The organism is Meridianimarinicoccus marinus (assembly GCF_040689105.1).
Lineage (GTDB): Bacteria > Pseudomonadota > Alphaproteobacteria > Rhodobacterales > Rhodobacteraceae > Meridianimarinicoccus > Meridianimarinicoccus marinus.
On the sequence record NZ_JBFBVU010000028.1, the window covers coordinates 1 to 51,150 of the forward strand.

A 51,150-nucleotide genomic window follows, 5' to 3' on the forward strand; every position below is an offset into this window, starting at 1 on the left:
CCCGAAGGGGCTATTTGCCCACAGCCAACATCCCCACGATTCCTCCGTCCAAGGGAAGATGTTCCAAGCGCGAGCCTCTTTCAGCAGCCTGCTAAAGATGTGCGCTTCTGGTGACTGGTGTTAACCCTGTCACAGTACTAGGACAAACTTGTCCAAAGACTAGGGGGAAACATGTCCGACGACACCGGTGACAGCCTGCGCAACGAGGCGCTGTATTATCACGAGCACCCGAAACCCGGGAAACTGGAAATCCGCGCCACCAAGCCCATGGCCAATGGCCGGGATCTGGCGCGCGCCTATTCGCCCGGCGTGGCCGAGGCCTGCCTGGAAATCGCCAAGGATGTGACGAATGCCAGCCGCTATACCGCGCGCGGCAACCTTGTGGCCGTGGTGACCAACGGCTCGGCGGTGCTGGGTCTGGGCAATATCGGGGCGCTGGCGTCGAAGCCGGTGATGGAAGGCAAGGCCGTCCTGTTCAAGAAGTTCGCCAATATCGACTGTTTCGATATCGAGCTGAACGCCACCGACCCGGAGCATCTGGCTGATATCGTCTGCGCACTGGAACCGACCTTCGGCGCGATCAACCTCGAAGACATCAAGGCGCCCGACTGTTTCATCGTCGAGGAAATCTGCCGCAAGCGCATGAACATTCCGGTGTTCCACGACGACCAGCACGGCACCGCCATCGTGGTGGGGGCCGCAGCGACCAACGCGCTGAAGGTGGCTGGCAAGGCGTTCGAGGACATCAAGGTCGTCTCGACCGGCGGCGGCGCGGCGGGCATCGCCTGCCTCAACATGCTGCTGAAGCTGGGGGTGAAGCGCGAGAACGTCTGGCTGTGTGACATCGCGGGGCTGGTCCATGAAGGCCGCGAGACCGAGATGACGCCGCAAAAGGCCGCCTTTGCCCAACCCACCGACCAGCGCACGCTGGATCAGGCGATCGAGGGCGCGGATCTGTTCCTTGGCCTGTCCGGGCCCCGCGTTCTGAAGCCCGAACTGGTCGCCAAGATGGCTGAGCGACCGATCATCTTCGCGCTGGCCAACCCGACGCCTGAGATCATGCCGGACCTCGCCCGCGAAGTGGCACCCGATGCGATCATCGCCACCGGCCGGTCGGACTTTCCCAACCAGGTCAACAACGTCCTGTGCTTCCCCTTCATCTTCCGGGGCGCGCTGGATGTGGGTGCCAGCGAGATCAACGACCAGATGCAAGTGGCTTGCGTCGAAGGCATTGCCGCGCTGGCCCGCGCCACCACCAGCGCCGAAGCCGCTGCCGCCTATCAGGGCGAGCAACTCAGCTTCGGGGCGGACTACCTGATCCCGAAGCCCTTCGATCCGCGGCTGATGGGTGTTGTGGCCAGCGCCGTGGCCAAGGCGGCCATGGAAAGCGGTGTCGCCACAAAGCCGCTGGACGACCTGGCCAAGTACAAGGCCGATCTGGACGGTTCGGTCTTCAAGTCGGCGATGATCATGCGCCCGGTGTTCGAGGCCGCGGCCTCGACCGCGCGGCGCATCGTCTTTGCCGAGGGCGAGGACGAACGCGTGCTGCGCGCCGCCCACGCGGTGATCGAGGAAACCACCGAGACCCCGGTTCTGATCGGCCGTCCCGATGTCATCGCCACCCGCTGCGAACGCGCCGGCCTGTCGATCCGCCCCGAACGCGACTTCGATGTGGTCAACCCCGAGAACGATCCGCGGTACCGCGCCTATTGGGAAACTTATCTGGAGCTGATGGCCCGCAAGGGCGTCACCCCGGATCTGGCCCGTGCCATCATGCGCACCAACACCACCGCCATCGGCGCCATCATGGTGCATCGCGGCGAAGCCGACAGCCTGATCTGCGGCACCTTCGGCCAGTACCTGTGGCATCTGAACTACGTCAACCAGATCCTCGGCACCAAGGAGTTCCACCCCATCGGCGCCCTGTCGCTGATGATCCAGGAAGACGGGCCGATCTTCGTGGCCGACACCCATGTGCACCCCGAGCCGACGCCCGCACAACTGGCCGAAACGGTGCTGGGCTGCGCCCGACACATGCGCCGCTTCGGCGTATCGCCCCGGATCGCCCTGTGCTCCTCGTCGGAATTCGGCAACCTCGACATCTATTCGGGCCGCACCCAGCGAGCCGCGATGGAGATTCTGGACAGCCAGCCGCGCGACTTCACCTATGAAGGCGAGATGAATGTCGACACCGCCCTGCGCCCCGAACAGCGCGAGCGGATCTTCCCGCACAGCCGGTTCGAGGGCGCGGCCAACGCGCTGGTCTTTGCCACCTCGGACAGTGCCTCGGCGGTGCGCAACACGCTCAAGACCAAGGCCGGCGGACTGGAGGTCGGACCGATCCTGATGGGCATGGGCAACCGCGCCCATATCGTGACCCCGTCGATCACCACCCGCGGGCTTTTGAATATGGCAGCCATCGCCGGGACGCCAGTGTCGCACTACAGTTGACCCGAAATGCCCGGCTGGACACCCATCGCGTCCGGCCGGGCTAATCATGTTAACGCTCTACTTTAGCGCAAACAGCGTAAAATGGCGGTTTTTCAGAGGGATGCATGCCGCGCACGCGACATTTTAGGCTCAAATTTACAACCCCTCTCGCAACATTCTGAAAATCTGTAAATTCGTTTTCGAATGAGCACGCTTGGCACAACTGTCACCTTGCCGGAAGGGAAACCCTGAATATTGTGTGCGTAACCGAGGAGGACGTATTCATGAAATATTCGGACGTTTACAAAGGCTGGCAGGAAGACCCCGAAGGGTTCTGGATGACCGCAGCCGAGAAGATCGACTGGGTCGAGAAGCCGACCAAGGCCCTGTTCGACGAGAACGCGCCGATTTACGAATGGTTCTCGGACGCCAAGGTCAACACCTGCTGGAACGCCGTCGATCGCCACGTCGAGGCCGGACACGGCGACCGGGTCGCAATCATCCACGACAGCCCCATCACCCATTCCAAGCACGAGATCACTTATGGCGAGCTGCGCGACCGCGTCGCGTCGCTGGCCGGAGCGCTGCGCGCCAAGGGCGTGGAAAAGGGCGACCGCGTGGTCATCTACATGCCGATGGTGCCGGAAGCCCTGGAAGCCATGCTGGCCTGTGCCCGCATCGGCGCCATCCACTCGGTCGTGTTCGGCGGGTTTGCGGCCAACGAACTGGCGGTTCGCATCGACGACGCCCGGCCCAAGTGCATCATCGCCGCCTCCTGCGGGTTGGAGCCGGGCCGCGTTGTCCACTACAAACCGCTTCTGGACGGCGCCATCGACCTGGCCAAGCACAAGCCGGACTTCACCGTGATTTTCCAGCGTGACCAAGAGGTTGCCAAGCTGATTGACGGTCGCGACTACGACTGGCACGGGTTCCAGTTCGGCGTGGAGCCTGCCGAATGCGTGCCGGTGGAAGGCAACCACCCGGCCTATATCCTGTACACCTCCGGCACCACCGGTCAGCCAAAGGGCGTAATCCGCGCCACCGCCGGGCATCTGGTGGCTCTGCGCTGGACCATGGAAAACATCTACAAGGTCGCGCCGGGCGAAGTGTTCTGGGCCGCCTCGGACGTGGGCTGGGTCGTGGGCCACAGCTATATCTGCTACGCCCCGCTCATCAACGGCTCCACCACCATCGTCTTCGAAGGCAAGCCCGTGGGCACGCCCGACGCCGGCACCTTCTGGCGGGTGATCGAAGAGCACAAGGTCAAGTCGTTCTTCACCGCCCCGACCGCGCTGCGCGCCGTCAAGCGCGAGGACCCGACCGGCGAATACGTCAAGAAATACGACACCCGCGGCTGTCAGGCCGTGTTCCTGGCCGGTGAACGCGCCGACCCCGACACCATCCTGTGGGCACAGGCGCAACTGCATGTGCCGGTCATCGACCACTGGTGGCAGACCGAAACCGGCTGGGCCATTGCCGCGAACCCGCTGGGGATCGAGGAACTGCCGGTCAAGCTGGGCTCGCCCGCCTTGCCGATGCCGGGCTACCAGATCGAGATCCTGGATGAAGGCGGCCACCCGGTGAAAGCCGGCGAATTGGGCGCCATCGCGATCAAGCTGCCGCTGCCGCCGGGCACCCTTCCGGGCCTGTGGAATGCCGAAGAGCGGTTTCGGAAAAGCTATCTGCAGCAGTTCCCGGGCTACTACGAGACCGGCGATGCGGGCATGAAGGATGAAGACGGCTACGTCTACATCATGGCGCGCACCGATGACGTCATCAACGTCGCCGGTCACCGCCTGTCCACGGGCGGCATGGAAGAGGTTCTGGCCGCGCATCCCGATGTGGCCGAATGCGCCGTCATCGGCGTGACAGACCAACTGAAAGGCCAGATGCCGATGGGCTTCCTGTGCCTGAATTCCGGCGTGACCCGCGACAACGACGAGATCATCAAGGAAGTGGTCAAGCTGGTGCGCGAGAAGATCGGCCCGGTTGCCGCCTTCAAGCTCTGCGTCGTGGTGGACCGCCTACCCAAGACCCGCTCGGGCAAGATCCTGCGCGGCGTGATGGTCAAGATCGCGGATGGGGAAGAGTTCAAGATGCCCGCCACTATCGACGATCCTGCCATCCTTGACGAGATCAAGGTCGCGCTGCAAAGCATTGGTTACGCGAAATAAATCACGTTACCCTCGTGAAGATTGGGCCGCACCTTCGGGGGCGGCCCTTTTCATGTCCGGATAGTATGGCTCAGGTAAACTGTTCGCGGATCAGCCGTTCTTCCAGCCCGTGACCGGGGTCGAACATGATCTTGTGTTCGATCGAGGGATGGCTCTCGATCTCGACCCATTCGACGTTCTTGACCGACCGGCTGTCGGCATCGGCCATGACCGGACGCTTGTCGGCATCCATCACGTCGAACCGTACTTTCGAGGTCTGGTGCAGCAGCGCCCCGCGCCAGCGCCTTGGCCGGAAGGCCGCCATGGCGGTCAGGGCCAGAACGTCGGACCCCACCGGCAACACCGGCCCATGCGCCGAATAGTTGTAAGCGGTGGAGCCTGCGGGCGTACAGACCAGCGCCCCATCGCAGACCAGCTCCTCCAGCCGCACGCGACCGTCGATGCTGATCCGCAGCTTGGCGGCCTGCGGCCCGGCCCGCAGCAAAGACACTTCGTTGATGGCCAGCGCCGATTGCACCGTGCCATCGGTACAGCCGGCCCGCATCAGCAAGGGCTGGATAGTGGTGATCTCGGCCGCATTCAGCCGCTCTTTCAGCCGCACGATGGAATATTCGTTCATCAGGAAGCCGACGGTGCCCCGGTTCATGCCGTAGACCGGCACCGAAAGCTCGTCGGTGCCGTGCAGGGTCTGCAGCATGAAGCCGTCTCCGCCCAGGGCCACGATCACTTCGGCCTGATCCGGCGCCACATGACCATAGAGCGCCGACAGCTCGCGGCGCGCGCTTTGGGCGACCGGCGACTCGCTGGCCAGAAAGGCAATCTTGTTCATCCGGGCCGTCCCTGTGTGCAGGCGTCCTTCGTTCTTCGCGCGGTCCTTGCCGAAAGGCAAGCGCGGCGCCTTGCCCTTTGCCGCAATCTGCCCGGGCCAAGTCGTTTTGTGGGCTTTCGTTTGGCCCCATCCTTGAGTACACAGCGGCATCGCCGCAAGGCCGTTCCCACCCGCAGGAGTGATGCCCCATGAACGCCCCGCACCGTACCGACGGATTCTTCACCGAAACCCTGTCCGAACGCGACCCGGAACTCTTTGGTGCCGTCGAGAAAGAGCTTGGCCGCCAGCGTGACGAGATCGAGCTGATCGCCAGCGAAAACATCGTCAGCCGCGCCGTGATGGAGGCGCAGGGCACCGTCCTGACCAACAAATACGCCGAAGGCTACCCTGGACGCCGTTACTATGGCGGTTGCCAGTACGTGGACATTGCCGAGAACCTCGCCATCGACCGCGCCAAGGCGCTGTTCGGATGCGAATTTGCCAATGTGCAACCGAACTCGGGGTCACAGGCCAACCAGGGCGTCTATCAGGCGCTGATCCAGCCCGGCGACACCATTCTGGGCATGTCGCTGGACGCGGGCGGGCACCTGACCCATGGCGCGCGACCGAACCAGTCGGGCAAATGGTTCAACGCCGTGCAATACGGCGTGCGCAAGCAGGACAACCAGCTGGACTATGACCAGGTTGAAGCACTGGCCAAGGAACATCTGCCCAAGCTGATCATCGCCGGCGGTTCGGCCATTCCGCGCCAGATCGATTTCCAGCGGATGCGCGAGATCGCCGATATGGTCGGCGCCTACCTGCATGTGGACATGGCGCATTTCGCCGGTCTTGTGGCCGGTGGCCAGCACCCCTCGCCCTTCCCGCATGCGCATGTGGCGACCACCACCACCCACAAGACCCTGCGTGGTCCGCGCGGCGGCATGATCCTGACCAACGACGAGGCCATCGCCAAGAAGGTCAATTCGGCCATCTTCCCCGGCATTCAGGGCGGCCCGCTGATGCATGTGATCGCCGCCAAGGCCGTGGCCTTCGGCGAGGCACTGCGCCCCGAGTTCAAGGATTACGCCAAACAGGTCATCGCCAATGCGCAAGCGCTCAGCGACCAGTTGATCAAGGGCGGGCTCGACACCGTGACCCATGGCACCGACACCCATGTGGTGCTGGTGGACCTGCGTCCCAAGGGCGTGAAGGGCAATGCCACCGAGAAGGCTCTGGGCCGTGCCCATATCACCTGCAACAAGAACGGTGTGCCGTTTGACCCCGAGAAGCCGACCGTGACCTCGGGCATCCGTCTTGGGTCGCCGGCGGGCACGTCGCGCGGGTTTGGCGAGGCCGAGTTCCGCCAGATCGCCGATTGGATCATCGAGGTTGTCGACGGGCTGGCCGCCAATGGCGAGGACGGCAACGCCGAGGTCGAGGACAAGGTGCGCGCCGAGGTTCAGGCGCTGTGCGACCGCTTCCCGATCTATCCGGGGCTGTAACCTGTCCGGGGCCGCCTATTGCGGCCCCAACACCCCGCGCCACGCCAGTACCGTGATCAGCAGCGCGACGAACACCAGCATACCGAAGACATAGCCCGCGATCTGGCCCAACAGCCGGTCGCGGCGCTCTTTCTCGGGGTTCATGTGACGTACATGCGCCCGAAGGCGGGCCTCGGCCTTGGCCACGCGGGCCGGATCGACCATGTGGCACAGCTTGGGATGACCCGAGATCATCTCCATCTGGATCAGGTAGTCCGCCTCGCGGCGCAACCGTCTGGGCAGCATCCGCCCGGCCCGGCCGACCACCGTTGTCAGGTCATGGCCCGGCACATCCAGCTTCTCGCCCATGCGGTTTGCCAGCGCCGAAAATTCCTGATCCGTCTGCGTCTTTTTGGCCATGCCCCGCACCCTGCCTGTCACCTGCTTGACATCCGCCGGGCCGCGCCCGGATATGGTCCCTGAACCATAGGCGGAGGCTGTCGGTGCTGGCAACTACAAGACATGGGCAGGTGACCGAGGGCCGCCCGCTGCTGATCGTGCACGGGCTGTTCGGGTCGGGCCGCAACTGGGGCGTGATCGCGCGGAACCTGTCGGCAGAGCGGCCGGTGCTGACCGTGGACATGCGCAACCACGGCGCCAGCGACTGGACCGACAGCCACAGCTATCCCGAGATGGCCGCCGATCTGGCCGAGGTCATCGCGGCACATGGCGGCGAGGCCGATGTGCTGGGCCATTCCATGGGCGGAAAGGCGGCGATGGTGCTGGCGCTGAGCGATCCGGGCAAGGTCAACCGCCTGATCGTCGCCGACATCGCGCCGGTCAGCTACAGCCACAGCCAGATGCAATACCTGCGCGCCATGCGCGATCTGGACCTGACCGGCGTCACCAGCCGCGCGCAGGCCGACCGCAAGCTGCGCGACCAGGTGCCCGAACTGGCAATCCGCGCTTTCCTGCTGCAGTCGCTGGATGTGACCGAGGGCCGCTGGCGGCTGAACCTGCCCACGCTGGAACAGGACATGGACAAGATCCTGTCCTTCCCCGCGCTGGAGGCCACCTTCGACCGCCCGACCATGTTCCTGGCGGGCGGCGCCTCGGACTATGTCCAGCCCGAACACCGGGGCGAGATCAAGCGCCTGTTCCCCGGCGCGGTGGTGGTCAAGATTCCGCGCGCGAACCATTGGCTGCACGCCGAGAAACCGCGCGAATTCGAAGCCGCCGTCACCCAGTTCCTGGCCCGCACCGCGGACCGCTAAGGGCCGAATTGGGTCACGCCATGCCTGTCCGTTCAAGCGCCACAGGGAGACGAACCGCAGGACTTGATCTCCCCCAAGCGATGCCGCACAAGCAGATCAGCGGCCCCTTAGCTCAACTGGATAGAGCAGCGGACTTCTAATCCGCAGGTTGAGGGTTCGAGTCCTTCAGGGGTCGCCAGTTTCAGGACATTTCTGCGGCGTCGGTCTGCCGGAAACCCGGCAGGTCATTTCTGCCCGCGCCGCCGCATACAAGGCGCGCGATTTGTCCCTTTGCGGTCAATGATGTTGACTTCGCGCCGGGCTGCTGTCTCCTGCGGGTATGAAGTCGCGACGCATAGCTTTGGCAATAAACGATGCCGTCAGACAGCCGCATCGGGGCCGTCGATGGGACCGGCACGCGCACTGGTCTGAATTCACGAATTCGGGACGCAGGACATGACCGTTGTCAGTGACGGCATATCGGACCGGACCGCCGGCGCCTATTCCGTCGACATGCGCCCGGAGGGGGTCGCGCTTCTGTCCTTTTCCGGGGACTGGACCCTTCAGGCAAAGCCCCCCGGCGCGGGTGCGATCACCTCGGACATCGGTGCCAATACCGGATTGCGGCGCATCGGCTTCGACACAGGGGCGCTGGCGACTTGGGACAGCACCTTCGTCACCGCCATTCTGGGCGTTGTCACCCAAAGCAAGGCCGCCGGGATTGATGTTGACCTTGCCGGGCTTCCCGCCGGGGCACAGCGGCTTGTGACCCTGGCCACCGCCGTGCCCGAACGACAAGGCGCCCGGCGCACGGCGACGCGTGACGGCCTTCTTGTCGGGCTTGGAAAATGGTGGCTTTCGGCACAGAAGTCGATGCTGGAAACGGTGAGTTTCGTCGGCGAGGCGACCATTGCCCTGCTGCGCTTTTGCACCGGCCGGGCGCGCTTCCGGCGCGTCGATCTGATGATCGCGCTGGAGGATTGCGGCCCGAAGGCCCTGCCCATCGTGACCCTGATCTCGGTGCTGATCGGTCTGATCCTTGCCTTCGTCGGCGCGATCCAGTTGCGCCAGTTCGGGGCGCAGATCTATGTCGCGGATCTGGTCGCCATCGCCATGGCGCGCGAGATGGCCGCGATCATGACCGGCATCATCATGGCCGGCCGCACCGGGGCGGCCTTTGCCGCACAACTGGGCACCATGCAGGTTAACGAGGAGACTGACGCTTTCCGCACGCTCGGCTTCTCGCCGATGGAATTCCTTGTCCTGCCGCGCATGCTGGCGCTGATCGTGATGATGCCTCTGCTGTGTATCTACGCGAATATCCTTGGCATCATCGGTGGCGGCATCGTGGGGGTCTTGATGTTGGACCTGACGCCCACGGCCTATTACGTCGAAACGATCGCCAGCGTCAGCCTGACCGACTTTGGCATCGGCATCTCCAAAAGCGTGATCTTCGGCATCGTTGTGGCTCTGGCAGGCTGCCTCAAGGGCCTGCAGTCGGGGCGCAGCGCCTCGGCTGTGGGCGACGCGGCCACCTCGGCCGTGGTCCTGTCCATTGTGATGATCATCGTGCTCGACGGATTTTTCGCCGTGGTAACAAGTGTCATAGGGATTTAAGGAAACGGCATGACAGGCAACGCGCCGACATCCCGCCCGCATATCGAGGTCAGCAATCTCGACCTCAGTTACGGCGATTTCGTGATTCAGAAGAATCTGACATTCACCGTCAACCACGGTGATATTTTCATTATCATGGGCGGTTCGGGCTGCGGCAAGAGCACGGTGCTGAAATGCCTGATCGGCCTCAAGTCCCCGGCGCGGGGGATCGTCCGCTTCGACGGGGCCGATTTCTGGTCCGCCGAGCAGACCACACGTGAGGCCATGATGCGCCGCTTCGGTGTCCTGTATCAAAGCGGCGCCTTGTGGAGTTCGATGACCCTGGCCGAAAACGTCGGCCTGCCATTGGGCGAATACACCGATCTGGGCGCGTCCGAGATCCGCGACCTTGCGGCGATGAAACTGGCGCTGGTGGGATTGTCGGGGTTCGAGGACTTCTATCCGTCCGAGATCAGCGGCGGGATGCAAAAGCGCGCCGGGATTGCACGGGCCATGGCGCTGGACCCGGATGTCCTGTTCCTGGACGAACCCTCTGCCGGACTTGATCCGATCAGTTCGAAACTGCTGGATGATCTGATCCTGGAATTGCGCGACAGTCTGGGAACCACGATGGTGATCGTCACCCATGAACTGGCAAGCATCTTCTCCATCGGCACCAATTCGGTCTTCCTTGATCCGGTGACCAAGACCATGATCGCGCAGGGCGATCCACGGGCGTTGCGCGACCACAGCCCTGACGCCGGGGTGCGCGAGTTTCTGAACCGCGGAACACTCGCAAGCGCCACCGCGCCTGTCCCGGCGCAGGCGGCCAGCGGTGGCGCGACGGAGGCAGCACCATGAGCCAGAAGACCAATCCGAAACTCGTCGGCATTTTCGTCCTGGGCGCCTTTGCCGTGGCCATGGGAGGGCTCGTGGCCTTCGGCGGCGCGGGATTCCTGATCAAGAAACAGACCTTCGTCATGTTCTTCCAGGGGTCGGTCGCAGGATTGCAGGTGGGCGCGCCGGTGAATTTCCGGGGTGTGCCGCTGGGCCAGGTGACGGATATCAGCGTCAGCTATTTTCCCAAGGACGAAGATTCGGAATTCGTCATCCCGGTCTATGTGCAGATCGAGCCTGACCGAATACGGGGGCGCACCGATGAAAACCGGCGCAGTATCAACGATCTCATCGAATTCGGTTTGCGCGCCGAACTTGCCCTGCAATCCTTCGTCACCGGCCAGCTGGGCATCGAGCTTGATTTCAAATCTGGCTCGAAAGCCACCCTGACCGGGCTGGATCCGGATCACGAGGAAATCCCGACCCTGCCCTCGGACACGGAAAAGCTGAAGGCCAGCATCACCCGCGTCGCGGATATCCTGCAGGAGGTGCCGTTGGAGGAGGTCGCCGAAGACATCCAGAAGGCCGTGAAATCGGCCTCCGGCAGCATCGTGCGTGTCAGCTCCGCGATCAACGAGATTTCTGACAGGATCGGCCCGTTCATTGACGAACTTCACGCGACGATCACCGACGTCCGCGCAACCGCAGCCGAAGCCAAGGCGCGCTTGTCCATGCAGCCCGGCGAAGTGCTCTATTCTGCGGAGCAGACCATGACCCATTTGCAGACGCTAATTGATGGATTGGATGACCGGATCACGCCGATTTCGCAGGAGTTGCAAGCCACCCTCGCCGCGCTCCAGAAAACAGCGCAGGATGCCAGCGCGCTGATCGAGAATGTGCAGGGGGAAGTCGCGCCGATTTCCGACGGGCTGCAACAGACCCTGGCAACGGCGAACGGCACGCTGGAAGACACGCGCGCCGTCGTGACGTCTCTTGACGCGAAGGCCGATCCGCTGCTCGCCGACGCCCGGACCGCCCTGGCCACCGCCGCCGAGGTTCTGGACGAAGTGCGGGCACCGATCGGTTCGGTGGGCCGGCTGGCGGCAGAGCTCGAGACAGAGGTGGGACCGATTGCCAATGAGGCCACGGCGACGATGGAGGCCGCGCGAACCGCCCTGCAAGACGGCGTGACGGCCATAGACGACCTGCGCAAGCTGATCGCCAACGTCGATGGCGGGGTGCAACCGATCATCGCCAAGATCGATGGCATCCTGGACACCGCCGATCTGGCGATGCGCGACGCGCGCAGCGCCATGTCCGGCGTGCGGTCGCTGGTCGGCGCGGACTCGCCAACCGTGACCCAACTGGATGTCACCTTGCGTGAAATCCGCCGCGCTGCCATGTCCTTGCGCGAATTTGCCGACTACCTTGAGCGCAATCCAAGTGCGCTGCTGACCGGCCGCAGGTAAACGGAGAGAGTGACGATGCAGCGAATTTTCAAGATTTTCCCGGCACTGATCCTGTGCCTTGCGGTGGCGGCCTGCGACAGCAAACCGTCGAACTTCTACGTTTTGTCGGCCCCTGGCATCACCTCCGGAGAAACCGCTCAAACCACGCGGCGGCGCGGACTCTCCATCGGGGTCGGGCCGGTCACCCTGCCGGAATACCTGGACCGGCCAGAAATCGTCATCCGCGAGAACGCAACCGCGCTGGATGTCGCCAGCCTGAACCGCTGGGGCGGCAGTCTGACGGAGAACTTCCAGAACGTTCTGGGCGAGGTTCTGTCCGAACGGCTGAACACCGATCGCATCCTGCTGCACCCGTGGTCGGTATCCGGCAACGTCACCTACCAGGTTCTGGTGCAGGTCAACACGTTCGAGGCGCAGCCGGACAACCAGGTGCTTCTCGACGCGCGCTGGACGGTGGTCAGCGGCACCACCCAGGACGTGATCCGCATGGGCCGCACCGTGCTTCGCGAACCGATCAGCGGAGCCGAAAGCGGCACCGGTGGGGCCGACTATGCGCAGATCACCGCCGCGATGAGCCGAAGCGTCGCCCGCCTTGGGCAAGAGATCGCTGCCAAGGGAATCCGCTAGGGCGGAAGCCACAGCGCAACGATCCGCGACAGATCCTTCATGCCTCCGGGCGGATGCCTTCCGACTACAAGCGGCTGCCCCAAGGGCATTGCCAGCGCGATGGTGCGTGCCTACTGTTTCATCACAATACGGGTGCAAAACCCGAAAGATGCTCACGGGAGGAATGACATGACCAGAACGAACCTGATGCTCTGCGCATCACTGGCAGCACTCGGATTTGCGGCCAGCGCTGCGAATGCGGACAAGCTGACGCTCTATTGCAGTGCCGAGGAGGAATGGTGCCAGGCGATGGCGCGTGGCTTTGAAGATGCCACCGGCATTGATGTCAACATGACCCGAAAGTCGTCCGGAGAAACCTTCGCGCAACTCCGTGCCGAGGCCAGCAACCCAAAGGGGGACGTCTGGTGGGGTGGCACCGGCGACCCGCATCTTCAGGCCGCCGAAGAGGGGCTGTCGCAGGAATACATCTCGCCGATGCGCGACCAGCTTCACCCCTGGGCCATCGCCCAGGCCGAAAGTGCGGGCAACAAGACCATCGGGATTTACTCCGGGGCCTTGGGGTACGGCTATAACAACGATCTTCTGGCGGCGAACAATCTGCCCGAACCGGCCTGCTGGAAGGATCTGCTGAAGCCCGAATACAAGGGCCATGTGCAGATGGCGAACCCGAACTCCTCGGGCACCGCCTATACGACGCTCGCCTCGATGGTGCAGTTGTTCGGCGAGGACGAGGGCTTCGAGTTCATGAAGGGCCTGCACGCCAACATCAACCAGTACACCAAATCGGGCTCGGCGCCGATCAAGGCCGCCGGGCGCGGAGAGACCACCATCGGCATCGTCTTCATGCATGACGCCGTGGCGCAGGCCGTCGCCGGGTTCCCGGTCACCGTCGTGGCCCCTTGCGAGGGCACCGGGTACGAGATCGGGTCGATGTCGATCATCGAAGGGGCTCGCAACCTGGAAGAAGCCCAGAAGTTCTATGATTGGGCGCTGAGCGCCGAGGCGCAGAACCTCGCCCTTGAGGCCAATTCGTATCAGCTCATGTCGAACGTGAATGCCCAGTCGTCGGACAAGGCCCCGGACATGTCGAAGATCAAGCTGATCGACTATGACTTCGTGAAATACGGCTCGTCTGACGAACGCAAGCGGCTGCTGCAGAAATGGGACGAGGAGGTCTCGGTCCTGCCGCAGTAAACCGGTGCGAGAAGTCGCCGCCACCAAGACCACCCATCCTGTCCTGACCTTCTGGGTTCTGGCAGGCTGGGTGGGGTTTTGCCTTCTGCCCTGGTACGGGATCGAAGACGGGTTCTTCGGGTTTTCGTGGCTGCTGGACGGCTACCCTCTGGACGCGGATTTCGCGCCGGCGGCCTTCCTGCTGGTACAGGGGGAGAAGCTCTGGCTGGCCCCGCTGGCCCTACCCTTGCTGGCCCCGTTTGCGGTCCTGCGGTTGCGCAAATCGGACCCCGCCTATGCCACCGTGCTGATCCTGTCCGGCGCTGTGGGGTTTTCCTATCTGGTGGCGCAAGGGTTCGGCATCGGCATTCGGGGGTTCACCTTCGATTGGCTGACGGCGCTGTTTGGCGATTTCAGTGACCGGCAATTCGGCATGGGCTATGGCGCATTGCTGGTGGCTTCCGCCTTTCTGTTCCTGTTCACCCAGGGCATCGCGGCGCGCGGCGCGATCAACGGCGATGTTTTCGTGGTCAGCGCCATCGGCGGCGTGATCGTGGTGGTCGCGACCTTTGTCTTCTTCCCTATCGCCAAGATGCTGCTGGCTGCCTTCGTGACCGAAGAGGGCAGTTATTCGATGGCTATCTTCGCGTCGAAATTCTTCAGCAACCGGCTGTGGGGGCTTGGCTGTTTGCAGGGCGCACGCTGCGGTGTGGCGTGGAACTCGCTGTTCCTTGCGATCCTGGTCGGGGTGATCACCACGGCGCTGGGGCTGGTTTTCGCACTGGTGGTGACCCGTTCGGGATTCCGCTACAAGCGGGCGCTGCGGGCGCTGACGGTGCTGCCGATCATCACCCCGCCCTTTGTCATCGGTCTGGCATTGATCCTGCTCTTCGGGCTGTCCGGATCGGTCACCGTGTTCGTGGCCGACGTGTTCGGTGTGCAGCCAAGCCGATGGCTGTATGGTCTGCCCGGCGTCCTGATCGCGCAGGTTCTGGCCTTCACGCCCATTGCCTTTCTCGTGCTGATCGGCGTGGTCGAGGGTGTCTCGCCCTCGATGGAGGAAGCCGCCCAGACCCTGCGGGCGAACAAGTGGCAGGTGTTTTTGACCGTATCGCTGCCGTTGATGCGTCCGGGCCTGGCCAATGCCTTCCTGCTGGGGTTCATCGAAAGCATGGCGGATTTCGGAAATCCGCTGGTGCTGGGCGGCAATTTCGACGTGCTCTCGACCGAGATCTTCTTTGCCATCGTCGGCGCGCAATACGATCAGGGGCGCGCGGCGGTTCTGGCCATGGTGCTGCTGTTCTTCACCCTGTCCGCCTTCTATGCCCAGCGGGCCTGGCTTGGAAAGAAATCCTACACCACGGTCACCGGCAAGGGCGACGCCGGGGTGCATCCGTTGATGCCGAAACGGCTGTCGATCCCGGTGCTGACCGTTGCAGCACTTTGGGGCGGCTTCACCGTGGTGGTCTACGTGATGATCTTCTACGGCAGCCTTGTAGAGCTTTGGGGCGTGAACAACACGCTGACCTTCAAGCATTACGTGACCGCCTTCGCGGTGCGGCTTGAAGACGGCGGCATTCGCTGGATCGGCTCTGCCTGGGACAGCTTTTGGACCACGATCTACATTGCCGCCGCCGCCGCCCCGCTGACCGCCATCGTCGGGCTGGTGACGGCCTATTTGCTGACCCGCCAGACTTTCGCGGGCAAGAACGCTTTCGAGTTCGGCACCATGCTCAGCTTCGCGATCCCCGGCACGGTCATCGGCGTCAGCTATATCCTGGCCTTCAACGTGCCGCCCATCGAGATCACCGGGACCGGGATCATCCTTGTTGTCAGTTTCATCTTCCGCAACATGCCGGTGGGCGTGCGCGCCGGGATCGCGTCCATGTCCCAACTCGACAAGTCGCTGGATGAATCCTCGCTGACGCTGGGGGCCAACAGTTGGCAGACCTTCCGAAGGGTGATCCTGCCGCTGCTCAAGCCTGCCATTCTGGCGGCGCTGGTCTACAGCTTCGTGCGGGCGATGACCGCGATCTCGGCGGTCATTTTCCTGGTCTCGGCGGAATACGACATGGCGACGAGCTATATCATCGGGCGGGTCGAGAACAACGACTACGGGCTTGCGATTGCCTATTCAACGACACTGATTTTCGTGATGCTGGCCGCCATCGGCCTGCTGCAACTGCTGGTCGGTCGCACGCAGATCGGGCGGCGCACCCAGTTCACCTCGGGGGGTTAGACCATGGTAGAGACGTTGATCCGCAGCAAGGCGGCCCCGGTCTCCTTCGTCGGGGTCTCGAAGGTGTTCGGACGCGACGTGGTGGCGGTGGACAACATCGATCTGGAGGTCGAGGCGGGTAAACTGGTGACGCTTCTGGGCCCTTCGGGCTGTGGCAAGACCACCACCCTGCGGATGATCGCGGGGCTTGAGATGGCCACCTCGGGCCAGATACTGATCGGCGACAAGGACGTGACGAAACTGCCCGCGACGGATCGAGATGTGTCGATGGTGTTCCAGTCCTACGCGCTGTTCCCGCATATGACGGTGCTTGAAAACGTCTCCTACGGCCTGACCTTTTCCGGCTTTGCCAAGGCCGAAACCCGGCAACGGGCACTGGCCGGGCTGGATCTGGTCGGCCTGAAGGGGTTCGACGACCGGCTGCCCAGCGAGTTGTCCGGTGGTCAGCAACAACGCGTGGCCGTGGCCCGCGCGCTGGTTCTGGAACCGCAGGTCCTGCTGTTTGACGAGCCGCTGTCGAACCTCGATGCCAAGCTGCGCCGTCAGGTGCGCGAGGACATCCGCGCGATCCAGCAGGATCTGGGCCTGACCGTCGTCTATGTCACCCATGACCAGGAAGAGGCGCTGGCGGTGTCCGACGAGATCGTTGTGATGCGCAACGCGGCCATCGCCCAGATCGGCACGCCGCGCCAATTGTACGATGCGCCGGTCGACAGTTTCGTGGCGGATTTCATCGGCGAGGCGAACCTGCTGCCCTGTGAGATCACCGCCGTTCATGGGGAGCGCGCCGATATCGCGGTGGACGGTTACCGGTTCACCCTGCCCTCTCGCGGCATGCCCGTCGGACAGGCGACCCTTGCGGTGCGGCCTTCACGGCTGCTGATCGGGCAGGACGAGGGCTTCGCGGCCCGGATCATCAAGTCGACCTATGTGGGCATCCGGATGGAATACACCCTTGAAGCCAGCTTCGGGGCCATGTTCGCCGTTCAGGAAAACGTCGATGCCCCGCTTGATGTCGGCTCGGATGTCAGGGTCAGTTTCCAGTCCTCCGGCCCGGTGCTGATCCCGAAGGGCTAGGCGAAGGCGGTCTCCGACAACCTGAGAAGATCGTCGAACACACGCGGCGCGGCGACGATGACCCGCCCGCCGTCTGCGATCATCCGGTCGGCGTCCTGATCCTCGACCCGGCCCCCGGCCTCGGCCACGAGCAGTTGACCGGCAAGGCAGTCCCAGGCGTTCATATGCGCCTCGGAATAGCCCAGCAACCGACCAGAGGCGACATAAGCCAGCGACAGCGCCCCCGAAGCGTTGCGGTGGAACATCCCTCCGGCATCGAGGATCGCGGCCACAAGTTGGGCCGCTTTTTGTGTCGCGATGCGGTTGGAATGGCCGACACCGATGGTTCCGTCGCCGATCATGCTGTCGCGCGCGACCGATATCGGACGCCCGTTCAAGGTTGCGCCTTGCCCGCGCACGGCCACGAAGGTCTCGTCATGACAGGGATCGTGGATCACGCCGATGCAGGTCTGGCCGTTCTCGACCCCGGCGATCACCACCACCCAGGCCGGTATGGCACTGACGAAATTCGCGGTTCCATCGATGGGATCGATCACCCAGGTGAACCCCGAGCTGCCTTTGGTCGGCGCGTGTTCCTCGCCCACGATGGCGTCCTCGGGAAAGATGTCCGCCAGATGGCGGCGGACCAGAAGCTCGACCTCGCGGTCGGCCTCGCTCACGAAATCCTGGTGGCCCTTCTTTTCGATCTTCAGGGTGTCGATCTGCCGGAAACATGTGCTGGCCAGTTCGCCGGCCTCGACCGCGATCTGGCGAGTGATTTCCGCGCGTTCGGATAGGTCCATGGTTTGCTCCGGTGCCGTTGCCCAAGGGATTCTTGCCACCCTACGAGGTTCTGCGTGGTTTCACACCGTCGGGGAAGATTGGCCGTGATGCTCCTTCAGACCAGCCCATTTGCCGCCATGAATGCATCAAGCTTGCCTTGTTGTGCCGGCGTCAGAGGCCAGGCCGATGGGGGACGGGTCGGGCCGCAGTCGTGGCCCTGCGCCAGCAGCGCCGCCTTGACCCCGGTCACATTGGTGCCGTTCAACTCCTCGGCGCGGATATCCTCGAACGCGCGCATGTCTTCGATCAGCCGATTGGCCTGCGGGTAGTCGCCGTCGGTCAGCGCCTTGTGGATCGCCACCGACCGTTCCGGCCAGACGTTGATCAACCCGCTGGTAAACCCCCGCGCGCCAACGGCATAAAGCGGCGGCGCCCAGACCTCGGCCAGCCCGCCGACCCAGGTGATACCGGGATCGCAGGCGGCAATGGCGGCGGCCAGTTTCAGCGGATTGGGCGTCGCCCATTTCACGCCCTTCACACCGTCGATATCGCACAGCGCCTTGATGCCATCGGTGCCGATTGCATCATTGCGCAGGTACAGCATGATCGGCAAACCGCCCGAGGCTTTCGAGACCGCCCTGACATAGTCGACGGTGCCGCGCGGGCTGACGAACGGATCGGGCGGCTGGTGGATCATCAAGGCGCTGGCCCCGGCGGTGGCCGAGGCTTCGGCAAGACGGCAGGCATCGCGGATGCCGCGCCCGACCCCGGCCAGCACCGGCGCGCGCCCTGCGACCATCGCCGCGACCTCGCGGACCATGGTGCAGGCTTCGTCGGTGGTCAGGGCGTAGAATTCGCCAGTATTGCCGTTCACCACGGGCATGTGCACGCCCGCCGACAAGGCCCGGTCAAGGATCGGCGCCAGTTTCTCCGGCGCAATCTCCCCCTCGGAATCATAGGGGGTGACCAGGATGCCGGAGATGCCGGCAAGTGCTGCGTCCAGATCCTGTGTCATCAGAAGATATCCGGTTCGCCGGCGGCGGGGCCGTGTTGACGTTGAAGATAGTCGAAATCGCAGCCCGTATCGGCCTGCCCGACGTGCTTGGTGAACATCCAGCCCCAGCCCCGCTGAAAGCGCGGCGCTGGCGCAGTCCAGGTCTTGCGGCGGGCCTCAAGCTCGGCCTCGGGCACCAGCATGTCCAGCGACCGGTTCGGCAGGTCGAGCCGCACGGTATCGCCGGTCTTGAGCAAGGCCAGCGGCCCGCCCACGAAGCTTTCGGGGGCCACATGCAGCACGCAGGCGCCATAGGAGGTGCCCGACATCCGCGCGTCAGAGATCCGCAGCATGTCGCGATGGCCCTGCTTGATCAGTGCCTTGGGAATGGGAAGCATGCCCCATTCGGGAAAGCCCGGCCCGCCCTGCGGCCCGGCATTGCGCAGAACCATCACCGTGTCGGGGGTGATGTCGAGATCCTCGTCCTCCACCGCCTTCTTCATCTCGGGATAGCTGTCGAAGACCAGCGCCGGGCCTTCGTGGATGTGGTATTTCGGATCGCAGGCTGCGGGCTTGATGACCGCCCCATCCGGGCAAAGGTTGCCGCGCAGCACCGCCAGAGAGCCTTCGTGGTAGACCGGGTTCGACAAGGGGCGGATGACGTCGTCGTTGTAGACTTCGGCGGTGGCGATGTTCTCGCCCACGGTCTTGCCATTGACGGTCATGCAGGTGGTGTCCAGCCGGTCGCCGATCTGTTTCATCATCGCCAGCAGGCCGCCCGCATAGAAGAAGTCCTCCATCAGGTAGTCCTTGCCCGATGGCCGGATATTGGCCAGCAGTGGCGTTTCGCGCCCAAGGGCATCCAGGTCATCCAGCGTCAGATCGACCCCGGCCCGCCGCGCCATGGCGACCAGATGCACGACGGCATTGGTCGAACAGCCCGTGGCCATGGCCACGATGGCGGCATTGCGCACCGAGGCCGGTGTCACGATCTGGTCGGGGGTCATATCCTCCCACACCATGTCGACGATCCGGCGGCCACAGCTTGACGCCATGCGGCTGTGGTTGGCATCGACGGCTGGAATGGACGAGGCCCCGGCCATCGTCAGGCCCAGCGAATCCGCGATGGCGGTCATGGTCGACGCGGTGCCCATGGTCATGCACACCCCGTGCGAGCGGGCGATCCCGCCCTGCACGCCGCGCCATTCCTCGGCTGAAATATTGCCCGCCCGGCGTTCGTCCCAGTATTTCCAGGCGTCAGAGCCGGAGCCCAGGATCTTGCCCGCGTAATTGCCGCGCAGCATCGGACCGGCGGGCAGAAAGATGAAGGGAACTCCGGCCGACAGCGCGCCCATGATCAGCGCGGGCGTGGTCTTGTCGCAGCCCCCCATCAAAACCACCGCGTCGAAGGGATGCGAGCGGATGACCTCTTCGGTCTCCATCGCCAGCATGTTGCGATACAGCATCGAGGTCGGCTTGGTGAATTGCTCGTCCACCGACAGGACCGGCATCTCGATCGGGAAACCACCCGCTTGCAGGACGCCGCGTTTCACTTCCTTGGCGCGCTCTGGGAAATGGCCATGGCAGGAGTTGATCTCGGACCAGGTGTTCAGGATGCCGATGATCGGCTTGCCGCGAAACTCTTCCTCGGCATAGCCAAGCTGCATCATCCGCGATCTGTGTCCGAAGCTGCGCAGGTCGTCGGGCCCGAACCAGCGCGCGCTGCGCAGGGTCTCGGGCGTCTTCTTCCGCAAATTCGTCATGTGTGTCTCCCGAAGATCTTTCTTGCCTTGTATGCGCTTTCATCATTTTCTGTCAACGCGTGCTTCGGTCCAAGACTTACGGCCATAATTTACGTATATCGGCAATATGAAGCATCCTTGGCGGCGATTGTCACAGGTGTATGCGCTATCATTTTTACTGGTGATCTGCGCGTTGCGCCGAAGAGGCGCAACAGACTGAAAATCCAGTGGCCGCTTGCGGTCGAATGGGAGGACCTCCTGAAACTGACCTACAGAACCCTTCTTGCCGCCGCCAGCCGCGAAGCACTTCTGATCCAGCCGGTGGCCCCTGACGCGTCACGTGTACAATGTGATCGGTTTCACTTTGACGGACGGCGACACCTACCAGAACTCGGCCATCATGGCCGAGGCCCTGGCCGAACAGCTTGGCATCAACATCAAGGTCGACGCGGTCGGCGCCTCCGAGGCCTTCAAGGCATTGGGCCGGGACAGCCGTGGCAACACGCTGATGATCTTCCACGACCAGTCCTATCTGGGGAACCTCTACGGTGTCACCGGTTATGCCGACCCGTTCGAAGGCTACACCGTCGGCCAGACCGTCGCGATCAACCCCGGCAACGCCTATCTTGTGGGCTGTGACAGCCCCTACCAGTCAATGGAAGACATTCTGACCGCCGCCGCGAATGGCGACCGCGTGCGCGTCGCCATCCAGCCCGGCGGTGTGTCGAAAATCGGCTTCTTGGCCATGAAGAACGCGGCCTCGGTGCGCACACCGGGGTCTGAGGAAAACATCGTGGCCGTCAACACCGGCTCGCAATCCGACAAGAACCAGGCGATGTGGGATGACCTTGCGGACGTCATCAACGGGTCGATCCAGGACAACGAGCAGTTCACCCAACTGCCCGCCGATGACCAGAAGTGCATGCGCTTCGTCTGGATCACCGCGCGGCCGGCCACCTTTGAACAGGCGTCCGCCGCCGGCATGGGCAACGCCACCCGCGACCCAATGCTGCAATACGCCTCGCCCGCGACCAGCGTGACGCTGGATGGGACGCAGGATTTCACCTTCGATAAGGAATTCTTCTTCCTGTACAACAAGGACATGGATCCCGCGATCATGGACCAGGTCAATGCCGCGATGACAACCCGGCGCGACCGGATCGCGGCCTCCGGACCCTATTGGCGCCGTACGTCTGGAGAGATGGACAAGCCGCGGTTTCTTGGAACGCCTGGGCTGACCGTGCTCTACTTCTGGCTGATGGTGCCGGTGGGCAACATCTGGCCAAACACAGGGCTTGGGTTTCCGGTCTGCTTGATCCCCTTTGTCTTCGCGACGGGTTTTTTTACATGCACAGCCTGCCTCACCGCAGGGGCTTGTGATGCTGGTGATCGCCGTGATCAAGCCGTCTTTCGTATTATGGCTGTTCACCGAGATCTTTTTTCCGCACCCTGCCCTGAGGCCCGCGCCACAAAATCCCATCGATCATATCGCCGCTGTTTCTCTCGCTGGTCATCGGCGGCACTTTTGTCGGCATCATCTTCGGGGCCATTCCCGGCATGACAACCACGATGGCGGTCGCCGTGTGCCTGCCGCTGAATTGTTCGCATTGGCCGAAGAACGGACTGGCGCTGGCGGCCCTGTCGACCGACCTGCTGAAGGGCATCTTCTTGGGCTTCCTTGGCATTTTCGTGTCACTGATCGACGTCTATGACATCTCGGATGGCGGCAACGGCAAGCTTCGACCGGCACCGCCGGGCACGGACTGCTGGCTGGACAGCGGGTACTCCCTGCTGCCGGTGCAGATCGGTGTCTTCGGGCCGGCCGCGATCCGTGATCAAGCGGAACTGGGCGTGCCCAAGGGACAATGCCGCGACGCCGCGAAGATCGTCAAGGGATCGTCCTTCTCGCTCTCGGTCTTCATGGGGCAGACGGTGAACCTTCTGCGCTCCTTGGGCATCGGCACTGTGGTGGACATCCTGCCCGGGGTGGGCGGTTCGGCGGCCTGGATCCCCGCCTATCCGCAGACCAAGACCTTTTCGAAGAAGGCCGCGAATTTCGGCAAGGGGGAACGCAGGGGTCTGATCGCGTCGAAATCCGGCAACAACGGGCTGACCGGTGGAGCGCTGGTGCCGTTGCGGTCGCTGGGCCTTCCCGGCGGCAGCACCACGGCCCTGCGGATCGGCGCATTCACTCTGCAGGGCAATCAGGTCGGCATGCTTTAGATCTTCTTCCCCAATATCTGGATCGCCGCGCTTCTGTGGGTGCTGATCATCGGATCGCTGACCGCGTCGATCTATCTGTCACGCCGACAGGCAAACGCCGGGGAAGCGGGCTGACCCCGTTGCCCCGGAGCTGAAATGACGGGATACATGGCGCATGGGACAGGATCGGGACACACGCAGCGGAATCGCGAACAAGCGCGTCACCATGGCCGCGGTCGGGCGCATGGCCGGGGTCAGCCAGGTCACCGTATCCCGTGCCCTGTCGGATCCGTCCAAGGTTTCGGCCGACACGCTGCGGCGCATTCGCGAGGCGATAGAGGCCACGGGATTCGTGCCCAACGCCATCGCGGGTGCACTGGCCTCCAACAAGTCGCGCCTCGTCACCGCGCTGATCCCGTCGATCACCAATGTGGTCTATTCAACCTTCGTGCGCAGCTTCAGCGAACACATGCGCAGCGCCGGCTATCAGATCTTGCTGTCGGAAACCGGCTTCGACCCCGCCGATGAGGAAGCGCTGATCGCGGCGCATCTGTCACGCCGCCCGGATGCCATGCTGCTGACCGGGATCCAGCACAGCGCCCAGGCCCGACGCCTGCTTCTGGGGGCGGGCATCCCGGTGGTCGAGGTCTGGGATCTGACCAGTTCACCTATCGATCTGTGCGTCGGGTTCAGCCATTCGGACGCGGGCCGCGCTGTTGCCGAATTTGCGCACCACAAGGGATATACGCAGGCAGCCACCGTGACCGCCGCCGACGAACGCGCTCACCGGCGACGGTCGGCGTTCGCCGCCCGGTTCGAGGCGCTTGGCGGTCAGCGCGTTGCCCGCGCGGATATCGACGGGCCGGCACGCCTTGGCGAAGGCCGAACCGCGCTGCGGCGATTGCTGGACGAAAAGGTCTTTGCGCGCGGGGTGATTTTCTGCAGTTCGGACCTGCTTGCCCACGGCATTCTGATCGAAGCACAAATCCGCGGCATCCGCATCCCCGGCGACATTGCCGTGATCGGGTTCGGAGATCAGGACTACGCGGCCGACGTGCATCCGGCGCTCACGACGGTCCGGGTCGATCGCGATGCACTGGGGCAGCGCGCCGCAGAACACCTGCTCGCCCGGCTGGAAAACAACGACACGCCAGACCCGGTGACGGACCTGGGTTTCGAGGTGGTGCAGCGGGACTCCTGCTAGGCACCGACGGCAATCCTCATCGGCACGGTCTATGCCCCGGCGGCTGCCCGGTCTTTGCTTCATGAACGTTCACAATAACCGGAACCCGCGCACCCCCGGTCACCGCCGGGGGGGGCTGATTCCGGAAACACCTCTTGACTGACTGCCGGTCAGTCAGTAATTGGGACATGGAAGGAGACCCGACGTGGCACGGATCGTCAAGGCCCCGGAAAAGCGGCGCGCGGAAATCGTTGAAACCGCGGAACGGTTGTTTCGGGAGGTTGGATACGCCAACTGCTCGGTAGAGACGATCATCCGCGAAGTCGGTGTCGCAAAGGGGACCTTCTACTACTACTTCAAGTCCAAGCCGGACATCCTCGAAGCCATCGTGGACAAGACGTTGCGCCAGATCGTCGAGATCGCAGAAGGCATCGCCGATGATCCCTCGCTTACGGCCATGCAGAAGATGGCGGCCCTTCTGGGCAACAGCCATATCGGCAATGATGACAGTCTCGACGTCGCCGAGATGCTGCATCTGCCCGAGAACCGCGAGCTTCACGAACTGACGAATGTACAGACCGTTCTGCAACTCTCGCCGATACTCGCCAGGATCGTGGAACAGGGGATCGACGAAGGGGTCTTCGAGGTCGAAAACCCCCTGGAGACCATCCAGTTCCTGTTCACCGGGGCGCAGTTCCTGACCGAAGGCGACATGTTCGGCTTTTCCAGGGATGAGCTGCGCAAGCGCCGGCTGGTGACGCAGGCAATCATCGAAAAGACTCTGGGCGCACCGCCGGGAAGCTTTCACTTCATGAACCCGGGTCGGGAGCTTGAGCAGCGGCACGCGCAGGGAAAAACACAAGGATCGCCCGCGCGCGGCAGAGCTGCGCCAAAAGCGCCGCAACCGTAAATGACGGAGGCCCGGACCGCTCGGGCTTGCCCTGTTTCAACTCGATAGAGGGGGAATTGTACCATGGCTGATACAACCTTTCCCGCCGGCCCGCGTCAGGTGCCGTCCCATGCCCTGATCGGCTTTTTCGGGCTGACATTCGCGATCACATGGGGCGTTGTCGGTATCTATCTCGTCGCACCGGACTGGGCAGCCGCACGGTTCGGCGAAATCAGCGGCGCCCATCCGTTCTTTTTCCTCGCCACTTGGGCCCCGGCGATTTCGGCCTTTGTCTTGGTGCTGCGCTACGGGGGGCGCGCCGGTCTCAAGGCGTTCCTGTCCCGGCTGACCTTGTGGCGCGGGTCTCCGGGGTGGGCCATCTTCATTCTGATCGGCATTCCGGCGGTCTTCATGATCGGGTCTCTGACGAAGGGCGGTCCCCTGCTTACCCCTTTGCCTCCCGACGGCGTGGGACCCATCCTTGCGGTCCTGTTCCTCATGCTGTTTCTCGGCCCGATAGAGGAGTTCGGCTGGCGTGGCGTGGCGCAACCCATCCTGCAACGACATGTGGCGCCGCTTTGGGCCGGTGCCATCATCGGGACGGTCTGGGGCCTCTGGCACCTTCCCGCATTCTTCCTGTCGGGGACGGTTTTTTCGGGCTGGAACTTCTTCCCGTTTCTCGTGGGCAACATCACCCTCGCGATCCTTGTTACACCGATCTTCAACGCGGCACGCGGCAGCCTGCTCTGGCCGATGCTGTTCCATTGGCAGTTGATCAACCCGTTCTGGCCAGACGCCCAGCCCTATGACACCTGGATCCTGGTGGCCGTGACGGCGGCGGTCGTCTGGCAGAAGCGCGAAACCATGCTGCGCCGTGGCGGCGCGGTGACCGAGGTCATTCCGGGTGGCACAGGGGAAAGGGCGTGACGCCGGGTCTGCGCGGCGACGATCAAGCCACACAATGCGCGGGGTGGATGCACTGCCCGCGCGGGTCAGCGCGGGCGCAACCGCCACGGATCGTGGCAAACACCGTGACCGGGCGTGTACGTTGCAACCGGTCCGGTTCAGCTTCGCTCCCGGTGGACCTTCTGCGGGACGATGTCGGCCGGGCAGCACCCCGGCCGACATCCAGGATCAGTCGCTGGCTTTTTGCAGCGCCTCTTCCAGTTTCTTCTTGTCGGCCTCGCTCAATTGCGGCCGATCCACCTTGACGGTCAGCTTGTCCAGCTTGGCCGTCAGGGCGAAGGGCGGTTTATAGTCCGCGTCGTTGACCCCTGTCAGCGTGTCGGAACCGATGTCGAAGCTTTCGTCCCATTGCAGGATCACTGGCAGGGTGTTCTTCATGGTCTTGGTTTCCACCACCGAACCATCGACCTTCAGGGTGCCGGTGCCGCTTTGCCCGATGCCACTGGAGTTGTTGTAGGCCAGCGTCCCGATGCCCAACCCGTCGTATTTGAAGTCGAACTCGACGGTGTGCTTGCCCGGCGCCAGGGCGTCCTTGCCTTCCCATTTGATGCGTTCAAGATCGACCATGTTCCACAGGAAGACCGGTCTGCCGTCCTTCAGGTAGAAGCCATAGCCGCCAAAGCGCCCGCCCGAGGTCAGGATCATGCCCTCGGCACCGCCTTTCGGCACCTCGATCTCGGCGGTGATCGTGTACGAAGTGTTCAGCAACAGCGGCGAGTCGCCCTGCGGCAGCCCGACCATCGGCTGGATGTAGACGAATTCACTGCGACCAGCAGTGATGTTCGGACGCGGCGCGACCAGTCGCGACTGAACCGAGGCATCCAGCGGGAACACCTGATACTTGTTCGCCTCTTCGATGAACAGCGCCTTCAGTTCCTTAACCTTTTCGGGGTGATCCTTGGCGATGTCCGTGGTCTGGTTCATGTCGGTTGTGAGGTGGTAAAGCTCCAGCACCTGGTTGTTCAGCGGATCGGGGTTTGCGGCCCCGGTGATTTCCCACGGCGCGCGGTTGACTTTCGTGCTCAGCAGCCAGCCCTCGTGATAGAGCGCCCATTGACCGAACATCTCGAAATACTGGGTCGTGTGGCGGCTGGGAACATCGGCATTGGCGGCGTCGAAGGTATAGGCAAAGCTGGTGCCTTCGATCGGTTTCTGGGCAACCCCGTCCACCTCCTCGGGGGCGGGAATGCCGGTGACCTCAAGAATGGTCGGCACCACGTCGATCACATGCATGAACTGGTCGCGGCGGGCACCGGTGTCGGTGATCTTGCCGGGCCAGGACACCACCATGTTCTGGCGGATGCCGCCAAGGCGCGAGGCGTTCTGCTTGAACCAGTCGAAAGGCGTGTCAAAGGCCCAGGCCCAGCCTGCGGACATATGGTTGTAGGTCGCTTCGGTGCCCCAGACATCGTACCATTTCATCTGGGTTTCGGCGGGGATCATGTTGTGACCGTTGAAAAAGGCCACCTCGTTGAAGGTGCCCAGCGGGCCGCCCTCGGCCGACGTGCCATTGTCGCCGTTGATATAGATGATCAGCGTGTTGTCGCGCTCGCCGATATCCTCGACGGCCTGGATCAGACGCCCGATTTCATGGTCGCTGTAGGCGGCATAGGCGGCGAAAACCTCGACCTGGCGAATGAACAGCTTCTTCTCGGTTTCGGTCAGCTTGTCCCACGGCTTGAGATGTTCCACCGGCCAGGGCGCAAGCGTCGCATCCCCGGGCACCAGCCCCATCTTCTTCTGGTTGTCGAAAATGGTCTGGCGCAGCGCCTCGTAGCCGTCATCGAAAAGATGCATCGCCTCGATCTTCTCGACCCACTCTTTCGTCGGGTGATGCGGGGCATGGGTGGCACCGGGGGCGTATTTCACGAAGAAGGGCTTCGAGGGGGCAATCTGGTGCAGGTTGGTGATGTGCTCGATGGCATCATCCGCCATCGCGGTGACCAGATTCCATTCGCCCTCGGCCTCGTTGAACGGATAGATCTGGGTGGTGTTGCGGAACAGGTTGGGCTGCCACTGGTTGGCATCGCCGCCGACGAACCCGTAGAAATACTCAAACCCCATGCCCGTAGGCCACTGGTCGAAGGGCCCGGCCTGGCTGGCCTGGAACGCCGGGGTGTTGTGATCCTTGCCGAACCACGAGGTGGCATAGCCGTTGTCGAGCAGGATCCGTCCGATGGTCGCCTTGTCCTCGGAAATGATGCTGTTGTAGCCGGGGTAGCCGGTGGATTGCTCGGAGATCACCCCGAAGCCCGCCGAATGGTGATTGCGCCCGGTGATCAGCGCGGCGCGGGTCGGCGAGCACAATGCCGTGGAATGGATGGCGGTATAGCTCAGCCCCTCGGCGGCCAGCTTGTCCATGGTCTCGGTCGGGATCACGCCGCCGAAGGTGCTGGGCACCGAAAAGCCGGCATCATCGGTGATGATGAGCAGGATGTTGGGCGCGTCCTTGGGTGGCACGATGCGCGGCGCCCACCACGGATCCGACGACAGGGCGTCATGTTCGATCTTGCCGCCGAACTCCATGGGCGGCGCGGGCAGTTGCGTACCGCTCAGGGTGCGGGTGGCATCCGGGGATCCGACCGGCGCCTGCGATACGGCCGGGGTCGCCGCTGCGGTCGCCAGGAACAATCCGGAACACACCAAGGAAACAAGGGATCTTCTTTGCGCCATGAATTGGCCTCCTGTGCACATTGCGCCGCCAGGATCCAGCTCCGGGCGCGCTCTGCGTTGAAACTGCGGGAATACAGAAACGAAACTTCGCGCAGGGTATGCCGGTGCCTCTTGAATCCGAAGGCCGGTTTGGGCACATTTTGACTTTGCGGGCCATGTTGTGGGCCACCGGAAGAGGCCTGTTCAAATGTCTGTCTGTATCCCCCTGATCCGCAGTGCGACGGTGACCCCGATCCGCCGCTGGCTGAGAGCGCAGGGCAAGGATCCGGCGCCGTTTTTCGCCCAGGCCGGCCTGGAATGGGTGCCCGAGTCCGATCCGCTGGTGCCGATCCCGCTGCGCGCCGCCATCCGCCTGCTGGTCGGGGTCGCGCAGGCAGAGGGGCCGAATGCGTCGTGGCGTATTGTCAGGGACGGCAGTGTCGCCGAGCTCGGGCTGATCGGCCATGCCGCCCTGCGCGGGCCGACCGTGCGCGAAGGACTTCTGCGGGTTGTCCGAATGATGCCGCAGCATGTGACGCACGAGCTGTTTTCGGTCGAAGGCGTCGGGGAAGCGCTGCATGTGCGCGATGGCTGGACCCTAAACATCGGCTCGGACGAGGTGCTGCACCTTGTCCAGCAGTATGTGGCCGCCTTCGTGGACGTGGTGTGCCGAAGCGGCACGAAAGACCGCACCAGCCTGTCGCGGGTGTCCATGATCCCGCATCCGCAAGCCGGGCTGTCGCATCTGCGCCCCTGGCTGGGCGCCTCGCTGCAGGCCTCGGCCAACCGGGCGCTGGACATATGGGTGGATCGAGACGTGGCCGACCGGACGATCCCCGCGCCGGTCATCCGGGCCGCCATGGAAGGCCCGACGGCGGACCAGCCCCTGGTGCCGCCCGGATGCGGTCTGGCGGGCTCCGCCGCGGTGCTGGTGACGGCCATGTTGCCCTACACCAAGCCGTCGGTAGACAGGATCGCGGCTGCTGCGGACCTGAGCCCGCGCACCCTGCGCCGACGTTTGCGCGACGAAGGGGTGAGTTTCTCGGACGTGGTCGAACAGACCCGCGCGCGCATTGCCCTTGAGCGCCTGCGCGATGACGGGGTGCCGTCCTTGAAGGACCTGTCCGAAGAACTGGGCTATGCCAATCAAGCGACCCTGACCCGCGCCGTGCGTCGCTGGACCGGACAACTTCCCAGTGCGCTTCGCCAGCCCCGGTAAAGCTATTGGGCTACAAGACCCCACCGCCGCACTCTATCAGACCCGAACCGATTTCAGAACGTCGTCAATACCCGTAGCGGCTGGTGGCGTAGCAGTGGTGTTTCCAGTCGGATCAACCTGGCCAGGTTCGGTCGGATTTTCATCAATGGATCTGCAAGACAGCAAAAGGTGTCGGGGCCACCAGGATCACGAAGACCCTCAGAGACGGTCTCGATCCCACCATCACACGTTCAGAAACTCCGATCGGGCGGAAACATGAGCAACCAGAGACTGCGGCCTAGGTGCCTAGAGAAAGCCACATCCCCTTTTTACCAAGGCCCGGTTGTTGAATATCCCCAAAGAAGATCAGGGTATTTGAGGGCGGGAGGACATCCGCGCAGGAGTTCAGAATGCATTTCCAGAAAGCGTAACGTGTCTGCTGAGTCTGTCGGGGATATTTCTCAGAAGGATGCAGCTGCGTCACCCAATCGGCGCGCACCCCGACCGATTCAGAACCTGAATGCCCGATTAAGGGCAGGCGACACGATTCAAGACGGAAAGTGGCTGGGGTGGTAGGATTCGAACCTACGATACACAGTACCAAAAACTGCTGCCTTACCACTTGGCTACACCCCAACGGTGGGGGCGTATCTACGGTTTTGGTTCGGGCAGCGCAAGACGTTTATCGAAGTTTTTTGCACAGCCCGGAGGCATTTTTTACCTGTCGTCGCGACAGGTTTGCAGGACCGGTGCGACCCGGTCGGCGCGCGCCTCAGACGCGCAGCGGATCGGCCTTGGCCAGCGCGTCGAACTGCATCAGCGAGGCCACCAATGCCGGCATCTGATCCAGCGGGATCATGTTCGGTCCGTCCGACGGGGCAGTGTCGGGGGCTTCATGAGTTTCAATAAAGACCGCACCAATTCCCAGCGACACAGCACAACGGGCCATGACCGGGGCGAACTCGCGCTGGCCGCCCGAAGAGCCGCCCTGCCCGCCCGGCTGCTGCACCGAATGCGTCGCATCCATCACCACCGGATAGCCGGTCTTCATCATGGTCGGCAGGCCGCGCATGTCGGCCACCAGGGTGTTGTAGCCGAAACTGGTGCCGCGCTCTGTCAGCAGGATGCGGTCGTTGCCGGTGCTTTCCACCTTCTTGACCACGTTCACCATGTCCCAGGGTGCCAGGAACTGGCCTTTCTTGATGTTGATGACCGCACCGGTGTTGCCTGCAGCCACCAGCAGATCTGTCTGGCGGCACAGGAAGGCCGGAATTTGCAGGATGTCCACCGCCTCAGCCACCGGGGCGCATTGGGCCTCGGAGTGGATGTCGGTCAGGGTCGGCACATCGAATTCACGCCGGATCTTCGCCAGAACCTCCAGCCCGGCGTCCATCCCCAGCCCGCGCTTGCCCGAGACCGAGGTCCGGTTGGCCTTGTCATAGGAGGCCTTGAAGACATAGTCGGCCCCGGCAGCGGCGCAGGCCGTCTTCATCGCCTCGGCGATCATCGCCGCGTGGTCATAGCTTTCCAGTTGGCAGGGTCCGGCGATGACGGTCAGCGGGCTGTCGTTGCCGATGGTCAGATCGCGGATAGTGACGGTTTTCATCGTAGGGCTCTCCTGCCTGCGCGTGTCGGTTGGAACTCAGATAACACCCCCTGCCCGAGATACCAGTGGGCAGAGGCCGAGGCTTGGCCACAGGTCAGCCCTGCAATTCGCGCTTCTGCACACCGGTCAGCTTGCCCGCCACGATCGAGATGATGGCAGCGGCGAAACTGAACAGGGCGCCCATTTTCGCGGCCTCCTGCACGGCGCCGCCATCGAAGGCGACCGTGGCGATGAACAGCGAGACGGTAAAGCCAATGGCCGCCACGCAACCGATCACGAACAGGTCGATGGTTCGCATCCCCTCGGCCAGTCCCAGCCGCAAGGGTCCTGCGGCGAACCAGCCAAAGGCCAGAATGCCGATGGGTTTGCCCACCAGCAGACCGGCCAGCACCAGGATCGTCGGCGCGCCGATGGACGAGAACTCGACACCCGCGTTCATCAGGCCGAAGAAGAACAGCACCAGTTCAACGGGGTATTTCAGCCCGTGCTCGATCTCGTTCAGCAGGTCGTGCAGATGTGCCTCGGCGGCCGAGAAGATCCCGAAAGCGCGGTCCGCATGGGGAATGGCGGGCACCACCGGCAGCAGGCCAAGCGCCGGGTGCAGACCGCTTTCCTGAAAGCCATACCAGCTGAGCGCGCCCGCAATTGCATAGGGCCAGAAGCCCAGCGTCTTGCGCGCCCAGGTCGAATTGCGGCGCAACTGGTCGCCGCGATCCATCCGGCGTGGCAGGTAGTTGAACAGCAGAAACACCCCCAGTGACGCGCCCAGCGACAGCAGCAGCCATTCCGGCGCCAACTCGCCACTGGGATAGAAGATCGCCAGAATGATCAGCCCCGCCGCATCGTCGGCAATCGCCAGCAGCAGCAGGAACCGCACTGCCGGATGGCCCGCGCCAAAGACGATGCGCCCCACAAGGTAGGAAAAGGCGATATCGGTCGCCGTGGGAATGGCCCAGCCGCGCGACACCGCGTCATAGACATCGCTGCCCAGAAACGCCGCCAGCCCCAGATAGACGGCGACCGGCCCGACCATGCCCCCGGCGGTAGCAAAGAGCGGCGTGGCCGCCTTCTTGCCGCGCAACGAGCCGTTTTCAAGGATGATTGCCTCCCAGACTTCCTTGGCGGCGATGGCAAAAAAGAAGGCCATCAGCACGTCGTTGACCAGGTAATGCAAGGTCAGGGTGCGGTGCACATGGCCGTGTTCGTCCAGATGGGCGTGGCCGATGAAGAAGTCGTCCACCAGAACGAATTCGACGAAATCATGATAGCTGTGAGGGTTGAGATTAGCCCAGACCAGCGCCAGCACGGCGCCGGCAATCAGCAGCAGGGAGTAATTGGTGACGAAATTCCAGACCCGGTACATGTTCCCCCCGTGACGTTCTTATGATTAGGGCGAGCCTAACCGATGGCTCGCCCTTGGCAACAGAAGGATGTCTCAGCAGGTCAGGCGATGGCCGCCCAGGCAAAGCCCGCGGCGATGGCACCGGAAAGCCCCAACACCGCGTAGGCGGCAAAGACCCGCGGCTTGACCAGCGCCCAGACCGCCACCGCCGCCGGGATGCAGCTGACCCCGCCTGCGACCACGAAGGACATGGCGGCACCCGGGCTCATGCCCTGTTCCAGCAGACCGCCCACCAGCGGCACGGCGGCATAGCCGTTCAGATAGGCCGGGGCGCCCACCAGCGCGCCCAGAAGGATCGGGCCTGCGCCCTGCCCGCCCAGCACCTGTGCGATCAGGTCAGCGGGCACATAGCGCAGCATCAGGGACTCCAGCAGATAGGCCAGCGCCAGCCACTTCAGCAGGAAGATGGAATTGTCGCGCACGGTGGTGCCGAAGGTCGCCCGACGGGCCGGGTCGCCCCAGAATTTCCAGACCGGTTTGTCATCCAGGGGGGTATGGCTGGAGCAACAGCCGGTCCTCGCCGGGCGCGTCCGCAGCGGATCAATAAAGACCGGCGATTTGGCAAAGACCATCACCGTCAGCCCGCCAAGGATTCCCAGCGACACCGCGACCACGGTCTTGGCGATGGCGAAATCCAGCCCGATGGCGCCTGCCGTGATGGCAAACATGGCCGGATCCATCAGCGGCGAGGCCAGCCACAGCGCCATGACCGCCGACAGCGGGGCCCCAAGCGCCAGAAGCCCGGCGATGAAGGGAATGATCTCGCACGAGCAAAACGGCGACAGCCCGCCCATCAGTGCGGCCAGACAGATCATCCGCAATTCGCGCCCGTGGAAGGCCGCGGCCACCAGATGCTCGGCCCCGGTGGCTTTCAGATAGGCGACCGCCAGCACCGCGAAGGCGATATAGGGTGCGGTATGGGCCAGCGAGGTCACGGTGGTGGCCGCGATCCCGCCTAGGGCGGCAGTATCGAGTACCGCCACGGCTGCAAACACCACGACGAAAGCCAGAAGCACCTTGTCGAGTCGTCGCCACAGGGCGGGCAGCGGTCTAGGCGCGGTTGAGAGATCGGTCATGATCGTGATCCTTGTGAGGTGCGGTGGCATCGGCGCAGCAATTGGTCAGCAGGAAGGTCGACAGCTTTTCAACCTGGTCATAAGCCGCTGCGGCGCAGACCGTGGCGCGGCCGATCCTGGTCTGGGAAATCAGCCCCGCCTGCGCAAGGATCTTCAGATGATGGGTCAGGGTCGAGCCGCGCACGCCGCAGCGTTGCCCCAACGCGCCGATGACCAGACCTTCGGGTCCGGCCCGAACGAGTGTGGCGAGCACCGCAAGGCGCTGCTCGGATCCGAGGGCGGCAAAGGCCGAGGCGGCCTTGATGAGGTCGAGGTCAGATGTTGATTCCATATTTCTATAATTATCGAAATGTCGAAACGATGCAATGAGTCGTTGTCGCTCCGCCCAACCCGCCTAACATCGGCGTATGAGCCAGAAGGACTTTACCGCGCTGTGTGACGATATCCGGGGCTGTCGCCTGTGCGCCGACCGGTTTGCGGTCACCGCCACAGCGCATGCGCCCCGCCCCGTGGTCTGGCTGCGGCCCTCGGCCCGGATCGTGGTGGCCGGTCAGGCGCCCGGCGCGCGGGTGCATGACAGCGGCGTGCCCTTCGACGATCGCTCGGGCGACCGGCTGCGCGACTGGATGGGGCTGTCGCGCGACGCCTTCTATGATCGCGACCGGGTGGCGATCCTGCCCATGGCCTTCTGCTTTCCCGGCTACAATGCCAAGGGCGCGGACCTACCACCGCCGCCGCTGTGTGCCCGCACCTGGCACGACCGCGTGATGCCGCAACTGCCCGGGCGGCGACTGCTGTTGCTGGTGGGCGGCTACGCGCAGAAATGGCATCTGGGCACGGCGGCCAAGGGCGGGGTCACGGCCACGGTGGAGGACTGGCGCAGCTTCCTGCCGCAGGCCCTGCCCTTGCCTCATCCGTCGTGGCGCAATACCGCATGGCTGAAACGCCACCCGTGGTTCGAAACCGACCTGTTGCCCGACCTGCGCCAGCGCGTCCGCGCCATACTGGAGATGCCATGACCCCGCTCACGCCGCTCGACCATGTCCATGCCGCCATGCAGGCTGCCCCCGACGACGACGCCCTGCGGCTGCGGTTCTTCGAACGCCTGGCCGATGCCGAGCTGTTCCTGCTGCTGGAACGGGAAGCCCGCGACGAGACCGTCGATCCGCAGATCTTCGAAACCGAGGATGGCAAGTTCCTGCTGGCCTTCGATCTTGAGGAACGGCTGGCCGGGTTCGCCGAAGGCACCATGCCCTATCTGGCGCTGTCGGGCCGCACCCTGATCGGCATGATCGCCGGGCAAGGCGTCGGGCTGGGGCTGAACCTTGGCACCGCGCCCTCCGAAACCCTGTTGCCGCCCGAGGCTGTGGACTGGCTGGCCGAGACGCTGGCGCACGCCCCCGAGGAAACCGAGGATCGCCCGCGCGAGTTGGCCCCTCCCAGCGGGCTGCCCGAGACCCTGCTAACCGCGCTGGATGGCAAGCTTGCGCTGATGTCCGGACGGGCGCGGCTCGCCTATCTCTGTGCGGTGACCTACGAAAGCGGCCGGCGCGGCCATCTGCTGGCCTTCGTCGACACCACCCAAGGGGCCGAAACCGCACTTGCCCGCGCGGTGAACGAGGCGCTGGCCTTTTCGGGGCTGGAAGCGGGCGCACTGGACGTGGCATTCTTCGCCGCCAGCGATGCGATTGCCGCCCGTTTGGCCCGCACAGGTCTGCGTTTCGATCTGCCGCAACCGGACCCGCACGACACGGCGTCACGCCCCGCACCGGGGTCCGATCCGGCCACCCCGCCGATCCTGCGCTGAGCGTTTCGCGTGCCGGGCCGGGTCCAAAGGCGTATATTCCACGCGTCAATTGACCGATGTCAAAGTTTTCGCCGCCGAAAGATGTAGTCTCTTGGGATCAACTTCCTGAGGGAGATCCAGAGATGCGCCTGACAACACGCACGAATCTTGCGATGCGGGCCTTGATGTTCTGCGCCGTCAATCCGGGAAGGATCGTCCGAAAGGCCGAGATTGCCGAGGCGTGCAACGCCTCGCTCAACCACTTGGGACTGGTCATCAACCTTCTCGGGCAATCGGGCTTTATCGCCACCACCCGCGGCCGCAACGGCGGCGTGCAACTGGCGCGGTCGCCCGAAAGCATCACGGTGGGCGAGATCTGCCGGCTTCTGGAAAGCGACGTGCCCTTCGCCGAATGCTTTGCCGGGGCCGACAACACCTGCCCACTGGCCGGTTGCTGCCGTTTGCGCGGGGCATTCTGCCGGGCGTTGAATGCATTCTACGCGACGCTCGACAAGGTCACCTTGGCCGAGCTGACCCAAGACAACACCGAGTTGTGCGATCTGCTGAGCGTCGGTTCGGCGGCCTGACCCGGCCCAACCTTTGATCTGACATATCCCGCGGCCCCGTTTACTGGGCCGCGGTGGCCTGCGCGGCCTCGGTCGGGGTGTCGCACAAGGCGACCACCTCCTCCACCGCGCCGTGTTGCGACAGGAAGACCTTGCCGGTCAGGTCCTCAAGGAAATCGCTGCGTTGCAGGCGATCCATGACCGGACCCTTGACCTCGGACAGATGCAGGCGAATGCCCATGCTGTCGAGCCGATGGTTGATCGCTTCAAGGCTTTCCAGCGCACTCATGTCGATCTCGTTCACTGCCGAGCACATGATGATGACATGGCGCAGCGCGTTGTCGCCGACCACGCGATCCAGCACATAGTCCTCAAGATAGCGCGCATTGGCGAAATAGAGGCTTTCGTCGATGCGGATGGTCAGCACGCGTGGATCGGTCAGAACCTTGTGGCGCAGGATGTTGCGGAAATGCTCGGTGCCCGGCACCAGCCCCACCTCGGCGATATGCGGGCGCGATGTCTTGTAGAGGTGCAGCGCGATGGACAGGATCACCCCGGTCAGCACCCCGATCTCGACCCCGAAGCCCAGCGTCAGCACGATGGTCGCCGCAACGGCGGTGAAATCGGCGCGTGAATAGATCCATGTGCGTTTCAGGATCGACAGGTCCACCAGCGACAGCACCGCCACGACGATGGTTGCCGCCAGTGTCGCCTTGGGCAGAAAGAAGATCAGCGGCGTCAGGAACAGCGCCGCAACCGCGATGCCAATGGCCGTGAAGGCCCCCGCCGCCGGAGTTTCCGCACCCGCGTCGAAGTTCACCACCGACCGGGAAAACCCGCCGGTCACCGGATAGCCGCCCGAGATCGCCGAGGCGATGTTCGACGCGCCCAGTCCGATCAACTCCTGATCCGGTACGATGCGCTGACGGCGCTTGGCCGCCAGCGTCTGCGCAACCGAGACGGATTCGACGAAGCCGATGACCGAGATCAGCAAGGCCGAGACGAACAGGCTGCTCCAGACGTCGGCGTCGAACTGCGGCACGGTCAGGGGCGGCAGCCCGCTGGGCACCTCGCCGACGATGGCCACGCCGGCCTCGTTCAGACCGAACAGCGCCACGACCCCGGTTGTCACCGCCACCGCTGCAACAGGCCCGGCCTTGGCAAGGATGTCCGCCAGGCGCGGTGCCAGCCCCAGCGACAGCAGCGCCGGTTTCAGCCCCTTGCGCACCCAGAACAGGAAGGCCATGGAACCGCCGCCGATCAGCAGGGTCCAGAGGCTGAAGTTGGGGATCTGGATGACCAGCGCGTGCAGGATCTCGATCAGGTTGTGGCCCGAGGCCTGCACCCCCAGGATGTGTTTCATCTGGCTGGCCGCGATCAGGATGCCGCTGGCGGTGATGAAGCCGGCAATCACCGGGTGGCTGAGGAAGTTGGCCAGAAACCCCAGCCGCAGCACGCCCATGACCAGCAGGATCAGGCCCGACAGGAAGGCCAGCACGATGGCCGCCGCGATGTATTCCGCCGTCCCCTGCAGCGCCAGGTTGCCCACCGCCGCCGCCGTCATCAGCGAGGCCACCGCCACCGGCCCCACCGACAGCGCCCGCGAGGTGCCGAAGATGGCATAGGCCATCAGCGGCAGGATCGAGGCATAGAGCCCCATCTCGGGCGGCAGCCCTGCCAGCAGCGCGTAGGCCAGCGACTGCGGGATCAGCATGATCGTCACGATCACCGCCGCCACCATGTCGCTGGTCAGCGTGTCACGGGTATAGCTGCGGCCCCAGTCGAGGATCGGCATGGCACGGCCGAGACGGGACGAAAGCGAAGCGCGCTGGGACATGGCAAGACATCCAATCACAGGAAGGGGGTGCGGAGGCCCGGTTCAGGATCTCCGCCAGAGGGCGATGGGGCGCCGGTCAGTTGGCGGCGACAGCCTCGGGCTTGGCCATCCATTCCTTGCCGCGCAGCATCGCCAGCCAATAGACCGGCGGCAGGATCTGTTCCTTAAGCAGCCATGCGGTACGGGTCGGCTTGGTGCCATCGACCAGCCATTTGGGGAAGCTGGGTTTCAGGGTGCCGCCATAGCCGAACTCGGCCAGCACGATCTTGCCGCGCTCCACCGTCAACGGGCAGGAGCCGTAACCGTCGTATTGCGCCACCGGGCTTTTGCCGGTGATGTCCGCCACGATGTTCTCGGCCACAACCGGCGCCTGCTTGCGCGCGGCGGCGGCGGTCTTGGCATTGGGGGCGTTCATCACGTCGCCCAGCGACCAGATGTTGTCATAGGTCTTGTGGCGCAGGGTGGCCTGATCCACATCCACCCATCCGGCGGCATCGGCCAGCGGCGAGACGCGAATGAAATCCGGCGCGGTCTGCGGCGGGCAGACATGCATCATGTCGAACGCCACCTCGACCCGTTCCACCGGGGCGTCCGGTTTGGCCACGTCGAACCAGGCCTTCTTCGCCGGGCCATCGACCGCCACCAGATTGTTGAAGAAATTCAACCGGGCATCGTACTTCTCGACATACTCCATCAGCGCGGGAACGTAGTCCTTGACCCCGAACAGCACGCCGCCGGCGTTGTGGAAGCCGATCTTGATGTCTTTCAGCACACCGGATCGGAACCAGTGGTCGGCGGACAGATACATGGCCTTCTGCGGCGCACCGGCGCATTTGATCGGCATCGGTGGCTGGGTGAACAGCGCCCGGCCCGATTTCAATTCCTGCACCAGTTTCCAGGTGTAGGGCGCAAGATCGTAACGATAGTTCGAGGTGACCGCGTTCTTGCCCAGCGTGTCCACCAGCCCCTCGACCCCATGCCAGTCCAGCTTGATGCCGGGGCAGACCACAAGGCGGCCGTATTTCACCACCCGGCAACCGTCGAGGATGACGGCATTGTGCTGCGGTTCGAAGGCGGCCAGGGCGGCCTTGATCCAGTGCACGCCCTTGGGGATCAGCGAGCCCATGGTCCGCGCCGTGGTCTTGGCATCGAAGATGCCGCCGCCGACCATGGTCCAGCCGGGCTGGTAATAATGGATGTCGGCGGGATCGATGATGGCGATCTCGGCACCTGTCTGGCGCGCCTGAAGGCTGGCCGCGACCGAGATGCCCGCCGCGCCACCGCCGATGATCACGATGTCAAAGCTGGCGTCGCCCTGATCCAGCGGAGTCGTGCCGCCGTTCACAATGCGCCGCACCACACCGCCCATGTCATAGCCCGCGGCCTTGGTCGCCGCCAGAATGTCCGAAGTCGGCTTGGTCTTCGCGACGCTGAGCGACCACAGGGTCGCCGACCGCGTGCCCGAACGGCAATAGGCCAGCGTTGGCCCCGGCAGCCAGGTCAGCAGCTTGCCGAATTCGGCGGCATCCGCATCCGTTACCTTGCCCTGTTCGATGGGCAGGTAGCGCGCCTCGATCCCGGCGACCTTGGCGGCGGCTTCGATCTCTTCAAAGGTCGGCTGGTCCATGCCCTCGCCATCGGGGCGGTTGCAGACAATCGACCGGAAGCCCTGTTCGGCCAGCGCCGGAATGTCGGCAGGGGTGATCTGCGGGCTGACGGACAGCTCGGGCGAGATGGATTTGGGGTCCATGGGAAAGCGTCTCCTGTAAGGGGGCGGCCCGGTCGCCATGCGCCGGGCCGGGGGCGCGGAGGCTCACGCTCCGCGCGGGCCGGATCAGAGGCCGTTGATCGGCACTTTCAGCATCGGACGTCCGTCCTTGTCCTCGGGAATCTCACCGGCCCGCATGTTGACCTGCAACGACGGGATGATGAGCTTCGGCATGGCAAGCTGCGCGTCGCGCTCGGTGCGGAACTTGACGAATTCGTCCTTGGACTTGCTGCCACCGACGTGGATGTTGTGCGCCTTTTCCTCGGCCACCGTGGTTTCCCACTGGATGTCGCGACCGTTGGGGCCGTAGTCGTGGCACATGAACAGCCGGGTTTCATCGGGCAGCGCCAGCACCTTCTGGATCGAGTCGTACAGCTCGCCCGCGTCACCGCCGGGGAAATCGGCCCGTGCAGAGCCGCCATCGGGCATGAACAGCGTGTCGCCCACGAAGGCCGCATCGCCGATCACATGCACCATGCAGGCGGGTGTGTGGCCCGGCGTGTGCATGGTAAAGCCGGTCATGCCGCCGATCTTGTAGGTGTCACCATCGGTGAACAGCGCGTCGAACTGCGAGCCGTCGCGCTGGAATTCGGTGCCTTCGTTGAAGACCTTGCCGAAGGTGTCCTGCACCACGGTGATCTTCTCACCGATGCCGATCTTGCCGCCCAGCTTTTCCTGGATGTAGGGCGCGGCCGACAGATGGTCGGCGTGCACATGGGTTTCCAGCAGCCATTCCAGCTTCAGCCCGTTGTCCTGCACATAGGCAATGACCGCGTCGGCGTTGTCATAGGTGATCCGCCCGGCGGCATAGTCGATGTCCATCACGGAATCCACGATGGCGCAGCTGTCCGAGCCGGGATCCCTGACGACGTAGGTGATGGTGTTGGTGGCTTCGTCGAAAAAGCCCTTCACCAGCGGTGTGACGGATGGGTCGATGGGATAGTGTGCCATGTGTCCTCCTGACTGCGGGTGCTTGCGCGGGCGGATCAGGGGGGAACCGGACCGACGCAAGCACCACGGCATTCGTATATAGTTTTATATATGTGTTTGCAGCCACCGCAAAAGCCCTGCGACATTGCGCCGGATGCAGACAGGATGGTCACATATTGCAGGTACTCTTGCCCAACAGTCGATAGGCGGGGCAGAATTTCATGGCCGAGGTGGCCAGCATCACGGCACCGACCACGAGTGCCAGCCAGAACAGCCCGCCCGACACGGCGCCGGTCAGCGCCACAAGAAGCAGGATCACGCCGATCACGGCGCGCAGGATTCGGTCGATTTTTCCAACATTGGCAGTCATGGCGTTCTCTCCAGGTTACATTCTGGCCCGAGATTACCGGATGGGCGGGGCGCGGTCTGTGACCTTGTCACCAAGACCTGCGAATATTTGCAGGCGATGTGCCGCGCCGTGGGTCAGGCCTCGGCCAGCGCCCGGATCGCGGGCACATCCGACAAGCCGATCTCGCCCCGAGACAGGGTGATCCAATCACGGCGGCGAAACTCCTGCAACTGCCGCGACACCACTTCGCGCGCGGTGCCCAATTCGCCGGCCAACTGCTGATGGGTGGCGCGCACACGGTCGCCCTGCCCTGCCAGATCCAGCAGTTTCTGCGCCAGACGGATGTCGATCCGCTGAAAGGCCACCTCCTCGATCACAAGGAACAGGTCGGCGATGCGCCGGGAATAGGCTTCGAACACAAAGCTGCGGAAGTCCGGCGACCGCGCCACCAGATCGTCGAAAGTGGCGCGCGGGATGGCCACGGCCTCGATCGCGGATTCGGTGATGCCCTCGGCAGAATAGGCATCATGGGCCATCAGGCAGGCGGTGGTCATGACGCAGCTTTCCCCAGCGTTGATGCGGTACAGAACGATCTGGCGGCCGCTGTCGGACAGGTGCTGCACCCGCACGGTGCCCGAGATCAGCACCAGGAAGTTGTCGGCGCTGCTGCCGGGGCCGAAGATGACCTGTCCGGCGGGCACTTTCAGAACCTTGCCGTCACGATCCAGACGGCGGCGCAGGTCGGGATCCAGCCGCGAGAGGCCGGGAAAATTGTCAACCCAGGACATGAAGCACCTCGTTCAGCCTTGGCTTTCGACCTAGCGCCCCGGCGACGGCCTTGGCAAGTACCGCGCCCGGCCCGTTCCGCGAATGTTTGCCGGATGATGACAGGTGACGCCAAGGTAATCATACGCCATCATTGACCGCGCGACCGAAATCTCACTCAATTGCGACACAGCGGCACAGACCGCGAGTCAACGACACGCAACAGGAAGGAACGATCCCATGACCCTCCACAGCCTCCGTGCGGGCCTTCTGGCCACGACATTGCTGGCCACAAGCCTTGGTGCTGCGCAGGCCGCCACCTACATGCGCGGCAACAGCGGCGATCCCGAGACGCTGGACCAGCACAAGACCTCGACCACCGTCGAGGCGCATATCATGCGCGATCTCTACGAGGGGCTGGTGATCTATGACAACAAGGCAAAGGTCGTGCCCGGCGTCGCCGAAAGCTGGGAGGTCAATGACGACGGCACCGTCTATACCTTCAATCTGCGCGATAATGCCAAATGGTCGAACGGCGACCCGGTGACCGCGGGCGATTTCGTGTTCTCGCTGAACCGCATCATGGACCCGGCCACGGGCGCGAAATACGCCAACATCCTTTACCCGATCGCCGGCGCCGAAGGCATCAACAAGGGCGAAGGCGGAGAGTTGGGCGTCAAGGCGCTGGACGATCACACGCTGGAAATCACCCTTGCACAGGCGACGCCCTATTTTCTGGAACTGCTGACCCATCAGACCGGCCTGCCGCTGCATCCCGGCACGGTCGAGGCCCATGGCAAGGACTTCGTGCAGCCCGGCATCATGGTGTCCAACGGCGCTTTCACGCTGGAAAGCTTCACCCCGAACGACAAGATCGTGCTGACCAAGAACCCGAACTTCCACGATGCCGACAACGTGGCGCTGGACTCCGTGCACTACCTGCCGTTCGAGGATCGCGCCAACTGCGCCCGCCGCTTCGAAGCCGCCGAAGTGCAATCCTGCGATGACATTGCCACCGAACAACTGCCCGACCTGACCTCGCGTTTGGGCGATCAGGTGGTGGTGACGCCCTATCTGGGCACCTATTATTACGGGCTGAACACCGCCCGCGATCCGATCAGTGACGTGCGCGTGCGCCAGGCCCTGAGCATGGTCATCGACCGCGAATTCCTGGCCGAGGAAATCTGGGGCGGCGCGATGCTGCCGGCCTACAGCCTGGTGCCGCCGGGCATTTCCAACTACGTCGACGAGCCGCCGATGCTGGATTACGCCGATCTGCCGATGCTGGATCGCGAAGACGCCGCCCTCGCGCTGCTGGCCGAAGCCGGCTATGGCCCCGACAACCCCATCGAGATCGAGATCAGCTACAACGCCTCGGAAAACCACAAGAACACGGCGACCGCCATCGCCTCCATGTGGGAACCGCTGGGGGTTTCGGTGGCCTATAACGTGCGCGACATCTCGGCCCATTACGCCATGTTGCGCGACGAAAAGAACCATGACGTGGCCCGCGCGGGCTGGATCGGCGACTATTCCGATCCGCAGAACTTCCTGTTCCTGAACCGTGCCGACAACCCCGGCTTCAACTACGGCAACTACAACAACCCGGAGTATGACGCGCTGCTGGACAAGGCCGCGGGCACCGTCGATCTGGAAGAACGCGCCGCGATCCTGGCCGAAGCCGAGGAGCTGTTCCTGCGCGACCTTCCGCAGATGCCGCTGCTCTACTACTCCTCGATGAACCTGGTCTCCGACAAGCTGCAGGGCTGGGAGCCGAACATCCAGGATGTGCATGGCTCGCGCTTCATCTCGATTTCCGAGTAATCCCTGAAATCCTCCCGGCCGGATGCGTTCCGGCCGGGGTCCGACGGGAAGCGATGTCATGTTCAGATATGTCCTGCGCCGGCTGCTGGGGGCGATCCCGACCCTGCTGCTGATCATCACCGGGTCTTTCTTCCTGATGCGCGTGGCCCCGGGCGGCCCCTTCGACCGGGAACGCACGCTGGAGCCGACGGTGATGGAAAACCTCAACCGGGTCTTCCATCTCGACAAGCCGCTCTACGAACAGTTCTTCTATTATCTCGGCAACCTGATGCGCGGCGACATGGGGCCGTCGTTCATCTATCGCGACTTCACCGTGGCCGAGCTTCTGGCCGCGGGTCTGCCGGTCTCCATGAAGCTGGGCGCACTGGCGCTGCTGCTGGCGCTGGTGATGGGCGGCGTGCTGGGCTGCATCGCGGCGCTGCGTCAGAACACCTGGATCGACTACGCGGTGATCGCCACCGCCACCTTCGGCATCACGGTGCCCAACTTCGTGCTGGCCCCCCTGCTGGCGCTGATCTTCGGCGTCTGGCTCAGTTGGCTGCCGGCGGGCGGCTGGAACAACGGCGCGGCCCCGAACCTCGTCCTGCCCGTGATCGCCCTGGCGCTGCCACAAGTGGCGGTGGTGGCGCGCCTGATCCGCGGCGCGATGATCGAGGCGCTGCGCTCCGACCACGTGCGCACTGCGCGCGCCTACGGCCTGCCCACCCGTATGATCGTCGTCACCCACGCCCTGCGCGCCGCCTGCCTGCCTGCGGTCAGTTACCTGGGTCCGGCGGCGGCGGCGCTGCTGACCGGCTCCATCGTGATTGAACAGATATTCGGGCTGCCCGGCATCGGCCGGTATTTCGTCACCGGCGCGTTGAACCGCGACTACACGCTTGTCATGGGCACGGTCATCATCGTGGCCGTCTTCGTGGTGCTTTTCAACCTGATCGTGGACATTCTCTATGCCGCTCTTGACCCGCGAGTCCGTTATGATTGATCGCGCGCCTGTGGCCCACCGTTCGCCGCCTCCGGCGGGAGTATTTCCGCCAAGAAAAAGAGTGCACGGGTCCGCATTTGCCCAGATGCTTTTTCTTGGTAATAATACTCAATCCCGACAGTGCCATATGGGCCGCCGCATGACAGGAGGCCCGCATGGCTGACACCACCATGAACATCTCCGCTCCCAGCCGCTCGCTTTGGGCGACGGCGTGGTTGCGGCTGCGCAAGAACCATGCCGCCATGGCCTCGATCTGGATCCTGGTCTTCCTTTTGCTGGCCGGGATCTTTGGGCCGATGGTGGCGCCGCATGACTATTCCAAGGTCTACCCGGAATTCGTCAAGGTGCCCGCCAGCCTGAAGGCCTATCCGCGCGTGGACACCGTGGTTCCGGTGGCCGAGCGGGTTCTGACCCGCGCCCGCCTGGCGCCCGAGGAGATATCGGTCGAGGGCAACACGCTGCGCGTCACCGCCACGTCGCGCCGCGAGATCGATCCACGGGTGACGCGCTATGTGGATCGCTCGAACTTGTTTTCGAACGCGCGGGTGGTCGAGATGTCGCCCGACGGCACCTCGGCGGTGATCGAGGCGGATGTGGCGCGCTATCACTTCTTCTTCGGCACCGATGCCAATGGCCGGGACCTGCTGTCGCGGGTTCTGATCTCGGTGCGCATTTCCATGTTCATCGGCGCACTGGCCACCGGCGTTTCGCTGCTGGTCGGTGTCGCCTATGGCGCGGCGGCGGGTTATCTGGGCGGGCGGATCGATGCGATGATGATGCGGGTGGTGGATATCCTCTATTCCCTGCCCTTTATCTTCTTCGTGATCCTGCTGGTGGTGTTCTTCGGGCGCAACGTGGTCTTGATGTTCGTCGCCGTGGGTCTGGTGGAATGGCTGGACATGGCGCGGATCGTGCGCGGACAGACGATCTCGCTGCGACAACGCGAGTTCGTGCAGGCGGCGGATGCCTTGGGTGTGGGGGCCGGCGGCATCCTGCGGCGTCACATCATTCCCAACACGCTGGGGCCGGTGATCATCTACATGACGCTTCTGGTGCCCAAGGTGATCCTGCTGGAAAGTTTCCTGTCGTTCCTGGGACTGGGGGTGCAGGAGCCGCTGACTTCACTGGGTGTGTTGATCTCAGAAGGGGCCAAGGACATGCGCGGTGCGCCTTACATGCTGTTGTGGCCATCGCTGACCCTGACAGTGCTGCTGTTTGCCCTGAACTTCCTGGGCGACGGGTTGCGCGATGCACTCGACCCGAAGGATCGCTGATGTCAGGGGCGCAGCAAAGCCAAGGTGCGCGGGTCGGGCTGGCCTTTGTAGAAATGCGCAATGCCGGCGCGGAAGGCATCCGGGGCGGCGGCCGCTTCGGAAAACAGTGTCAGGCAGGAGCGCAGCTTCATCGCGTCGACCGTGCCGAAGATCGCCACGGGATCGCGTGTTCCGGCCCGCATCGCGGCGGCCAGCGCTGCCCGCAAGCGCGGGCCCAGCACCGGATGCGCAGCATAGGCCCGGGCCGCCGCGGCGTCTTCCAGCGCGTATCGCTGCGCAGTCGCGCTGATGCCAAGTCCGACGAGTTGCGGAAAGACAAACCACATCCAGTGGCCCTGCTTTCGCCCGGCGGACAATTCGCGCAGCACCTGGTCCCAGACCGGGGCCTGCGCATCGAGAAATCGCTGCGGCTCCATACCCGACATCCTAGCGGAATTGCCTCATGACCCAAGCCAACATTCTGGAAATCGACGACATCCATGTCAGCTTTGATACGCCGGACGGCATGGTCGAAGCGGTGCGCGGTGTCTCCATGTCCATCGCCCGTGGCGAAACCGTGGCGGTGGTGGGCGAAAGCGGCTCGGGCAAGAGCCAGGTGATGGTGGCGGCCATGGGGCTTCTGGCTTCGAACGGCCATGCCACGGGGGCTGCGCGCTATCATGGTGAAAACCTGATCGGCAAAAGCAAGCGGCAGCTGAACAGGATCCGGGGCAAGCATGTCACCATGATCTTTCAGGAACCGATGACCTCGCTCGATCCGCTCTACACCATCGAACGTCAGATCAGCGAACCGCTGATGGTGCACGGCGGCCTGTCGCGGCGGGCGGCCTCGGCCCGCACGCTGGAGTTGCTGGAACTGGTGCAGATCCCGCGTGCGAAGGAACGGCTGAAGGCCTATCCGCATGAATTGTCCGGCGGACAGCGGCAGCGGGTGATGATTGCCATGGCGCTGGCCAACAACCCCGACCTGCTGATCGCGGATGAGCCCACAACGGCACTGGATGTGACAATTCAGGCCGAGATCCTGGGGCTGCTGGCCGAGCTTCAGGAAAAGCTGGGCATGGCGATCCTGTTCATCACCCATGATCTGGGCATCGTCGAGGCCTTCGCGAACCGGGTCTATGTGATGCGGGCCGGTCAGGTGGTCGAACACGGCACTGCCGCCCAAATCTTCTCGGCCCCGCGCGAGGAGTACACAAGGATGCTTCTGGCCGCCGAACCCGAGGGCCGCAAGGCCCCGGTGGACGACAGCGCCGAAACCATCCTGTCCGCCGAAGACGTGGGCATCACCTTTGGCGGCAACCGCAACTGGTGGGGCAAGGCCAGCCCCGGCGTCGCCGCCGTCAAGGGCGTCTCGCTCAGCCTGCGCACGGGGGAAACCCTGGGCATTGTGGGGGAAAGCGGGTCGGGCAAATCCACCCTTGGCCGCTGCCTGCTGCAGCTCCTGCCCGGCGAAGGCCGCGTGGTGTTCATGGGCGATGATATTTCCGGTCTCGACCGGGCGCAGATGCGCCCCTATCGCAAGACCCTGCAGATGGTGTTTCAGGATCCCTACGGCTCGCTCAGCCCGCGGATGACCGTCGGCGAGATCATCACCGAGGGGCTGCTGGTACACGCGCCGTCAATCTCGGCCAAGGAACGGGATGCGCGCGCCAAGCAGGCGCTGACCGAGGTCGAACTGGACCCGTCGGTGCGCAACCGCTTCCCGCATGAATTCTCGGGCGGCCAGCGGCAACGCATCGCCATCGCCCGCGCGCTGGTGCTGCATCCGACCCTGATCGTGCTGGACGAGCCGACCTCGGCGCTGGACCGTTCGGTCCAGAAGTCGATCATCGCCCTGCTTCGCGACCTGCAAGCGCGCTATGGCATGAGCTACATCTTCATCAGCCACGATCTGTCGGTGGTGCAGGCGCTATCGGATCGGGTGATGGTGATGAAGGATGGAGACGTGGTGGAGGCCGGGCCCACCGCGCAGATCTTTGACGCCCCGCAAACCGACTATACCCGCCGCCTGATGCGCGCCGCCTTCGATCTGAGATCGGTTCTGGCAGAGCGGGCGCGGGCCTGAGACGCGGCTCTGGCAGACGCCGCCGCCGAAGCGGATCGCCTCGCGTATTCCAGACCTTGCCGGTGGGTAAATTCCCTCGACAACAGACTGTTAACCATGTCACCCTCGCGCCATGTGGCGTAAACTTCTGATCCTGCCGGGGGTACTGGCCTATACCCTCCTGCTCTACTGGATGTTCACCCTGGCGTTTCCCTTCCTCGTGGACGGGATCGAGCGTGTCCGCTCTACCATCAATGATGCGCGCGGCAAGTCCGGGCTGATCTTCGTGGAAAGCCCCGAGGTCTATACCCGGCAGCGGCTGGTCAACGATCGCTACCGGCAGGATGCCTGGTTGCGCGGCAAGCTGGACGAAATCGATGCCAACGGCAGCAGTTTCATCGACCAGCGCGTCAGCCGGATTCTGGAAACCAACGCCAACATCAATCTCAATGCGGCGCCCGGCGGGACGGCGGCAGCGCCCGACGCGGCGGCCACGCCCAATCAGGTCACCATCAACATCCCCGAGACGGACGAGATCCCCTTCGGCGCCAAGTTCGAACTGCAATCGGCGGCGCGCGACAAGATCCGGCAGTTGATCCTGGAGAACTCGCTGGATGACCGGCACGACCTGTCAGGCAACACCGTCTTTGGCCTGAAGTTCGATACCGCCGTCCTGCCCGGCACCAAGGCGACGCTCAGCCCCACGGTGATCGTGCGCATGTCGTCGAACCCGCTGGAATTCCTCACACGGCCCCCGGCGGAACTGGCCCAGCATTTCGGCCGCGTCTACGATCCCGAGAAAGAAACCCGCATGGCGGAGCAGGATCGCGCCGATCTGAACATCCTTGACCGTCTCGACACCCATTTCGACTCCTGGCGCGACAGCGTCGAACAGCGGTTGAACGAGCACAAGGGCGATGAGGCGGTTCTGTGCCAGCGCCCGCGCGAGGAAATCGCCATCGAACTCAACCGCCCGCTGTGCAATCAGAACGGCACACTGTCGGCGGCGGGGAAATGGGGGTTGCGGCAGGCCTTCGGCGAAACCGCAGCGGTGGATGAATCGCTCTACTTCGTGCTGCGGATGCCACGCCGCGAGATAACATTGGGCGACAGCTATCTCAGCCTGATGGAGGACGAGGCCTCGGGCTATTGCCTGCTGCAGACCACAAATGACAACGATCCCACCGTCGCCGAATTCCTGGAAAGCCGCATCGGCATCGCAAACCGGTTTCAGCTGCCAGACCCCTGGGGACGGATGTTTGAAGTGCGCGTCACCGCGCGGCCCGATTCCGCGCCCGAGATCTGCGGCGCCTCGGTGGATTTGACGCTGGACGGGCTGGAAGTGCCGCTGGTCTTCGTCAATCAGGCACTGGCCCCCGAAGACGAACAGATCTTCCTTGGGTCGGGCTGGCGCCCGGTCGATTGCCAGACCGACCGCTGTCTGTCGGGAACCTCCTCGGTCTGGGCCCAATTCCGCGAGGAATCCCGCGAGGCGCGCGATGCGGTGGGTGCGGCGCTCGACACCCCGACCCTGAACGCGCTGACGGATATGGCGGCCAATGTCACCCAGGACGACGAGGCTCCGGCCCAATTGTGCTTTCTCAATTTCGCCCCGAACGAGCCGTGGTTCTTCATCGGAAGCACCGCGCCGGACGAATGGGAAAGCCGCTGCTTTTCCGGCGAGGCCCTGTATTTCCGGCTTGGGGCCTTCAGCTTCCTCAAGCGCATGACGCAGGTGGAAAGCTATACCTATGCCGCCTTCCCGCGCGGCGACGTCAGTGGCGTGGTCAGCGAAACCGGCGAACGACAGGCATTGACCGGCGGGTTGAGCGGCCTGCCCAACCTGGGTGCCGCCCTGTCCTTCGGGCTGCAGGAGCAGAACCGCAGCGTCGAGGCCCGCCCCAGCCTGATCAATTTCGCCTCGGGCGAAGGCCGGCGCGGCGATCTGGAAGACGCCTCCAAAATCTTCGATTTCGGCTGGTCCATCGTCAAGGAAGGCATCAAGAAGCCGATGATCGCCTCGCAACTGGTACTGGTGTCGGTGCCCGCCTATCTGGACGAGTTGGAACTGGAAATCTGGAAAGGCTTCCTCGACATCGACCGGGTGCCGCTGAATCGCGAAACCTACAACACGGCGACCCTTGACGAGCGTATTTCGGCGCTGATGCCCAGTTTTGAAAAACGCACGGTGACCCTGAAGTTGCCGCCCGACTACCCGGCCCTGGATGGCGTGGTGTTCTCGACCAGCCTTGTCAGCGGTCCCCGGATCAAAACGTCCCGGCTGCAGATCTGCTACGGGGTGCGGGAAAGCGGTGATCTGACCATCGCCATTTCGGGCGAACGGCTGTGGCGCTCCACCGTGGTGACGCTGGACGGGATCAAGGCCAACCGGATCGAGGTGATGCCCGACATGCGCGGGATCCTGGCCCATTTCGAAGGGCTGCCCGTGGCGATCGGAGACGATCCGGCGCGGGTCAAGCGCCTGCTGGAAGTCTGGACCAGCGAGGGGCGCGACAAGCAATCGGTGCGGATTGCGCACAATCCGCGTGTCGATGCCTGCGTGCTGGAAGACGACTGATCTAGCGAATGATCTTGCCCGGTGCGCCGTTGCAGGTGCAAAACCCGTTGATCGGCTTGGGCGAGACCGTGCATTCGCCGCGCGGGGTTTCGCACACGGTGCCATAGGATTGCGACAGCCGGTCCTTTGAATACCCGTCACGAACCGGGGTTGCGGGGGCTGCCTGCGGCACAAGCCCGGCCGTCGAGGCGGTTTCCATGGCAAGCGGTGCCACGCTGCTGCCAGCACGTTCCTCGCTGACGAGGGTGAAGGTACCGACGGCAAGGACGACAAGGCCGGCCAGGGCCAGAATGGGGCGGGACATGCGTTTCTGCTCCAGAATCTATGGTCCGGGGTTTTCCCGATACGCTGCTCTTGACCCAATATAGGCGATCGTCAAGCGATTGTCCGCCCCTTGCGGAAAGAACCCTAACGCTGGGCAAGAAAACGCCCCGACAGGTGCCGGGACGTTTGTCTGTGCCCCCCTTCGAGGGGTGGTTTTTTTTGCTCTCAGGCCCCGGGTTTCTGTCCGGGGCCTGGGGTGTTTTGTGTCAGGCGATGCGGGTGAGCAGGTCGTCGAGGCTTTTCTTGGCGTCGCCGTAGAACATCCGCGTATTGTCCTTGAA

The 51,150-nt window shown here is 63.7% G+C and carries 42 protein-coding genes and 2 tRNA genes; 26 read left to right on the top strand and 18 right to left on the bottom strand.

Features of this window, described 5'->3' with window-relative positions; genetic code table 11:
- Nucleotides 1-171: 171 nt before the first annotated feature.
- The gene (locus tag AB0T83_RS16625; protein ID WP_366194348.1) at nt 172-2,451 is read left to right on the top strand and encodes an NADP-dependent malic enzyme; all 2,280 of its coding nucleotides are present in this window, start codon (nt 172-174) and stop codon (nt 2,449-2,451) included.
- Nucleotides 2,452-2,714: 263 nt separating this feature from the next.
- On the top strand, nt 2,715-4,604 hold the full coding sequence (gene prpE / locus AB0T83_RS16630) for a propionate-CoA ligase PrpE (RefSeq protein WP_366194349.1): 1,890 nt from the start codon (nt 2,715-2,717) through the stop codon (nt 4,602-4,604).
- A gap of 70 nt (nt 4,605-4,674) precedes the next feature.
- On the opposite strand, the gene AB0T83_RS16635 is transcribed toward prpE, so the two are convergent.
- The gene (locus tag AB0T83_RS16635; RefSeq protein WP_366194350.1) at nt 4,675-5,433 is read right to left on the bottom strand and encodes an NAD kinase; all 759 of its coding nucleotides are present in this window, start codon (nt 5,431-5,433) and stop codon (nt 4,675-4,677) included.
- Between the two features lie 188 nt (nt 5,434-5,621).
- On the opposite strand from AB0T83_RS16635, the gene glyA reads away from it, so the two are divergent.
- Nucleotides 5,622-6,917: a serine hydroxymethyltransferase gene (gene glyA / locus AB0T83_RS16640; RefSeq protein ID WP_366194351.1), complete on the top strand. Its 1,296-nt coding sequence runs from the start codon at nt 5,622-5,624 to the stop codon at nt 6,915-6,917.
- A 15-nt stretch (nt 6,918-6,932) separates the two neighbouring features.
- On the opposite strand, the gene AB0T83_RS16645 is transcribed toward glyA, so the two are convergent.
- Nucleotides 6,933-7,316 carry a hypothetical protein gene (locus AB0T83_RS16645; RefSeq protein WP_366194352.1) on the bottom strand — a complete coding sequence of 128 codons (384 nt, stop codon included), beginning with the start codon at nt 7,314-7,316 and terminating at the stop codon, nt 6,933-6,935.
- Nucleotides 7,317-7,399: 83 nt separating this feature from the next.
- Between AB0T83_RS16645 and AB0T83_RS16650 the strand changes: the two genes are divergently transcribed.
- From AB0T83_RS16650 to AB0T83_RS16690, 9 genes are all read left to right on the top strand, one after another.
- Nucleotides 7,400-8,170 (top strand): alpha/beta fold hydrolase, encoded by a 771-nt coding sequence (locus AB0T83_RS16650; protein WP_366194353.1) that lies wholly within the window; start codon nt 7,400-7,402, stop codon nt 8,168-8,170.
- A 101-nt stretch (nt 8,171-8,271) separates the two neighbouring features.
- Nucleotides 8,272-8,348: transfer RNA gene (locus tag AB0T83_RS16655), tRNA-Arg, on the top strand.
- Between the two features lie 257 nt (nt 8,349-8,605).
- Nucleotides 8,606-9,766, top strand: a complete 1,161-nt coding sequence (locus AB0T83_RS16660) for an MlaE family ABC transporter permease (protein ID WP_366194354.1) — start codon at nt 8,606-8,608, stop codon at nt 9,764-9,766.
- Between the two features lie 9 nt (nt 9,767-9,775).
- The gene (locus AB0T83_RS16665) at nt 9,776-10,606 is read left to right on the top strand and encodes an ABC transporter ATP-binding protein (protein WP_366194355.1); all 831 of its coding nucleotides are present in this window, start codon (nt 9,776-9,778) and stop codon (nt 10,604-10,606) included.
- Nucleotides 10,603-12,051: an MlaD family protein gene (locus AB0T83_RS16670; RefSeq protein ID WP_366194356.1), complete on the top strand. Its 1,449-nt coding sequence runs from the start codon at nt 10,603-10,605 to the stop codon at nt 12,049-12,051. The genes AB0T83_RS16665 and AB0T83_RS16670 overlap by 4 nt, the downstream gene beginning before the upstream one ends.
- Nucleotides 12,052-12,066: 15 nt before the next feature.
- The gene (locus tag AB0T83_RS16675; RefSeq protein WP_366194357.1) at nt 12,067-12,678 is read left to right on the top strand and encodes a PqiC family protein; all 612 of its coding nucleotides are present in this window, start codon (nt 12,067-12,069) and stop codon (nt 12,676-12,678) included.
- A 168-nt stretch (nt 12,679-12,846) separates the two neighbouring features.
- A complete protein-coding gene (locus AB0T83_RS16680) occupies nt 12,847-13,872 on the top strand; it encodes an ABC transporter substrate-binding protein (protein ID WP_366194358.1) in 1,026 nt (341 codons plus the stop codon).
- Between the two features lie 4 nt (nt 13,873-13,876).
- Nucleotides 13,877-16,090 carry an ABC transporter permease gene (locus AB0T83_RS16685; RefSeq protein WP_366194359.1) on the top strand — a complete coding sequence of 738 codons (2,214 nt, stop codon included), beginning with the start codon at nt 13,877-13,879 and terminating at the stop codon, nt 16,088-16,090.
- Nucleotides 16,091-16,093: 3 nt separating this feature from the next.
- Nucleotides 16,094-17,167 (top strand): ABC transporter ATP-binding protein, encoded by a 1,074-nt coding sequence (locus AB0T83_RS16690; RefSeq protein ID WP_366194360.1) that lies wholly within the window; start codon nt 16,094-16,096, stop codon nt 17,165-17,167.
- On the opposite strand, the gene AB0T83_RS16695 is transcribed toward AB0T83_RS16690, so the two are convergent.
- From AB0T83_RS16695 to araD, 3 genes are all read right to left on the bottom strand, one after another.
- A complete protein-coding gene (locus tag AB0T83_RS16695) occupies nt 17,164-17,949 on the bottom strand; it encodes an inositol monophosphatase family protein (protein WP_366194361.1) in 786 nt (261 codons plus the stop codon). The genes AB0T83_RS16690 and AB0T83_RS16695 overlap by 4 nt on opposite strands.
- Nucleotides 17,950-18,044: 95 nt before the next feature.
- Nucleotides 18,045-18,944 carry a dihydrodipicolinate synthase family protein gene (locus AB0T83_RS16700; RefSeq protein WP_366194362.1) on the bottom strand — a complete coding sequence of 300 codons (900 nt, stop codon included), beginning with the start codon at nt 18,942-18,944 and terminating at the stop codon, nt 18,045-18,047.
- Nucleotides 18,944-20,686 carry an L-arabinonate dehydratase gene (gene araD, locus AB0T83_RS16705; RefSeq protein ID WP_366194363.1) on the bottom strand — a complete coding sequence of 581 codons (1,743 nt, stop codon included), beginning with the start codon at nt 20,684-20,686 and terminating at the stop codon, nt 18,944-18,946. The genes AB0T83_RS16700 and araD overlap by 1 nt, the downstream gene beginning before the upstream one ends.
- A gap of 319 nt (nt 20,687-21,005) precedes the next feature.
- Between araD and AB0T83_RS16710 the strand changes: the two genes are divergently transcribed.
- From AB0T83_RS16710 to AB0T83_RS16730, 5 genes are all read left to right on the top strand, one after another.
- Nucleotides 21,006-22,226 (top strand): type 2 periplasmic-binding domain-containing protein, encoded by a 1,221-nt coding sequence (locus AB0T83_RS16710; RefSeq protein ID WP_366194364.1) that lies wholly within the window; start codon nt 21,006-21,008, stop codon nt 22,224-22,226.
- Nucleotides 22,223-22,888, top strand: a complete 666-nt coding sequence (locus AB0T83_RS16715) for a tripartite tricarboxylate transporter permease (RefSeq protein ID WP_366194365.1) — start codon at nt 22,223-22,225, stop codon at nt 22,886-22,888. The genes AB0T83_RS16710 and AB0T83_RS16715 overlap by 4 nt, the downstream gene beginning before the upstream one ends.
- Nucleotides 22,889-23,042: 154 nt before the next feature.
- Nucleotides 23,043-24,071 (top strand): LacI family DNA-binding transcriptional regulator, encoded by a 1,029-nt coding sequence (locus AB0T83_RS16720; protein ID WP_366194366.1) that lies wholly within the window; start codon nt 23,043-23,045, stop codon nt 24,069-24,071.
- A 184-nt stretch (nt 24,072-24,255) separates the two neighbouring features.
- The gene (locus AB0T83_RS16725; protein ID WP_366194367.1) at nt 24,256-24,960 is read left to right on the top strand and encodes a TetR/AcrR family transcriptional regulator; all 705 of its coding nucleotides are present in this window, start codon (nt 24,256-24,258) and stop codon (nt 24,958-24,960) included.
- A 63-nt stretch (nt 24,961-25,023) separates the two neighbouring features.
- The gene (locus AB0T83_RS16730) at nt 25,024-25,866 is read left to right on the top strand and encodes a CPBP family glutamic-type intramembrane protease (protein WP_366194368.1); all 843 of its coding nucleotides are present in this window, start codon (nt 25,024-25,026) and stop codon (nt 25,864-25,866) included.
- Nucleotides 25,867-26,073: 207 nt separating this feature from the next.
- On the opposite strand, the gene AB0T83_RS16735 is transcribed toward AB0T83_RS16730, so the two are convergent.
- Complete coding sequence (locus AB0T83_RS16735) at nt 26,074-28,578, bottom strand: arylsulfatase (protein WP_366194369.1); 2,505 nt, start codon at nt 28,576-28,578, stop codon at nt 26,074-26,076.
- A 187-nt stretch (nt 28,579-28,765) separates the two neighbouring features.
- Here AB0T83_RS16735 and AB0T83_RS16740 point away from each other — a divergent pair, with 187 nt between their 5' ends.
- Nucleotides 28,766-29,776 (top strand): helix-turn-helix transcriptional regulator, encoded by a 1,011-nt coding sequence (locus tag AB0T83_RS16740; protein WP_366194370.1) that lies wholly within the window; start codon nt 28,766-28,768, stop codon nt 29,774-29,776.
- 540 nt (nt 29,777-30,316) lie between these two features.
- Here AB0T83_RS16740 and AB0T83_RS16745 read toward each other — a convergent pair.
- The 5 genes from AB0T83_RS16745 to AB0T83_RS16765 form a co-directional block, all read right to left on the bottom strand.
- Nucleotides 30,317-30,391: transfer RNA gene (locus AB0T83_RS16745), tRNA-Gln, on the bottom strand.
- A gap of 136 nt (nt 30,392-30,527) precedes the next feature.
- Entirely contained in the window at nt 30,528-31,361 is an 834-nt protein-coding gene (kdsA, locus tag AB0T83_RS16750) for a 3-deoxy-8-phosphooctulonate synthase (RefSeq protein ID WP_366194371.1), read from the bottom strand.
- A 94-nt stretch (nt 31,362-31,455) separates the two neighbouring features.
- Nucleotides 31,456-32,724, bottom strand: coding sequence for a Na+/H+ antiporter NhaA (locus AB0T83_RS16755; protein ID WP_366194372.1), 1,269 nt, complete (start codon nt 32,722-32,724; stop codon nt 31,456-31,458).
- Nucleotides 32,725-32,804: 80 nt separating this feature from the next.
- Nucleotides 32,805-33,839, bottom strand: a complete 1,035-nt coding sequence (locus AB0T83_RS16760; protein WP_366194373.1) for a permease — start codon at nt 33,837-33,839, stop codon at nt 32,805-32,807.
- On the bottom strand, nt 33,814-34,170 hold the full coding sequence (locus AB0T83_RS16765; RefSeq protein WP_366194374.1) for an ArsR/SmtB family transcription factor: 357 nt from the start codon (nt 34,168-34,170) through the stop codon (nt 33,814-33,816). The genes AB0T83_RS16760 and AB0T83_RS16765 overlap by 26 nt, the downstream gene beginning before the upstream one ends.
- A 76-nt stretch (nt 34,171-34,246) precedes the next feature.
- On the opposite strand from AB0T83_RS16765, the gene AB0T83_RS16770 reads away from it, so the two are divergent.
- The 3 genes from AB0T83_RS16770 to AB0T83_RS16780 all read left to right on the top strand — a co-directional run bounded on the left by AB0T83_RS16770 (nt 34,247) and on the right by AB0T83_RS16780 (nt 36,212).
- Complete coding sequence (locus AB0T83_RS16770; RefSeq protein ID WP_366194375.1) at nt 34,247-34,858, top strand: uracil-DNA glycosylase family protein; 612 nt, start codon at nt 34,247-34,249, stop codon at nt 34,856-34,858.
- A complete protein-coding gene (locus AB0T83_RS16775; RefSeq protein ID WP_366194376.1) occupies nt 34,855-35,646 on the top strand; it encodes an SseB family protein in 792 nt (263 codons plus the stop codon). The genes AB0T83_RS16770 and AB0T83_RS16775 overlap by 4 nt, the downstream gene beginning before the upstream one ends.
- 122 nt (nt 35,647-35,768) lie before the next feature.
- Nucleotides 35,769-36,212, top strand: a complete 444-nt coding sequence (locus tag AB0T83_RS16780; protein ID WP_366194377.1) for an RrF2 family transcriptional regulator — start codon at nt 35,769-35,771, stop codon at nt 36,210-36,212.
- Between the two features lie 40 nt (nt 36,213-36,252).
- On the opposite strand, the gene AB0T83_RS16785 is transcribed toward AB0T83_RS16780, so the two are convergent.
- The 5 genes from AB0T83_RS16785 to AB0T83_RS16805 form a co-directional block, all read right to left on the bottom strand.
- Nucleotides 36,253-38,028 (bottom strand): SulP family inorganic anion transporter, encoded by a 1,776-nt coding sequence (locus AB0T83_RS16785; protein ID WP_366194378.1) that lies wholly within the window; start codon nt 38,026-38,028, stop codon nt 36,253-36,255.
- A 76-nt stretch (nt 38,029-38,104) separates the two neighbouring features.
- The gene (locus AB0T83_RS16790; protein WP_366194379.1) at nt 38,105-39,778 is read right to left on the bottom strand and encodes a bifunctional protein tyrosine phosphatase family protein/NAD(P)/FAD-dependent oxidoreductase; all 1,674 of its coding nucleotides are present in this window, start codon (nt 39,776-39,778) and stop codon (nt 38,105-38,107) included.
- 84 nt (nt 39,779-39,862) lie between these two features.
- Nucleotides 39,863-40,747 (bottom strand): MBL fold metallo-hydrolase, encoded by an 885-nt coding sequence (locus AB0T83_RS16795; protein WP_366194380.1) that lies wholly within the window; start codon nt 40,745-40,747, stop codon nt 39,863-39,865.
- Nucleotides 40,748-40,895: 148 nt separating this feature from the next.
- On the bottom strand, nt 40,896-41,096 hold the full coding sequence (locus AB0T83_RS16800) for a YgaP family membrane protein (RefSeq protein ID WP_366194381.1): 201 nt from the start codon (nt 41,094-41,096) through the stop codon (nt 40,896-40,898).
- A 113-nt stretch (nt 41,097-41,209) separates the two neighbouring features.
- On the bottom strand, nt 41,210-41,863 hold the full coding sequence (locus AB0T83_RS16805; protein ID WP_366194382.1) for a Crp/Fnr family transcriptional regulator: 654 nt from the start codon (nt 41,861-41,863) through the stop codon (nt 41,210-41,212).
- 217 nt (nt 41,864-42,080) lie between these two features.
- Between AB0T83_RS16805 and AB0T83_RS16810 the strand changes: the two genes are divergently transcribed.
- The 3 genes from AB0T83_RS16810 to AB0T83_RS16820 all read left to right on the top strand — a co-directional run bounded on the left by AB0T83_RS16810 (nt 42,081) and on the right by AB0T83_RS16820 (nt 45,920).
- On the top strand, nt 42,081-43,664 hold the full coding sequence (locus tag AB0T83_RS16810) for a peptide ABC transporter substrate-binding protein (protein ID WP_366194383.1): 1,584 nt from the start codon (nt 42,081-42,083) through the stop codon (nt 43,662-43,664).
- 58 nt (nt 43,665-43,722) lie between these two features.
- Complete coding sequence (gene oppB, locus AB0T83_RS16815) at nt 43,723-44,646, top strand: oligopeptide ABC transporter permease OppB (protein WP_366194384.1); 924 nt, start codon at nt 43,723-43,725, stop codon at nt 44,644-44,646.
- A 155-nt stretch (nt 44,647-44,801) separates the two neighbouring features.
- Complete coding sequence (locus AB0T83_RS16820; protein WP_366194385.1) at nt 44,802-45,920, top strand: ABC transporter permease; 1,119 nt, start codon at nt 44,802-44,804, stop codon at nt 45,918-45,920.
- A 2-nt stretch (nt 45,921-45,922) separates the two neighbouring features.
- On the opposite strand, the gene AB0T83_RS16825 is transcribed toward AB0T83_RS16820, so the two are convergent.
- Complete coding sequence (locus AB0T83_RS16825; RefSeq protein ID WP_366194386.1) at nt 45,923-46,336, bottom strand: DUF1810 domain-containing protein; 414 nt, start codon at nt 46,334-46,336, stop codon at nt 45,923-45,925.
- 26 nt (nt 46,337-46,362) lie between these two features.
- On the opposite strand from AB0T83_RS16825, the gene AB0T83_RS16830 reads away from it, so the two are divergent.
- Nucleotides 46,363-47,988 (top strand): ABC transporter ATP-binding protein, encoded by a 1,626-nt coding sequence (locus tag AB0T83_RS16830; RefSeq protein WP_366194387.1) that lies wholly within the window; start codon nt 46,363-46,365, stop codon nt 47,986-47,988.
- Nucleotides 47,989-48,100: 112 nt separating this feature from the next.
- Nucleotides 48,101-50,545, top strand: a complete 2,445-nt coding sequence (locus AB0T83_RS16835; RefSeq protein ID WP_366194388.1) for a hypothetical protein — start codon at nt 48,101-48,103, stop codon at nt 50,543-50,545.
- A 1-nt stretch (nt 50,546) separates the two neighbouring features.
- Here the strand turns inward: AB0T83_RS16835 and AB0T83_RS16840 are convergent, their stop codons facing one another.
- Complete coding sequence (locus AB0T83_RS16840) at nt 50,547-50,849, bottom strand: hypothetical protein (protein ID WP_366194389.1); 303 nt, start codon at nt 50,847-50,849, stop codon at nt 50,547-50,549.
- Between the last annotated feature and the right edge of the window lie 301 nt (nt 50,850-51,150).

What these genes read in the sequence shown, in the direction of transcription:
- AB0T83_RS16625 (WP_366194348.1), top strand. Translation starts at nt 172, where the DNA reads ATGTCCGACGACACCGGTGACAGCCTGCGCAACGAGGCGCTGTATTAT.
- prpE (WP_366194349.1), top strand. Translation starts at nt 2,715, where the DNA reads ATGAAATATTCGGACGTTTACAAAGGCTGGCAGGAAGACCCCGAAGGG.
- AB0T83_RS16635 (WP_366194350.1), bottom strand. Translation starts at nt 5,433, where the DNA reads ATGAACAAGATTGCCTTTCTGGCCAGCGAGTCGCCGGTCGCCCAAAGC.
- glyA (WP_366194351.1), top strand. Translation starts at nt 5,622, where the DNA reads ATGAACGCCCCGCACCGTACCGACGGATTCTTCACCGAAACCCTGTCC.
- AB0T83_RS16645 (WP_366194352.1), bottom strand. Translation starts at nt 7,316, where the DNA reads ATGGCCAAAAAGACGCAGACGGATCAGGAATTTTCGGCGCTGGCAAAC.
- AB0T83_RS16660 (WP_366194354.1), top strand. Translation starts at nt 8,606, where the DNA reads ATGACCGTTGTCAGTGACGGCATATCGGACCGGACCGCCGGCGCCTAT.
- AB0T83_RS16665 (WP_366194355.1), top strand. Translation starts at nt 9,776, where the DNA reads ATGACAGGCAACGCGCCGACATCCCGCCCGCATATCGAGGTCAGCAAT.
- AB0T83_RS16670 (WP_366194356.1), top strand. Translation starts at nt 10,603, where the DNA reads ATGAGCCAGAAGACCAATCCGAAACTCGTCGGCATTTTCGTCCTGGGC.
- AB0T83_RS16675 (WP_366194357.1), top strand. Translation starts at nt 12,067, where the DNA reads ATGCAGCGAATTTTCAAGATTTTCCCGGCACTGATCCTGTGCCTTGCG.
- AB0T83_RS16680 (WP_366194358.1), top strand. Translation starts at nt 12,847, where the DNA reads ATGACCAGAACGAACCTGATGCTCTGCGCATCACTGGCAGCACTCGGA.
- AB0T83_RS16690 (WP_366194360.1), top strand. Translation starts at nt 16,094, where the DNA reads ATGGTAGAGACGTTGATCCGCAGCAAGGCGGCCCCGGTCTCCTTCGTC.
- AB0T83_RS16695 (WP_366194361.1), bottom strand. Translation starts at nt 17,949, where the DNA reads ATGGACCTATCCGAACGCGCGGAAATCACTCGCCAGATCGCGGTCGAG.
- AB0T83_RS16700 (WP_366194362.1), bottom strand. Translation starts at nt 18,944, where the DNA reads ATGACACAGGATCTGGACGCAGCACTTGCCGGCATCTCCGGCATCCTG.
- araD (WP_366194363.1), bottom strand. Translation starts at nt 20,686, where the DNA reads ATGACGAATTTGCGGAAGAAGACGCCCGAGACCCTGCGCAGCGCGCGC.
- AB0T83_RS16715 (WP_366194365.1), top strand. Translation starts at nt 22,223, where the DNA reads ATGACAACCACGATGGCGGTCGCCGTGTGCCTGCCGCTGAATTGTTCG.
- AB0T83_RS16720 (WP_366194366.1), top strand. Translation starts at nt 23,043, where the DNA reads ATGGGACAGGATCGGGACACACGCAGCGGAATCGCGAACAAGCGCGTC.
- AB0T83_RS16730 (WP_366194368.1), top strand. Translation starts at nt 25,024, where the DNA reads ATGGCTGATACAACCTTTCCCGCCGGCCCGCGTCAGGTGCCGTCCCAT.
- AB0T83_RS16735 (WP_366194369.1), bottom strand. Translation starts at nt 28,578, where the DNA reads ATGGCGCAAAGAAGATCCCTTGTTTCCTTGGTGTGTTCCGGATTGTTC.
- AB0T83_RS16740 (WP_366194370.1), top strand. Translation starts at nt 28,766, where the DNA reads ATGTCTGTCTGTATCCCCCTGATCCGCAGTGCGACGGTGACCCCGATC.
- kdsA (WP_366194371.1), bottom strand. Translation starts at nt 31,361, where the DNA reads ATGAAAACCGTCACTATCCGCGATCTGACCATCGGCAACGACAGCCCG.
- AB0T83_RS16755 (WP_366194372.1), bottom strand. Translation starts at nt 32,724, where the DNA reads ATGTACCGGGTCTGGAATTTCGTCACCAATTACTCCCTGCTGCTGATT.
- AB0T83_RS16760 (WP_366194373.1), bottom strand. Translation starts at nt 33,839, where the DNA reads ATGACCGATCTCTCAACCGCGCCTAGACCGCTGCCCGCCCTGTGGCGA.
- AB0T83_RS16765 (WP_366194374.1), bottom strand. Translation starts at nt 34,170, where the DNA reads ATGGAATCAACATCTGACCTCGACCTCATCAAGGCCGCCTCGGCCTTT.
- AB0T83_RS16770 (WP_366194375.1), top strand. Translation starts at nt 34,247, where the DNA reads ATGAGCCAGAAGGACTTTACCGCGCTGTGTGACGATATCCGGGGCTGT.
- AB0T83_RS16775 (WP_366194376.1), top strand. Translation starts at nt 34,855, where the DNA reads ATGACCCCGCTCACGCCGCTCGACCATGTCCATGCCGCCATGCAGGCT.
- AB0T83_RS16780 (WP_366194377.1), top strand. Translation starts at nt 35,769, where the DNA reads ATGCGCCTGACAACACGCACGAATCTTGCGATGCGGGCCTTGATGTTC.
- AB0T83_RS16785 (WP_366194378.1), bottom strand. Translation starts at nt 38,028, where the DNA reads ATGTCCCAGCGCGCTTCGCTTTCGTCCCGTCTCGGCCGTGCCATGCCG.
- AB0T83_RS16790 (WP_366194379.1), bottom strand. Translation starts at nt 39,778, where the DNA reads ATGGACCCCAAATCCATCTCGCCCGAGCTGTCCGTCAGCCCGCAGATC.
- AB0T83_RS16795 (WP_366194380.1), bottom strand. Translation starts at nt 40,747, where the DNA reads ATGGCACACTATCCCATCGACCCATCCGTCACACCGCTGGTGAAGGGC.
- AB0T83_RS16800 (WP_366194381.1), bottom strand. Translation starts at nt 41,096, where the DNA reads ATGACTGCCAATGTTGGAAAAATCGACCGAATCCTGCGCGCCGTGATC.
- AB0T83_RS16805 (WP_366194382.1), bottom strand. Translation starts at nt 41,863, where the DNA reads ATGTCCTGGGTTGACAATTTTCCCGGCCTCTCGCGGCTGGATCCCGAC.
- AB0T83_RS16810 (WP_366194383.1), top strand. Translation starts at nt 42,081, where the DNA reads ATGACCCTCCACAGCCTCCGTGCGGGCCTTCTGGCCACGACATTGCTG.
- oppB (WP_366194384.1), top strand. Translation starts at nt 43,723, where the DNA reads ATGTTCAGATATGTCCTGCGCCGGCTGCTGGGGGCGATCCCGACCCTG.
- AB0T83_RS16820 (WP_366194385.1), top strand. Translation starts at nt 44,802, where the DNA reads ATGGCTGACACCACCATGAACATCTCCGCTCCCAGCCGCTCGCTTTGG.
- AB0T83_RS16825 (WP_366194386.1), bottom strand. Translation starts at nt 46,336, where the DNA reads ATGGAGCCGCAGCGATTTCTCGATGCGCAGGCCCCGGTCTGGGACCAG.
- AB0T83_RS16830 (WP_366194387.1), top strand. Translation starts at nt 46,363, where the DNA reads ATGACCCAAGCCAACATTCTGGAAATCGACGACATCCATGTCAGCTTT.
- AB0T83_RS16835 (WP_366194388.1), top strand. Translation starts at nt 48,101, where the DNA reads ATGTGGCGTAAACTTCTGATCCTGCCGGGGGTACTGGCCTATACCCTC.
- AB0T83_RS16840 (WP_366194389.1), bottom strand. Translation starts at nt 50,849, where the DNA reads ATGTCCCGCCCCATTCTGGCCCTGGCCGGCCTTGTCGTCCTTGCCGTC.